General features: G+C 59.3%; 60 protein-coding genes and 3 tRNA genes (1 of these 63 running past the window's edge). 26 read left to right on the top strand and 37 right to left on the bottom strand.

What is annotated here, in order from left to right; genetic code table 11:
* Positions 1-1,042, top strand: the 3' portion of a protein-coding gene (locus tag FGM15_05105; protein MBU3665241.1) for a thiol:disulfide interchange protein. The gene continues 1,040 nt to the left of window position 1, outside the view; the window shows 1,042 of its 2,082 coding nt (coding positions 1,041-2,082); its start codon lies off the left edge, out of view; the stop codon is at positions 1,040-1,042.
* Complete coding sequence (locus FGM15_05100; protein ID MBU3665240.1) at positions 1,039-1,644, top strand: thioredoxin family protein; 606 nt, start codon at positions 1,039-1,041, stop codon at positions 1,642-1,644. Before FGM15_05105 ends, FGM15_05100 begins: the two co-directional genes overlap by 4 nt.
* Before the next feature lie 21 nt (positions 1,645-1,665).
* Here FGM15_05100 and FGM15_05095 read toward each other — a convergent pair whose 3' ends face one another.
* On the bottom strand, positions 1,666-1,887 hold the full coding sequence (locus FGM15_05095) for a LysM peptidoglycan-binding domain-containing protein (protein MBU3665239.1): 222 nt from the start codon (positions 1,885-1,887) through the stop codon (positions 1,666-1,668).
* A gap of 969 nt (positions 1,888-2,856) precedes the next feature.
* On the opposite strand from FGM15_05095, the gene FGM15_05090 reads away from it, so the two are divergent.
* The gene (locus FGM15_05090; protein MBU3665238.1) at positions 2,857-3,099 is read left to right on the top strand and encodes a hypothetical protein; all 243 of its coding nucleotides are present in this window, start codon (positions 2,857-2,859) and stop codon (positions 3,097-3,099) included.
* A 5-nt stretch (positions 3,100-3,104) separates the two neighbouring features.
* Here the strand turns inward: FGM15_05090 and FGM15_05085 are convergent.
* Positions 3,105-3,176 (bottom strand) — tRNA-Cys (locus FGM15_05085).
* 139 nt (positions 3,177-3,315) lie between these two features.
* On the opposite strand from FGM15_05085, the gene FGM15_05080 reads away from it, so the two are divergent.
* The 5 genes from FGM15_05080 to FGM15_05060 all read left to right on the top strand — a co-directional run bounded on the left by FGM15_05080 (position 3,316) and on the right by FGM15_05060 (position 6,947).
* Positions 3,316-3,534, top strand: coding sequence for a DNA-directed RNA polymerase subunit omega (locus FGM15_05080; GenBank protein MBU3665237.1), 219 nt, complete (start codon positions 3,316-3,318; stop codon positions 3,532-3,534).
* 35 nt (positions 3,535-3,569) lie between these two features.
* The gene (smpB, locus tag FGM15_05075) at positions 3,570-4,028 is read left to right on the top strand and encodes an SsrA-binding protein SmpB (protein MBU3665236.1); all 459 of its coding nucleotides are present in this window, start codon (positions 3,570-3,572) and stop codon (positions 4,026-4,028) included.
* A 47-nt stretch (positions 4,029-4,075) separates the two neighbouring features.
* Entirely contained in the window at positions 4,076-5,566 is a 1,491-nt protein-coding gene (gene trpE / locus FGM15_05070) for an anthranilate synthase component I (GenBank protein ID MBU3665235.1), read from the top strand.
* Positions 5,563-6,126 carry an aminodeoxychorismate/anthranilate synthase component II gene (locus FGM15_05065; protein ID MBU3665234.1) on the top strand — a complete coding sequence of 188 codons (564 nt, stop codon included), beginning with the start codon at positions 5,563-5,565 and terminating at the stop codon, positions 6,124-6,126. Before trpE ends, FGM15_05065 begins: the two co-directional genes overlap by 4 nt.
* A 62-nt stretch (positions 6,127-6,188) precedes the next feature.
* Entirely contained in the window at positions 6,189-6,947 is a 759-nt protein-coding gene (locus FGM15_05060) for a hypothetical protein (GenBank protein MBU3665233.1), read from the top strand.
* A 12-nt stretch (positions 6,948-6,959) separates the two neighbouring features.
* On the opposite strand, the gene FGM15_05055 is transcribed toward FGM15_05060, so the two are convergent.
* A complete protein-coding gene (locus FGM15_05055; protein MBU3665232.1) occupies positions 6,960-7,700 on the bottom strand; it encodes a mechanosensitive ion channel in 741 nt (246 codons plus the stop codon).
* Between the two features lie 10 nt (positions 7,701-7,710).
* Complete coding sequence (locus FGM15_05050) at positions 7,711-9,252, bottom strand: cryptochrome/photolyase family protein (GenBank protein MBU3665231.1); 1,542 nt, start codon at positions 9,250-9,252, stop codon at positions 7,711-7,713.
* A gap of 38 nt (positions 9,253-9,290) precedes the next feature.
* Between FGM15_05050 and FGM15_05045 the strand changes: the two genes are divergently transcribed.
* Positions 9,291-10,574: a hypothetical protein gene (locus FGM15_05045; protein ID MBU3665230.1), complete on the top strand. Its 1,284-nt coding sequence runs from the start codon at positions 9,291-9,293 to the stop codon at positions 10,572-10,574.
* 20 nt (positions 10,575-10,594) lie between these two features.
* Here the strand turns inward: FGM15_05045 and tsf are convergent, their stop codons facing one another.
* The 14 genes from tsf to FGM15_04975 all read right to left on the bottom strand — a co-directional run bounded on the left by tsf (position 10,595) and on the right by FGM15_04975 (position 25,948).
* Positions 10,595-11,209, bottom strand: coding sequence for a translation elongation factor Ts (tsf, locus tag FGM15_05040; GenBank protein ID MBU3665229.1), 615 nt, complete (start codon positions 11,207-11,209; stop codon positions 10,595-10,597).
* A gap of 66 nt (positions 11,210-11,275) precedes the next feature.
* Positions 11,276-12,004: a 30S ribosomal protein S2 gene (rpsB, locus tag FGM15_05035; protein MBU3665228.1), complete on the bottom strand. Its 729-nt coding sequence runs from the start codon at positions 12,002-12,004 to the stop codon at positions 11,276-11,278.
* A 21-nt stretch (positions 12,005-12,025) separates the two neighbouring features.
* On the bottom strand, positions 12,026-16,138 hold the full coding sequence (gene rpoC, locus FGM15_05030; GenBank protein MBU3665227.1) for a DNA-directed RNA polymerase subunit beta': 4,113 nt from the start codon (positions 16,136-16,138) through the stop codon (positions 12,026-12,028).
* Positions 16,139-16,164: 26 nt separating this feature from the next.
* On the bottom strand, positions 16,165-19,959 hold the full coding sequence (rpoB, locus tag FGM15_05025; protein ID MBU3665226.1) for a DNA-directed RNA polymerase subunit beta: 3,795 nt from the start codon (positions 19,957-19,959) through the stop codon (positions 16,165-16,167).
* Positions 19,960-20,202: 243 nt separating this feature from the next.
* On the bottom strand, positions 20,203-20,586 hold the full coding sequence (locus FGM15_05020; GenBank protein MBU3665225.1) for a 50S ribosomal protein L7/L12: 384 nt from the start codon (positions 20,584-20,586) through the stop codon (positions 20,203-20,205).
* A 171-nt stretch (positions 20,587-20,757) separates the two neighbouring features.
* Positions 20,758-21,279: a 50S ribosomal protein L10 gene (locus FGM15_05015; GenBank protein ID MBU3665224.1), complete on the bottom strand. Its 522-nt coding sequence runs from the start codon at positions 21,277-21,279 to the stop codon at positions 20,758-20,760.
* Between the two features lie 5 nt (positions 21,280-21,284).
* Entirely contained in the window at positions 21,285-21,986 is a 702-nt protein-coding gene (locus FGM15_05010) for a 50S ribosomal protein L1 (GenBank protein ID MBU3665223.1), read from the bottom strand.
* 78 nt (positions 21,987-22,064) lie between these two features.
* A complete protein-coding gene (gene rplK, locus FGM15_05005) occupies positions 22,065-22,490 on the bottom strand; it encodes a 50S ribosomal protein L11 (protein ID MBU3665222.1) in 426 nt (141 codons plus the stop codon).
* A 10-nt stretch (positions 22,491-22,500) separates the two neighbouring features.
* Positions 22,501-23,085: a transcription termination/antitermination factor NusG gene (nusG, locus tag FGM15_05000; GenBank protein MBU3665221.1), complete on the bottom strand. Its 585-nt coding sequence runs from the start codon at positions 23,083-23,085 to the stop codon at positions 22,501-22,503.
* 9 nt (positions 23,086-23,094) lie between these two features.
* A complete protein-coding gene (locus tag FGM15_04995; GenBank protein ID MBU3665220.1) occupies positions 23,095-23,313 on the bottom strand; it encodes a preprotein translocase subunit SecE in 219 nt (72 codons plus the stop codon).
* 36 nt (positions 23,314-23,349) lie between these two features.
* Positions 23,350-23,422 (bottom strand) — tRNA-Trp (locus FGM15_04990).
* A 17-nt stretch (positions 23,423-23,439) separates the two neighbouring features.
* On the bottom strand, positions 23,440-24,624 hold the full coding sequence (gene tuf, locus FGM15_04985) for an elongation factor Tu (GenBank protein ID MBU3665219.1): 1,185 nt from the start codon (positions 24,622-24,624) through the stop codon (positions 23,440-23,442).
* A gap of 51 nt (positions 24,625-24,675) precedes the next feature.
* Positions 24,676-24,751: transfer RNA gene (locus tag FGM15_04980), tRNA-Thr, on the bottom strand.
* Positions 24,752-25,159: 408 nt separating this feature from the next.
* The gene (locus FGM15_04975; GenBank protein MBU3665218.1) at positions 25,160-25,948 is read right to left on the bottom strand and encodes a TIGR00282 family metallophosphoesterase; all 789 of its coding nucleotides are present in this window, start codon (positions 25,946-25,948) and stop codon (positions 25,160-25,162) included.
* A 44-nt stretch (positions 25,949-25,992) separates the two neighbouring features.
* Between FGM15_04975 and FGM15_04970 the strand changes: the two genes are divergently transcribed.
* The 4 genes from FGM15_04970 (at position 25,993) to FGM15_04955 (ending at position 29,312) form a co-directional block, all read left to right on the top strand.
* Entirely contained in the window at positions 25,993-27,177 is a 1,185-nt protein-coding gene (locus FGM15_04970) for a hypothetical protein (GenBank protein MBU3665217.1), read from the top strand.
* A 78-nt stretch (positions 27,178-27,255) separates the two neighbouring features.
* Positions 27,256-28,056 (top strand): ParA family protein, encoded by an 801-nt coding sequence (locus tag FGM15_04965; GenBank protein ID MBU3665216.1) that lies wholly within the window; start codon positions 27,256-27,258, stop codon positions 28,054-28,056.
* Entirely contained in the window at positions 28,053-28,625 is a 573-nt protein-coding gene (locus tag FGM15_04960; protein ID MBU3665215.1) for an orotate phosphoribosyltransferase, read from the top strand. The genes FGM15_04965 and FGM15_04960 overlap by 4 nt, the downstream gene beginning before the upstream one ends.
* Positions 28,626-29,312 carry a class I SAM-dependent methyltransferase gene (locus FGM15_04955; GenBank protein ID MBU3665214.1) on the top strand — a complete coding sequence of 229 codons (687 nt, stop codon included), beginning with the start codon at positions 28,626-28,628 and terminating at the stop codon, positions 29,310-29,312.
* 6 nt (positions 29,313-29,318) lie between these two features.
* Here the strand turns inward: FGM15_04955 and FGM15_04950 are convergent, their stop codons facing one another.
* The 8 genes from FGM15_04950 to fabG form a co-directional block, all read right to left on the bottom strand.
* Positions 29,319-32,165 carry a DUF2723 domain-containing protein gene (locus FGM15_04950; GenBank protein MBU3665213.1) on the bottom strand — a complete coding sequence of 949 codons (2,847 nt, stop codon included), beginning with the start codon at positions 32,163-32,165 and terminating at the stop codon, positions 29,319-29,321.
* 59 nt (positions 32,166-32,224) lie between these two features.
* On the bottom strand, positions 32,225-32,776 hold the full coding sequence (gene def, locus FGM15_04945) for a peptide deformylase (GenBank protein MBU3665212.1): 552 nt from the start codon (positions 32,774-32,776) through the stop codon (positions 32,225-32,227).
* 4 nt (positions 32,777-32,780) lie between these two features.
* On the bottom strand, positions 32,781-33,203 hold the full coding sequence (locus tag FGM15_04940; GenBank protein ID MBU3665211.1) for a biopolymer transporter ExbD: 423 nt from the start codon (positions 33,201-33,203) through the stop codon (positions 32,781-32,783).
* Positions 33,204-33,210: 7 nt separating this feature from the next.
* Positions 33,211-33,834 carry a MotA/TolQ/ExbB proton channel family protein gene (locus FGM15_04935; protein MBU3665210.1) on the bottom strand — a complete coding sequence of 208 codons (624 nt, stop codon included), beginning with the start codon at positions 33,832-33,834 and terminating at the stop codon, positions 33,211-33,213.
* Between the two features lies 1 nt (position 33,835).
* Positions 33,836-34,804, bottom strand: a complete 969-nt coding sequence (locus FGM15_04930) for a hypothetical protein (protein ID MBU3665209.1) — start codon at positions 34,802-34,804, stop codon at positions 33,836-33,838.
* Positions 34,801-35,616, bottom strand: a complete 816-nt coding sequence (locus FGM15_04925) for a hypothetical protein (protein ID MBU3665208.1) — start codon at positions 35,614-35,616, stop codon at positions 34,801-34,803. Before FGM15_04925 ends, FGM15_04930 begins: the two co-directional genes overlap by 4 nt.
* A gap of 62 nt (positions 35,617-35,678) precedes the next feature.
* Complete coding sequence (sixA, locus tag FGM15_04920; GenBank protein ID MBU3665207.1) at positions 35,679-36,152, bottom strand: phosphohistidine phosphatase SixA; 474 nt, start codon at positions 36,150-36,152, stop codon at positions 35,679-35,681.
* A 17-nt stretch (positions 36,153-36,169) separates the two neighbouring features.
* Positions 36,170-36,919 (bottom strand): 3-oxoacyl-[acyl-carrier-protein] reductase, encoded by a 750-nt coding sequence (gene fabG / locus FGM15_04915; GenBank protein MBU3665206.1) that lies wholly within the window; start codon positions 36,917-36,919, stop codon positions 36,170-36,172.
* Between the two features lie 154 nt (positions 36,920-37,073).
* Here fabG and FGM15_04910 point away from each other — a divergent pair, with 154 nt between their 5' ends.
* A complete protein-coding gene (locus FGM15_04910; protein MBU3665205.1) occupies positions 37,074-38,360 on the top strand; it encodes an FtsX-like permease family protein in 1,287 nt (428 codons plus the stop codon).
* 11 nt (positions 38,361-38,371) lie between these two features.
* On the opposite strand, the gene FGM15_04905 is transcribed toward FGM15_04910, so the two are convergent.
* From FGM15_04905 to FGM15_04885, 5 genes are read right to left on the bottom strand one after another with little or no spacing between them, the layout of a single operon-like run.
* Entirely contained in the window at positions 38,372-38,917 is a 546-nt protein-coding gene (locus FGM15_04905; protein MBU3665204.1) for a chromate transporter, read from the bottom strand.
* Positions 38,914-39,483 (bottom strand): chromate transporter, encoded by a 570-nt coding sequence (locus FGM15_04900; protein MBU3665203.1) that lies wholly within the window; start codon positions 39,481-39,483, stop codon positions 38,914-38,916. The genes FGM15_04905 and FGM15_04900 overlap by 4 nt, the downstream gene beginning before the upstream one ends.
* A complete protein-coding gene (locus FGM15_04895) occupies positions 39,476-40,348 on the bottom strand; it encodes a hypothetical protein (protein MBU3665202.1) in 873 nt (290 codons plus the stop codon). Before FGM15_04895 ends, FGM15_04900 begins: the two co-directional genes overlap by 8 nt.
* A 52-nt stretch (positions 40,349-40,400) precedes the next feature.
* Positions 40,401-40,811, bottom strand: a complete 411-nt coding sequence (locus FGM15_04890) for a PIN domain-containing protein (protein ID MBU3665201.1) — start codon at positions 40,809-40,811, stop codon at positions 40,401-40,403.
* Positions 40,786-41,223, bottom strand: a complete 438-nt coding sequence (locus tag FGM15_04885) for a hypothetical protein (GenBank protein ID MBU3665200.1) — start codon at positions 41,221-41,223, stop codon at positions 40,786-40,788. Before FGM15_04885 ends, FGM15_04890 begins: the two co-directional genes overlap by 26 nt.
* Between FGM15_04885 and FGM15_04880 the strand changes: the two genes are divergently transcribed.
* The 3 genes from FGM15_04880 to FGM15_04870 all read left to right on the top strand — a co-directional run bounded on the left by FGM15_04880 (position 41,174) and on the right by FGM15_04870 (position 42,542).
* A complete protein-coding gene (locus FGM15_04880) occupies positions 41,174-41,392 on the top strand; it encodes a DUF3820 family protein (protein ID MBU3665199.1) in 219 nt (72 codons plus the stop codon). The genes FGM15_04885 and FGM15_04880 overlap by 50 nt on opposite strands.
* 129 nt (positions 41,393-41,521) lie before the next feature.
* Entirely contained in the window at positions 41,522-42,097 is a 576-nt protein-coding gene (locus tag FGM15_04875; GenBank protein ID MBU3665198.1) for a peptidylprolyl isomerase, read from the top strand.
* 1 nt (position 42,098) lies between these two features.
* Complete coding sequence (locus tag FGM15_04870) at positions 42,099-42,542, top strand: YkgJ family cysteine cluster protein (GenBank protein ID MBU3665197.1); 444 nt, start codon at positions 42,099-42,101, stop codon at positions 42,540-42,542.
* A gap of 37 nt (positions 42,543-42,579) precedes the next feature.
* Here the strand turns inward: FGM15_04870 and FGM15_04865 are convergent, their stop codons facing one another.
* Both FGM15_04865 and FGM15_04860 read right to left on the bottom strand, forming a co-directional pair.
* Positions 42,580-43,752, bottom strand: coding sequence for a tyrosine--tRNA ligase (locus FGM15_04865; protein MBU3665196.1), 1,173 nt, complete (start codon positions 43,750-43,752; stop codon positions 42,580-42,582).
* A 4-nt stretch (positions 43,753-43,756) separates the two neighbouring features.
* Positions 43,757-44,245: a hypothetical protein gene (locus FGM15_04860; GenBank protein ID MBU3665195.1), complete on the bottom strand. Its 489-nt coding sequence runs from the start codon at positions 44,243-44,245 to the stop codon at positions 43,757-43,759.
* A gap of 79 nt (positions 44,246-44,324) precedes the next feature.
* On the opposite strand from FGM15_04860, the gene FGM15_04855 reads away from it, so the two are divergent.
* Together FGM15_04855 and FGM15_04850 are read left to right on the top strand one after the other, a co-directional pair.
* Positions 44,325-45,296, top strand: a complete 972-nt coding sequence (locus FGM15_04855) for a glycosyltransferase family 2 protein (GenBank protein ID MBU3665194.1) — start codon at positions 44,325-44,327, stop codon at positions 45,294-45,296.
* Positions 45,293-45,652 (top strand): hypothetical protein, encoded by a 360-nt coding sequence (locus FGM15_04850; GenBank protein MBU3665193.1) that lies wholly within the window; start codon positions 45,293-45,295, stop codon positions 45,650-45,652. The genes FGM15_04855 and FGM15_04850 overlap by 4 nt, the downstream gene beginning before the upstream one ends.
* Before the next feature lie 28 nt (positions 45,653-45,680).
* Here the strand turns inward: FGM15_04850 and FGM15_04845 are convergent, their stop codons facing one another.
* Both FGM15_04845 and FGM15_04840 read right to left on the bottom strand, forming a co-directional pair.
* Positions 45,681-46,307 carry a porin gene (locus FGM15_04845; protein ID MBU3665192.1) on the bottom strand — a complete coding sequence of 209 codons (627 nt, stop codon included), beginning with the start codon at positions 46,305-46,307 and terminating at the stop codon, positions 45,681-45,683.
* A gap of 72 nt (positions 46,308-46,379) precedes the next feature.
* Positions 46,380-46,961 carry a hypothetical protein gene (locus FGM15_04840; GenBank protein ID MBU3665191.1) on the bottom strand — a complete coding sequence of 194 codons (582 nt, stop codon included), beginning with the start codon at positions 46,959-46,961 and terminating at the stop codon, positions 46,380-46,382.
* A 197-nt stretch (positions 46,962-47,158) separates the two neighbouring features.
* On the opposite strand from FGM15_04840, the gene FGM15_04835 reads away from it, so the two are divergent.
* The 7 genes from FGM15_04835 to FGM15_04805 all read left to right on the top strand — a co-directional run bounded on the left by FGM15_04835 (position 47,159) and on the right by FGM15_04805 (position 52,619).
* Positions 47,159-47,989, top strand: a complete 831-nt coding sequence (locus tag FGM15_04835; protein MBU3665190.1) for an ISL3 family transposase — start codon at positions 47,159-47,161, stop codon at positions 47,987-47,989.
* 196 nt (positions 47,990-48,185) lie between these two features.
* Entirely contained in the window at positions 48,186-49,457 is a 1,272-nt protein-coding gene (locus tag FGM15_04830; GenBank protein ID MBU3665189.1) for a hypothetical protein, read from the top strand.
* A 104-nt stretch (positions 49,458-49,561) separates the two neighbouring features.
* Positions 49,562-49,879, top strand: a complete 318-nt coding sequence (locus FGM15_04825) for a hypothetical protein (GenBank protein MBU3665188.1) — start codon at positions 49,562-49,564, stop codon at positions 49,877-49,879.
* A gap of 32 nt (positions 49,880-49,911) precedes the next feature.
* On the top strand, positions 49,912-50,091 hold the full coding sequence (locus FGM15_04820; protein MBU3665187.1) for a hypothetical protein: 180 nt from the start codon (positions 49,912-49,914) through the stop codon (positions 50,089-50,091).
* 15 nt (positions 50,092-50,106) lie between these two features.
* Entirely contained in the window at positions 50,107-50,595 is a 489-nt protein-coding gene (locus FGM15_04815; protein MBU3665186.1) for a GIY-YIG nuclease family protein, read from the top strand.
* Positions 50,592-51,848 carry a hypothetical protein gene (locus FGM15_04810; protein ID MBU3665185.1) on the top strand — a complete coding sequence of 419 codons (1,257 nt, stop codon included), beginning with the start codon at positions 50,592-50,594 and terminating at the stop codon, positions 51,846-51,848. Before FGM15_04815 ends, FGM15_04810 begins: the two co-directional genes overlap by 4 nt.
* A gap of 6 nt (positions 51,849-51,854) precedes the next feature.
* Positions 51,855-52,619: a hypothetical protein gene (locus FGM15_04805; GenBank protein MBU3665184.1), complete on the top strand. Its 765-nt coding sequence runs from the start codon at positions 51,855-51,857 to the stop codon at positions 52,617-52,619.
* A gap of 1,049 nt (positions 52,620-53,668) precedes the next feature.
* On the opposite strand, the gene FGM15_04800 is transcribed toward FGM15_04805, so the two are convergent.
* Both FGM15_04800 and FGM15_04795 read right to left on the bottom strand, forming a co-directional pair.
* On the bottom strand, positions 53,669-54,520 hold the full coding sequence (locus FGM15_04800) for a hypothetical protein (GenBank protein ID MBU3665183.1): 852 nt from the start codon (positions 54,518-54,520) through the stop codon (positions 53,669-53,671).
* Complete coding sequence (locus FGM15_04795) at positions 54,517-55,569, bottom strand: hypothetical protein (GenBank protein MBU3665182.1); 1,053 nt, start codon at positions 55,567-55,569, stop codon at positions 54,517-54,519. Before FGM15_04795 ends, FGM15_04800 begins: the two co-directional genes overlap by 4 nt.
* Positions 55,570-55,604: the final 35 nt, after the last annotated feature.

Raw genomic sequence — 55,604 nt, 5'->3', positions numbered from 1 at the left:
GGTCACGTGGGCCTTCCAGTTCCAGAGTCCATGGTTCAACTTTGTCATAGGCGCCATTGTTTTTCTCTTCGCCCTCAACCTTTTCGGCGTTTTTGAAATCGTTCTGCCCGGGCGCGCCGCCCAAGGCATCGCGGAGGCAGGCAGCCACGGGGGCCTGGCCGGATCCTTTACCCAGGGAATCCTCGCAACGCTACTGGCCACACCTTGCACCGCGCCGTTCCTCGGGACGGCACTCGGCTTCGCCTTCGCCCAGACGCCTGCCGTCATTTTCGCCATGTTCGGTGCCATCGCAGGCGGCATGGCATTTCCTTACCTGCTGCTGGCGGCGAAACCCGGATGGATGAAATTTCTGCCGAAACCCGGTGCGTGGATGGAAAGGCTCAAGCAGTTCATGGGCTTTCCCCTCGCAGCCACCCTCCTCTGGCTTCTTTACGTCATCGGACAACAGCGCGGCACCGAGGCCGTCATATGGGCCTCCGCATCCTATCTTTGCCTCGCCTTGGCGGCGTGGCTCTACGGGGCGTTCCTAGGACCGCTGTCATCCACGCGCGCCAAGACGTTCGCCGCACTGGGCATCGCGCTCTCGCTTTTCGTCGGGCTGGGTTACTTCGCAGGCAACCTTTTCGCCCGCACAACGATCGCGGCCGCCGAAAAATCCTCACCTGCTCAGGCCGGAGGCATTTCATGGATTCCTTATTCCGAAGCCAAGCTGCAACGACTCCTGGCCGAGGGCAAACCCGTCTTCCTGGATTTCACCGCCGATTGGTGCATCACATGCAAATTCAACATGCGCACCGCGATCGATACGGCGGCGGTCCGCGAGGGCTTCGCCAGACAAGGCATCGTCCCCATGCTTGCGGACTGGACAAACAGCAACCCCGAGATCACTCGCAAGCTTGCCCGATTCGGCCGAGTCGGGGTTCCTTTTTACTTGTTTTATCCTGCGGGTCGCGCGAATGACCCCGTGATCCTTCCCGAAATTCTCACCGAACAGATCGTCCTGCGATCGGTCGGGATAACTGACAACACGCATAGACCATGAAAACACAAATCCTATCCTTCGTTGCGTTCGCATTATTCGCCGCCGCGTGCCATGCCGCGCCCGCGCCCGGTGAGCAAGCGCCTGACTTCACGCTCACGGACTCCGATGGCAAGAGCCACAAACTGTCCGATTTCAAAGGCAAGGTCGTGGTCTTGGAATGGCTCAATCACGGATGCCCGTTCGTCAAAAAGCACTATGACAGCGGCAACATGCAGAAGCTTCAGAAGGAATACACAGGCAAAGACGTCGTCTGGCTGTCGATCGTGTCATCCGCCCCCGGCAAGCAGGGACACATGAGCCGCGAGGAGACCAACAAAACCAAACAGGAAAAAAGCGCCGCACCTACGGCCATCCTAATCGACGAGGAAGGCACGGTGGGCAGACTCTACGATGCGAAGGTCACGCCGGAACTCTTCGTCATCGACGGCAGCGGCATCGTCGTTTACGCGGGCGCGATCGATGACAAAAAATCGACGGATCCCGCAGATGTCACCGGCGCAAAAAACTTCGTCAAACAAGCTTTGGACGAAACGCTCGCCGGAAAGAAAGTTTCGGAGCCTCGGACCACGGCCTACGGTTGCTCAGTCAAATACGCGAACTGATCAGCCCCGCCTTTGCGCAGCTCAAGGAATGCGCAGCACCATTCCCGGCTTGAGCTTGGTCGGATCAGGAAACACATCCTTGTTCGCCTCCGCAATCTTCGGCCACTGGCCGGTGCTGCCGTAATACTTTCGGGCAATCGCAGCCAAGGTCTCGCCCTTCTGGACGGTGTGAGTTCGTCCGGCAGCCGATGCTTGCGCCGGCGTTGCCTGCGGTGCTCCTGCGGGAGCCGAAACGGGCGCCACCGCAGCCGCAGATGAAGCGGACGCACCAGCGCCGACCGGAAGAGCGCGGCGGACCTCAGGCTCAGGCGTTGCTGCCGGCGCGGGAGCGGGCGGAGGCGTCGCGGCTACGACCATGGCCGGCCTCGTCGAAGGTTCCGGCGTTGCCGCCGGCAGAGACGCAACGGCGCGATGTGAATCCGCCGCAGGCCTGAGACCCCCGCCTTTGCGCAATTCTGCCACTTGCCGCTGAAGCTCGAGATTCTCGTTCTTCAGGCGGGAGGCCTCGCGCGCCGGCATCATCGAACCTTCCGACAGCCGCGAAACAATCGTCAGCCTCAACCGCTCCACATAGCTTTTTACGTCGGTCGAAAATTGCCCCTGTGGCGCCAACTCAAGGTAACGCTCGAAGTGATGAAGCGCCCCCACCTCGTTTTTCAGCTGATCCTCGTAAAGCAAACCCAGACGATAATGCGCTTCGGCTGAAAGCATGGTGCCGTCGAGCGCTGTCTCGTAGTATTGCACCGCCCTTTGCACTTCGCCGCGCTGCAACGCCTCATTACCCTCGCGAATATTCCTACCAGTCTGCGAAACGGTCAGCAGGTCGCATCCCGCCAAAAAAATCGGCAATAAGGACAAAAGGACTACTCTCGTGACCACCCGTTTCCTTGTCGCTGGTTTCATCATGATGCGCATGATATGTTCCGCGGCATGTCAGGCAAGGCTCTCGTCACGATGGCAGGGACCGCGAGCCTGCTCATTGCAGGATGCGCCGGCACGCACCAATCTGTCCCCCCTCCGCCCCCTGTGGCCGTGGGAGCCTCTTTGCCTTCGCCCAAACCCGCTGTGACGACAAAATCTCTTGAAGGCAAATCTCGCCCCCCGCTGCGAACGTCACTGGCAAAGCCCCAGCCAAAGCCGAAGCCTGCAACAGAAGAACTGACATCTTCCATCCGAGGCGACTGCACCTGGGTCGCACCCGCACGTTCCCTCGTGGTCAAAAAGGCAGGAACGCCTGATTCGCCGCAGCAGGTGCCACTCTTCCGCCAAGCGATCGTTCTGGCAAAGGTGCGCGCCGCACTCGCCGGAACACCCGCCGCGCCGCGGGCGGAGTTTCACCAAGGCACCCTCACACTCACCTTCAACCGTGGCAGCAGTGCCGAAATCGCTGCTGCAGCGAACCGCGCGCTTTCCACGCAAGAGGTGGATGTGATGCGACTTGAACTTGTGCAATGAAAGAGAGGCGAGGGTCGGAATCGAACCGACGCATAGGGCTTTTGCAGAGCCCGGCCTTACCACTTGGCTACCCCGCCAAATCTTGCAACACGACATTGTTTGGCAGGGCACTGCCCGATGTCAAACCCGCGAATTTACGGTTGACGTTGTGTCTTTGGCTTTCCTATTCTTAAGGGTCACAGGCGCGGACCACACAATCCACGCAAAAACACTTTCATGAATCCAATGCTCCTCGAAAAAGCCCGCGAAACTGTCGGCAACGACAAAATTCTGGTTAATCTCGTCTCGCGCCGCGTCAGGCAACTCAACGCCACGAGCCGCCCTCTCGTCGAGGTCGAGCCAGGCATGGGCTTCATCGATATTGCACTGAAGGAAATCGGCGAAGGCAAGCTGTCCGCCCGCGGTCGCGCGGCCGACAGCGCCGCGGCGGCCTGACGCCACCCGCCGATCGGCGCCAAGGGAGGCCCGCCATGGGCACCGACATTGTCACCAACCGCAAGGCGCGCCACAGCTTCAACATCCTCGAATGCTTCGAAGCGGGGCTGTCCCTTAAGGGCACAGAGGTTAAATCCATCCGTGCAGGCCTGGCCAACATGACGAATGCATTCGCGCGGCTGGACAAAGGCGAGCTCTTCCTGCACGGACTCGACATCCAGCCTTACGAACGAGCCAGTCACGAGCAGCACGAGGCCAAGCGTCCGAAGCGGCTGCTTGTCCACCGTGCGGAATTGCACAAACTCCGTGAAATGGTGGAACAACAAGGCTGCGCACTCCCGGCGATCCGCCTTTACTGGAAAAACCGGCACGTCAAAGTCCAGATCGGCATCGCCAAGGGCAAAAAGGCGCCCGACAAACGCCAAGACTTGAAGCAACGTGTAGCCGAGCGCGAAGCTGCCCGCACTGCCGCCGCCTTCAACCGCCGGGGCTAGAATTGCCGTTGTTCGCCACGCGGAACACGTTAAATATGCCGCCACTCATGTCCGTGCCTGACATCCATCCATCCCGCGAAGAGTTCGCTGCACTTGCCGCGAACCATCGTGTTGTCCCCGTCTGGACGGAGTTGGTCTCGGATGCAGAGACGCCGGTGACGGCCTTCGCCAAAATTTCAGGCGAGGAGCCGGCTTTCCTTTTCGAGTCCGCCGAACAGGACGAGAGAAGCGGGCGCTACTCCATACTGGGCGCCGGCGCGGAGCGCGAATTCATCGCACGCGGCAACGAATTCGAAGTCCGCCGGCAAGGGAAAGTCGTCCGCTCGGGCCGGGTAGCGGATCCGCTGGCTGAACTCGAGCGCGAGATGTCCGGCCTGCGCGCCCCCGAAGGCACTCTTCATTTTCCCGGGGGGTGCGTGGGTTACATGTCTTACGACGCTGTCCGCTACTTCGAACCCACCGTCCCTCCGCATCAGGAAGACGCGCTTGGGCTGCCCGATCTCTACTTTTTCACCACCGACCGCGTTCTGGTTTTCGATCACGTCACGCGCCGGCTCAAGGTGATCGTCAACGCTTACCCCGGCACTGACCCGCAGGCCGCTTACGCGGCCGCGTGTGCCAAGCTCAGCGACCTGCTCTCCCAACTCGATCGTCCCACCTCGCTCAAGCCTTCGTCGCCTTCTATCCCGCCGACCCCCGCCCCCGTATCGTCGAATACCGGCGAAGCCGATTTTCTTGCAAGCGTCGAACGAGCGAAAGAATACATACGCGCAGGCGACGTGTTTCAGATTGTCCTCTCCCAGCGCTTCGCCACGCCTTACACCGGATCGCCACTCGAGCTTTACCGAGCGCTGCGCTTCATCAATCCCTCACCCTACATGTTCCTCATCCGCTGCCCCGGATTTCACCTCGTCGGCAGTTCGCCCGAAGTGCACGTTCGCGTCGATGAAGGGCAAGTGCAGATCCGCCCCATTGCCGGCACCATCCGCCGGGGATCGACATCCGAGGAAGACAATGCCAATGCGCAAAAACTTCTCGCCGACCCCAAAGAACGCGCCGAGCACCTCATGCTGGTGGACCTTGCTCGCAATGACGTCGGGCGCATCGCCGAATACAAATCCGTCCGCGTCACCGATTTCATGACCATCGAGCGCTACAGCCACGTCATGCACATCGTGTCGAATGTCGTCGGCTCGTTGTCTCCCGGTCACTCCACCTACGACGTCATGCGTGCCACATTCCCGGCCGGGACAGTCTCCGGCGCCCCGAAGGTTCGGGCCATGCAAATCATCAACGCACTCGAGAAAAGCAAGCGTTGCAGCTATGCGGGCGCCGTGGGCTACTTCGGCTACGACGGCAATCTCAACTCCTGCATCGCCCTGCGCACAGTTCTGCTCAAGGACGGCACTGCTTATGTGCAAGCCGGCGCCGGGGTGGTTGCCGACAGCACCCCGCAAGGCGAGTATCAAGAAACCATCAACAAGGCCATGGGCGTGATCCGCGCCATCGAGCGGGCCCGCACCGTGGAGCAATCATGATCCTCGTCATCGATAACTACGACAGCTTCACTTACAACCTCGTCCAGTATTTCGGCGAGTTGGGTGCGGACCTACGCGTGGTGCGCAACGACCAGATCACTGTCGCGGAAATCGAAACGCTCGCACCTGAGCGCATCGTGATCTCCCCCGGCCCATGCACACCCTCCGAGGCCGGAGTGAGCAGCGAGGTGATCAAAACTTTCGGAGCGCGATTGCCCGTGCTCGGCGTCTGCCTCGGACACCAGTGCATTGGCGAAGTTTACGGAGGCGAAGTCGTCCGGGCCGACCGCCTGATGCACGGCAAAACCTCCCCGATCACCCATGGCGGCCAAGGCGTGTTTGCAGGCCTTCCCTCTCCTTTCGAAGCAACCCGTTACCACTCGCTCATCGTAAAACGCGAGACTCTTCCAAACGTCCTCGAGATCACAGCCGAGACGGCCGAGGGCGAAATCATGGGACTGCGGCACAACAAGCACCCCGTCCACGGTGTCCAGTTCCACCCCGAGTCCATCCTCACCACGGAAGGAAAGCAGCTGCTGAAAAATTTTCTCAATCTTTAATTTCTGATGCTAGGCGCGCATTTGTTCTTGTTCTAGGCAAAGGATAATACAATACAGCAATCATGAAGCGGTGGCTGGAATTGGCTCTGGCGTTGACGTGTCTCGCAGCTTGCCAAAGCAGGGCAGCCACCAACCAAAATACTTCTCCGTTCAGTGGTTTTCGATGGCCTTGGTTAGAGGTTAAAGAACGCAAGTTTGAGACTTTGTTTCACTCCTCGCCCCTTGAGACGATGCAAAAAGATCAAGCCGTGGCTGAAAGAGGAGTTAAAGCCGATCACGCCCGCGAAATGAATCTTTTCAAGCGCCAGCATCGGGCAAAGCTCCAACACTACGTGGATACACGAATCGAGTTGGCCGTGGAGAAAGTTAGACGTGATCAGTTGTTTGCCGAGCAAACCGGCGCAGAGCAGGAGAACCAATCCGTAGAAGTCTCTTATACCACAGGCGACTCCGGGGGCAGGCAGACACCGTATGCACGAAATGCCATCTCTACGTGGTTTCCTCGACAACAAAGCGGCTCATCTCCCTCACCAGCCAATTCGTCTGTTAGCAAGCCGGTCGCCTTAGCCACAGAAGTCGTCAAAAGAACGAAACACATTTTACAAGGTTCTGACCTGCTGGTCGAATCCAGCATCCATCACGGCATACCGAAAGAGCTTGCCGTCCTCGTTGCCCTCTTCATGTTGCACGTTCCGTCCGTTGCGGTGGTATCCGCTGTCATGGGAGTCACGTTGATACGCCGTCGTTATTCCAGAACGGGCGCCCTGCTCCTGGGTCTAGCCGCCATACTTGCGGTTGTTATTTTCTTCGCGATGCCGTGATAAAACAACACATCATGCACTTGGCGCATGTGGCCCCATGTTCGTGACGGGCGCGTTGGTGATGATCTGGTTCGGGATCGATACGATATAGCCTTCCGCAGTTCTCACGCGCGTGCTGCGCAATCCGATCCTCACCACCGTGCCGGTGATGTCGCTGGTCCGAATGTTGTCTCCGACCTGGAAAGTTCGATCCAGAAGGACAGCCAGCGATCCAAAGAGGTTCGCCAGCGTCTCTTTGGCCGCGAGTGCCACGGCCAATCCGCCAATGCCGAGGCCTGCGAGCAAACCTGCAACATTGTATCCCGCATTTTGCAGAGCAAGCAGAGCAGCCACCGTCACGAGAAACACCTGACAACTGCGTGAGAGCACGGGGGCAAGGGTGCGGCGCGTGCGCTCTTCGCCGGGGTCCTTGGCGCGGAGGGCCCACTGGCCAAGCACGAGCCGGACGGCAGCCGACGCGACAAAGGCCACGAGCAAAACGAATGACGCCTGAAGCAGGCGATCGGCCCAACGATCCGCGGCGGGCGGCAAATCGAGAAGGTGCACACCCGCAGCAACACCGGTGATGAAAAATCCCCAGCGCACGATCGGGACAAGTGAGTCGAGAACTTTCCAACGCAGCCCACCTTGCGGATGTCCGGATCGGGAGCGGCAGAAGCGACGCAGGACCCAGGCCGCCCCCCAGCCGCATGCCAAGAGCACAATAAACGCCGAAAGGCCCCAAGAGAGGTCCGGTGTCCACACTTTGCTCATACCGCTTTATTTAAACTGCGCGATGCAGCGGGGCACGCTTTTCCAGAAACCGCACGGCCGACTCCGATATGGCCGCCCGCTCGCGAGCGCTCTTTTTGTCGAGGGTCCTGATGGCCATGGCAACCCGCGGGTTGCGCGACAAGACGGCGCGGTGCCGCGCGAAGAAATCCCAGTAGAGATAGTTGAAAGGGCACGCGTCCGGCCCGGTCTTCTCCGCGGGCTTGAACCGGCATCCAGCGCAGTAATTGCTCATGCGGGAAATATAGCCGGAACCCGCTGCATAGGGCTTGGTGGCCATGAAGCCACCGTCGGCATGCAGCACCATGCCCAAGACATTCGCTGCCATGACCCAGTCGTGCGCATCAACATACATTTCAAGAAACCAGCGCAGTGCCTCCTGCGGACGGACTCCTGCAATCAGCAGAAAGTTGCCCAACACCATCAGTCTTTGGATGTGGTGATTGAAGCCGCTGTCGATAACCTGACGGAGGCATTGGCGCAGGCAGTTGAGTTCAGTTTCCCCCGTGTAGAAAAAGTCCGGCAACGCCCTTTCCGCAGACAGCCCGTTGACCTCCGTATAGCCGGGCATCTTAAGCCAATACACACCGTTCACGAATTCACGCCAGCCGGCGATCTGCCGAACGAAACCCTCCACGCTACTGAGCGGCGCTCTTCCGGCGTCAAAGGCCGAAACGGCCTTTTCTATGCATTCGCGTGGGGTGAGCAGGCCGAGATTTATCATGGGCGAGATCACCGAATGGAACAATTGCGACTGCCCTTCGACCATGAGGTCCTCCCAAGGACCGAAACCCGCAAGACGGGCGTCGATGAACGAATCCAACCAGCGCAAGGAAGAGTGCCGATCCACTGGAAGCCAAAACCCGGCTGTTGTCCCGGGATGGTCGGGAAATGCCTTTTCCACAAGCGCCATCACATTGCGGGTCAATTTGTCCGGTTCGATCTCCTGCAGCTGCGCCACTGGACGTCCCCCCTTCACCCAATCGCGGAAAGTTTTTCTATTCTCCTCGTCGAAATTCCACTGCCCTCCAACCGGCTTTCCGTCAGGTTGCATCAGAAACCCGAACTCCGACCGCACGCGCCGGTAGTGCGACTCCATGAGCAGGGACTTCTTGCCGCGTGCCCAGTTTGCAAAATCTTCGCGCGGCACAAGAAACTGCTTGGTGGGAAGGATCCGGATCGGAAATTTCTTGCACAGCGAGGTTGCGGCCTGCTGCTCGTCGAAATTGTTCGGCTCTGCGAGCATAATTTCGCGAGGCCGATGTTTCCGCATGTGGTCCGCGAGCGCCGACTTCCAATCCGTTGCTGCGGTCAGCTCATGGTAGTCCACTTTCCATCCATCCTTTTGCAACTCTTCCGCCCGATGTCGCTGCGCGGCGAGCAGAAGGACGAGCCTTTGCTTGTGATACTTCAACCTGCGGAGAGCCGGAGCACTCTCGATGAATAAAACAACGTCATCCGCCCGCCGCGCACCGAGAAAGGCCGCATTGTCCGGCCCGAGCTGATCCCAGAGCATCCAAATGGTCCGTCCCATAAGTAGAAGCTACCGGCTTTTACCGCCTCACTCCAAGGATGTTCCCTTTTCGGCTTCCGTGTCTCCGACCTTTCGGGTTTGCTCGATTTATGACGACCAAAATCCGGAACAAAATCATTTTTCTGACCTGTATCTTCGCTTTCCTCGGTCTCGGCGTGCTGATTTACCGCGAGTGGGTCGTGCAAAGGCCGTTCGCCGTGGTTCTTTTTGTCGCCGACAATCTCTCGCCGTCGCAGTTGGCCGCGGGACGCATCTTCACCGGCGGGTCCGGTTTCCGCTACGGATTGGAATCGATGCCGCACGTCGCTCTCGTGACCCCGCGCTCACGCGATTATGCGGTGGCGGACAGCGCCGCGGCGGCGACCGCGCTCGCCACAGGGCAGGAGGTCAACCGCGGTGCCTTGGGACTTAGTCCCGAGGGCCAATCCCTAGAGTCGCTTCTCTCGCTTGCCCGGCGGCAAGGGCGGGCCACCGGCCTGGTCTCTAACACGCCGCTCACCGATCCTGCTCCGGCCGCTTTCTACGCACACGCGACGGACACAAGCGATACAACGGCTTTGGCAGTGCAATTGGTGGACGAGGCGCCGATGGATGTGATGTTGGGCGGAGGCGCTTCGCAACTGGCCCCGGCCGAACAAGGCGGAACGCGAAAGGATGGTCGCGATCTTCTGCTCGACATGCGGCAGCGCGGATTCGATATCGTCCGAACCCGGGCCGAGCTGGAAAACACTCCCGGGTGGCGCAGTCCCCAAGTCTTCGGTGTGTTCTCCGACGGTGATCTCGCCTTCGTCGAAGACCAGCCTCGCTACGCCAGCCAACCGCGCTTGGCCGACCTTGTTTCACGGGCCATCGGACTCCTGCAATACAACCGCAAGGGCTACTTCCTGGTGGTCAATGCCGGTTTGTCCGGCAGAGCCGCGGATTTGGGGCGTGGCGAGACCCTGCTCCGGGAGATTGGAGCACTCGATGAGGCGGTGGCGGCCGCGCTTCAATACGCCGGTGAAGATGCGTTGGTTATGGTTGCCGGCTTGGCCAATTCCGGGGGACTTCAGCTCAACGGTTTCTCTTTCGCCCCGGACAGGGGGATTGCGGTGCTTGGAACGAGCGCTGCTGGCATTCCCGCTTTGTCATGGGCAACCGGACCGAGCCGGACCCAAACAAAGGAGGGTTCAACAACGGCAGAAGTGGTGGCATCGCCAACTGAACGCCCCGCGCCTGTCGCCGGCGACTCGCTTGTCTTCGCTTCTGGGCCGCGCACGGATTCAGTGCGCGGGTTCTTAACCTACCCGCAGTTGAATGAAGTCCTCAGGAAGAGTCTCTAACAAATCTCCGATCGGGCGATTCAAGCTCCCGCTTCCTCCTGCAAGCCTTCACCCACCATGTAACGGGTGAAGCGACGGATCACGATGTTTTCACCCAGCTCCGAGATCTTCGACTTCACGAGGTCGGCGATGGTGATGTCGGGGTTCTTGATGAAAGGCTGCTCCATCAGGCAAATACTGCCGTAGAATTTTTCCACTTTGCCCTCGACAATCTTATCGACGATGTTTGCCGGCTTTCCCTCCACCTGCTGGCGGTAGATAGCGCGCTCGCGCTCGATCTCGACCGCATCGACTTGCTCGCGGGAGACGCAGGTCGGATTGGCGGCGGCGATGTGAAGCGTGATGTCCTTGACGAATTCGCGGAAGTTTTCGTTCTTGGCGACGAAGTCAGTCTCGCAATTGACTTCGACCAACACGCCGACCTTGCCCTGCAAGTGGATGTAGGAGGCGACGATGCCCTCCTTGGCGCTGCGCGATGCCTTCTTCCCCGCGGAAGCGATGCCCTTGGCCCGGAGGAGATCCTCGGCCTTGGCCAAATCGCCGCCGGCTTCTGCCAGAGCGCGTTTGCAATCCATCATACCCGCGTTGGTTTTTTCACGGAGTTCACGGACGAGTTGGGGTGAGATATCGGACATACTACAGGCTTTTAAGATTCAGTTTTGTGAGTTTTGAGCGCGACCGGCGCGTAACGACGGCAGCCGCTACTCGGCGACGCCTGCAAGCTCGGGATCCGCCTTCTTCTGGCGCACTCCAGCAGCACCTTTGATGGCGTCCACAAGTTTGCCAAGGACGACGCGAATCGAACGGATGGCATCGTCGTTACCGGCGATCGGGTAATCGACCAGCTCGGGGTTGCAATTCGTGTCAACGATCGCCACCACGGGAATGCCAAGACGATTGGCCTCACGGACGGCAATATCTTCCCGTGTGGTGTCAATGACAACCACCGCACTGGGAAGCTTGTCCATTTCGCGCACACCCTCGAGATTCTTCATCAGGCGCGCGTGCTCGCGGCGGAGCGAGGCCTGCTCCTTCTTGCCGATTTTGACGACCCCGGGGCTTTTGAGCTTCTTCTCGATCTCATTGAGACGAGCCACGCTTTTGCGGATGGTGGTGAGATTGGTCAACGTCCCACCCAGCCAGCGGTTGTGGACGTAGAACTGGCCGCACGATTCCGCTGATTCCTTGATGGCCTCCTGCGCTTGCTTTTTGCAGCCGACAAAGAGGATCTTTCCGCCCCCGGAGACGACGGTGGAAAGGAATTTGGTCGCGGCCTCCAGTTGCTCGACCGTCCGGCTGACATCGATGATGTAGATGTCGTTTTTTTCTTCCAAGATGAACTCCCGCATCTTGGGGTTCCAGCGCTTGGTCTGGTGGCCGTAGTGGACGCCCGACTCAAGGAGTTCGTTGATCAGTTCGATGGATGCCATGTTCTTGTCTTTGCTTTCGGTTTAGCCGGCTTCTTTCTCAGTCTCGGCCGCAGCGGCGAGTTCCTCGCCGAGGTCGGCCGCTTCGATTTCGATGTCGCGGGCCCCTTGGAATCCGGTGCCGGCCGGAATGAGGTGGCCCATGATGACGTTCTCCTTGAAGCCGCGAAGTTGATCCACTTTGCCGAGCGTTGCCGCATCGGTGAGGACGCGGGTCGTGTCCTGGAAGGACGCGGCGGAGATGAAGCTTTCCGTGCTGAGCGATGCCCTGGTAATACCGAGCAGCACTGGCTCGCCCTCGGCAGGTTTGCCGCCGAGCTTGGTGATGCGGTCGTTCTCAGAGTCGAATTCGGTGCGATCGACCTTGTCGTCCCAGAGGAGTGTGGTGTCGCCCGGATCGGTGATCTTCACCTTGCGCAGCATCTGCCGGATGATGATCTCGATGTGCTTGTCGTTGATCTCGACGCCCTGCAGGCGATAAACTTCCTGCACTTCGTTGAGCAAGTGCTCCTGAAGCGCGGCCGGGCCGCAGACTTGGAGAATCTCGTGCGGAAGCACCGGCCCCTCGGTTAGTTGGCTGCCTTTTTTCACACGGTCACCGTCCGCGACGATGATGTGCTTGTTGAGCGGAATGAGATGCTCTTCCTCTTCCTTGGTCTCGGGGTCGAGCACCAGCAGGCGGCGCTTGCCGCGGGCCGTGCCTTCGATCTTCACAATGCCGTCGATCTTGGCGATCTCGGCCGAGTCCTTGGGTTTCCGGGCCTCGAAAAGCTCGGCGACGCGCGGCAGACCACCGGTGATGTCCTTGGTCTTTGCCACTTTGCGCGGCGTTTTTGCAAGAAGCTGACCTGCCTCGACCTTGCGGTTGTCGGCCACGACGATGTGCGCACCGGCCGGGATCGAGTAACTGGCCACGACCTTCTTGTCGTCGTCCACCACCACGATCTGCGGATGCAGATCCTCTTTGTGCTCGATGACAACGAGACCCGTGATGCCCGTGGCTTCGTCCACCTCGCGCTTCACACTGAGTCCCGGGATCATATCGCGGAATTCCACCGTGCCGGGCTTCTCGGTGAGAATAGGCAAATTGTAGGGATCCCATTGGACAAAGACATCGCCCTTTTTGACCGTGCCGCCGTCGGCGACCGAGACAACTGAGCCGATGACAATGCTGTGGCGCTCGAGTTCGCGGCCGTCCTTGTCGTTGTAGATACCGATGAAACCGTTTTTGTTCAGCACGATGTTGTTTCCATCGGTGGACTGCACGGTGCGGAGTTCGACGTAGCGAACGGTGCCGTCGTGCTTCGCCTTGATAATCGGCTGTTTGAAGGTCTGGCTGGCCGTTCCACCGATGTGGAACGTCCGCATCGTGAGCTGGGTTCCGGGCTCGCCGATGGACTGCGCAGCGATGATGCCCACGGCTTCCCCGACTTGAACCATCTTGCCGTTGGCAAGATTGCGGCCGTAGCACTTGGCGCAGCAACCGCGCTTGGATTCGCAGGTCAGAACCGAGCGGATGCGCAACTGCTCGACACCCATATGTTCGATCGCGGCAGCCGTTTCCTCGTCAACAATCTGGCCCGCCTTGATGATGGTTTTGGCGCTAACCGGATCCTTGATCGTTTCGCAGCTTGTGCGACCGATGACCCGGGTCTTCAAATCGACAACTTCCTCGTCACCCTCGTAAATGGGTTGCACGAGAATGCCCTTCACGGTCCCGCAATCTTCCTCGGTGATGATGACGTCCTGCGCGGCATCGACCAGCTTCCGGGTCAGGTAGCCGGAGTCGGCTGTCTTGAGCGCCGTGTCGGCCAGACCCTTGCGCGCGCCGTGCGTGGAAATGAAGTATTCCAGCACCGTGAGGCCCTCGCGGAAGTTCGAAGTGATCGGACGCTCGATGATTTCGCCTGACGGTTTGGCCATGAGGCCGCGCATGCCGGCGAGCTGCTTGACCTGCTGGCGGTTGCCGCGGGCTCCAGAATCCACCATGAGGAACACCGGGTTCATTTCCTTGCGTCCCTCGTTGTGGTCGAGGGTGCGGAACATGACGTTGGAGATTTCCTCGCCCGCGTGGGTCCAGATATCGATGATTTTGTTGTAGCGCTCGCCGTCAGTGATGATACCCCGGCGATACTGTTTCTCGACCTCTTCGATCTGCTTGTGGGCACGATCGATCTCGAGCTGTTTCTCCTTCGGAATGATCATGTCCACGATTCCGATGGAAATGCCGGCGCGGGTTGCTTCGCGGAAGCCGAGATCTTTCAGACGGTCCAAGGTCTGGACAGTGACCTTCTGCCCCCCGACCTGGTAGGTATTCCAGATGATGTCGCTGAGCTGCTTCTTGCCTGCCGGCTTGTTGATGAAGCCGATCCCCTCGGGCCAAATCTCGTTGAAACGGACACGTCCAGCCGTGGTCTCGATGACCTTTTTCGAAGGATCGCCGTAAACGGTTTGTTTCCCGAAGTCGGGATTCTTGAAAAGGATGCGGGTGTGCGTCTTGATGGCGCCCTCGGAGACGGCCAACTCGACCTCGGACGCATCCGCAAAAAGCGGGAGGCGCACATCGCGGTTTTTGTCCGTGATGCGCGGATTCTGCGTGAGGTAGTAGCAGCCGAGCGTGATGTCCTGCGAAGGCGTGGTGATCGGCTTGCCGCTGGACGGCGAGAAGATGTTGTTCGTGGCCAGCATCATCATGCGGGCCTCGAGTTGCGACTCGGCCGAGAGAGGCACGTGCACGGCCATTTGGTCGCCGTCGAAGTCCGCGTTGTAGGCGGTGCAAACAAGCGGATGGATCCGAATGGCCTCACCTTCGATGAGTTGAGGCTCGAAAGCTTGGATCGAGAGCCGGTGAAGCGTCGGCGCGCGGTTGAGGAGCACGGGGTGGCCCTTGGTGACTTCTTCGAGAATGTCCCAGACAATCGGCTCCTGACGCTCGATGATTTTCTTGGCGCTGCGCACGGTGTGCACATAGCCCAGCTCTTTGAGGCGGCGGATAATGAAGGGCTCGAAAAGCACGAGCGCCATCTTCTTGGGCAAACCGCACTGGTTGAGCTTGAGTTCGGGACCGATGACAATGACAGAGCGGCCCGAGTAATCGACACGCTTGCCGAGCAAGTTTTGGCGGAAGCGCCCCTGTTTGCCCTTGAGCATGTCGCTGAGCGACTTGAGCGGGCGGTTGCTTGCGCCGGTGACCGCGCGGCCGTGGCGACCGTTGTCGAAAAGCGCATCAACGGCTTCCTGAAGCATTCGCTTCTCGTTGCGGATGATGACTTCCGGTGTCTTGAGTTGCAGCAGGTTTTTCAACCGGTTGTTGCGATTGATAACCCGGCGGTAGAGATCGTTGAGATCCGAGGTGGCGAACCTTCCGCCTTCAAGCGGCACGAGCGGACGGAGATCCGGCGGAATCACCGGAAGAACGTTGAGGATCATCCACTCCGGACGAGTGCGCGACTGGAGGAAGCCCTGGGCGAGCTTGAGACGCTTTGCCAATTTGGTTTTGGTCGTCTTGCTCTTGGTCTTCTCCATCTGCTGTTGCAGCTCTTTGACCAACTCCGCGAGGTCGATCCGCTCAAGGAGCTTTTGCAGCGCTTCCGCTCCCATTCCGGCGGTGAAGTCCTCACCGTATTGCTCCTCGGCTTCACGCAGTTCGTTCTCGTTGAGCAACTGCCCCGCTTCCAGGCCGGTGTTGCCCGGATCGATAACGATGTAATCCTCGTAGTAGATGACGCGCTCGAGTTGCTTGGCTGTAAGGTCGAGCATGAGCCCGAGACGCGACGGCGTGCACTTGTAGAACCAGATGTGCGACACAGGCACAGCCAGCTCGATGTGACCCATGCGTTCGCGCCGGACCCGCGCCAGAGTGACCTCGACGCCGCAACGGTCGCAAACCACGCCCTTGTGCTTGATGCGCTTGTATTTTCCGCACGTGCATTCCCAATCGCGGGTCGGCCCGAAGATGCGCTCGCAGAACAAGCCGCCTTTCTCGGGCTTGAAGGTGCGGTAGTTGATCGTCTCGGGATTCTTCACCTCACCGTGGCTCCAGGAACGGATGGAATCCGGGGCAGCCACGGTGACGGAGACTTGGTCGAAGGACGGGGCAGCCTCGCCCGACAGATCGCGTAGAATTTGTTCGCTCATGATAGTTTCTTTGATCCCGTTGAATTTCAGGCCACGAGGTCTGCTGGCAAGCGGCCCGGTTTGCCTGCCTTGACGTCGAGCCCGAGGCTCTTCATCTCCTTGATGAGAACGTTGAACGACTCCGGCGTTCCTGCCTCGAGGGCGTTGTCGCCCTTGACGATCGACTCGTAGATCCTCGTGCGCCCTTGGACGTCATCGGATTTGACAGTGAGAAGCTCCTGCAGCGTGTAGGCCGCACCGTAGGCTTCCAGCGCCCAGACTTCCATTTCGCCGAAGCGCTGGCCGCCGTATTGGGCTTTGCCGCCCAGAGGCTGCTGGGTAACGAGTGAGTAAGGCCCGACCGCGCGAGCGTGAATCTTGTCGGCCACGAGGTGCCCGAGCTTCATCATGTAGATGTAGCCGACAACAACCTCCTGTTCGAATCGCTCGCCATTGCGGCCATCATAGAGAACTGCCTTGCCGTTTGGCTGGACCCAAGTGAAGCCGTCCACCTTTCGTGCATCGTCGAGGTAGTTGAAAATTTTCTGTTCGTTGATGCCGTCGAACACAGGTGTCGCCACCTTGAATCCGAGAGCCTTCGCAGCGATGCCGAGATGCGTCTCTAGCACTTGGCCCACGTTCATTCGGCTCGGCACGCCGAGCGGATTGAGCACAATATCGACCGGCGTTCCGTCGGCGAGGAAAGGCATGTCTTCCTCGGGGACGATCTTCGCAACGACACCCTTGTTGCCGTGGCGTCCGGCCATCTTGTCGCCGACGCTGAGCTTGCGCTTGCTGGCGATGTAAACTTTGACCTGCTTGACGATACCGGGATCGACTTCGTCTCCGCTCTCGACGCGCATGAGATTTTCCTCGCGCTCGTGCTGGAGGTCATCGAAACGGTGGCGGTATTGGCCGATAATCTCGAGGATCTTGTTGCGGATCGGACTCGGGTCGATCTCCACCTGATTGTAAACGCCTGCCAGTTTGCGCAGCAGCGTCTTGGTGATCTTCCGGTTCGCGGGAATGATAATCTCGCCGCTTTCGCCGTTCACCACGTCGAGCGGAATCTTTTCGCCGAGAAGAACGTTGGAAAGAGCCTCGGTGAGTTGCTCGTGCAACTCGTCGCTGCGCTTCTTGTAATCCTCGTCCATCTGCTTCGCCTGCTTTTTGGCTTCCGACGGACTGAGCTTGGTCTTTGCCAGCTCTTTCTTGGACGAAACTTTGACGTCCATGACAATGCCGTAGGTTCCCGAAGGCACCGTGAGCGAGGTATCCTTAACGTCTGCAGCCTTCTCGCCGAAGATGGCGCGGAGGAGGCGCTCTTCCGGAGCCAGTTCCGTCTCGCTTTTCGGCGTGATCTTGCCGACGAGGATATCCCCCGGCTTCACCTCAGCACCGATGCGGACCACTCCGTCCGGCCCGAGGTTGCGCAGCGCTTCCTCGCCGACGTTGGGGATGTCGCGCGTGATTTCCTCCGGCCCGAGCTTCGTGTCGCGCGCGCCGATTTCGAATTCGTCGATGTGGATGGATGTGTAAATGTCCTCCTTCACCACCCGCTCGCTGATGAGGATTGCGTCCTCGAAGTTGTATCCGCTCCACGGGGTGAAGGCGACAAGCACGTTGCGGCCGAGCGCGAGTTCCCCGCCCTCGGTGCACGGACCGTCGGCGATCACATCGCCACGCTTGACGGTCTGTCCTTTTTTGACGAGCGGATGCTGGTTGATGCATGTGCTGCTGTTCGACCGCATGAACTTCCGCAGTTCGTAAGCATACACGTGCTTGTCGGGGTCGGTCTTGATCTTGCGCTTGCCCTCAGGAAGCTGGCCATCTTTGGTCACAATAATCTGGTCGGCAGTCACCGAGGCGACTCGACCGGATTCTTCCGCAACAATGACAGCCTTGGAGTCGCGGGCCACGCGGCCTTCGAGACCGGTGCCGACGAGAGGCGACTCGGAACGCAGGAGCGGAACCCCCTGGCGTTGCATGTTCGATCCCATCAGCGCGCGGTTGGCGTCGTCGTGCTCGAGGAACGGAATGAGGCCGGCAGCAACGGACACCAACTGCTTGGGCGACACGTCCATGTAGTGAACTTTCGCCGGCTCGACTTCGAGGAAGTCGCCGCGATAACGGACGGAAACTTTATCTCCGACCAGTTTGCCATGGCCGTCCACAACCGAGTTGGCCTGCGCCACCAGGAAGTTTTCCTCCTTGTCCGCGGCGAGGTAATCGATCTGATCGGTGACCCGCCCGTTGACCACTTTGCGGTAGGGCGTCTCGATGAAGCCGAAATCGTTGATGCGCGCAAAAGTGCTCAGCGAGCTGATGAGGCCGATGTTGGGACCCTCGGGCGTCTCGATCGGGCAAATGCGGCCGTAATGAGAAGGATGCACGTCGCGAACCTCGAACCCGGCCCGGTCGCGGCTCAAGCCGCCCGGCCCGAGCGCGGACAGACGGCGCTTGTGAGTCAGTTCGGAGAGCGGATTCGTCTGATCCATGAACTGGCTGAGTTGGGACCGCCCGAAGAAATCGCGGACCACGCCGCTGAGCGCCTTCGGGTTGATTAGTTTCGAAGGCGTTATGTGCTCGAGGGCGGAGTCGAACAATGTCATGCGCTCCTTGACCACTCGCTCGGTGCGGGCGAGGCCGGTGCGGCACTGGTTGGCCAGAAGTTCGCCCACGGTGCGGACGCGCCGGCTACCGAGGTGATCGATGTCGTCAACAATGCCCTCCTCACGCTTCAATTCGAGCAAGTGCTTGACCGCGGCGATGAAATCTTCGCGGGTCATCACACGCGTCTCGTCCGGAATATTGAGATTGAGCTTGAGATTGATTTTGTGGCGGCCGACGCGACCGAGATCGTATTTCTTCGGATCGAAGAACATGCGCTTGAGCATGCTCTTGGCATTGGCCACGGTCGGCGGATCACCCGGACGCAGCTTGCGATAAATATCCTTGAGCGCTTCTTCCTCGTTGTGGGCGGGATCCTTGCGCAGGGACTTGATGATGGTGTCATCCCCCGACACATCGACAACGGAGACCTTGGCAATCCCGGCGGCGAGCAGGCGCGATACAGTGGCCTTGTTCAAAGGCTCGAAAGCATTGGCCAAAACTATTTCGCCGTCCTTGATATCTTCCACCAGCACCTTGCTGGCCAGCTCGTCCTCGTCGAGACGGCCGCCGAGCTTGAGATCCTGCGGCGAGTAGAAAAGGCCGACGATGTCCTTGTCCGAGGGATACCCCATGGCGCGAAGGAATGTGGTGGCGAGGAATTTGCGCCGGCGCTTGCGGCGATCCATGTAAACGTAGAGCAGATCGTTTGTGTCGAACTGGACTTCGACCCACGAACCGCGGTCCGGAATGATGCGGAAGCTGTAGAGAATCTTCCCGTTGGCGTGGAGAGTTGATTCGAAGCAGATGCCGGGCGAGCGGTGCAACTGGCTGACGATCACGCGCTCCGCTCCGTTTATGACAAAAGTGCCCTGCGGGGTCATGAGCGGCAACTCGCCCATGTAGACTTTTTCTTCCTTCGTTCCCTTCTCGTCCTTGAAGCGGAAGGTCACGTGCAGCGGCGCGCTGTAGGTTTCCCCTTCCCGCTGAGCTTGCAGCGCGCCGAGCTTCGGCTGACCGATGTCATAACCGACATATTCCAGCACCATCTTCTCGTCGTAGCTGGGGATCGGGAAGACCTCGCGGAAAACGGCCTCGAGGCCGGTGTTTTTGCGTTTGCCCGGGGAGACTCCCTCCTGCAGGAACTCCTTGTAGGAGTCGACCTGCAACTCGATGAGGTTGGGAGCTTCCGTAGTTTCCTTGAGCTTGCCGAAGTAAAGACGATCAGACATTGATGCGAAGGTTGTTATTGCGCGGAGCGCTGGTGTGTTTTCCCCCGACTGCGGCGAAAAAGTGCGCGAGACAAAACATCCCTACACCGGTCGGGCTCGCGCTCGTGCGCGTTGCCGACTCAGAGCAGGGTGTCAAGCTTCGGACAATGGTTCGACGGGATTCCCGGGAAAGACCGTAAAATATGAAGGGATCCCGGGCGGGGGTCAAGGAGAAAAATCACCCCTCCCCGCCCGGGCAGCAGATTATTTGATTTCGACCTTGGCTCCTGCCGCTTCGACCTTTTTCTTGATCTCTTCGGCTTCTTCCTTGGTCACCCCTTCCTTGAGGGGCTTGGGAGCGCCTTCGACCAGAGCTTTGGCGTCGGCCAAGCCCAGACCGGGCACGGCGGCGCGAACTTCTTTGATCACGGCGATTTTGTTTCCGCCCGCATCGGCGAGGATGACGTCGAAGGAGGTTTTCTCCTCCGCAGGAGCTGCTCCTCCGCCTCCGGCGGCCGGCGCGGCGACAGCAGCCACCGGTGCGGCGGCGCTGACTCCCCATTTTTCCTCGAGGGCTTTGACGAGTTCGGACACTTCCAGAACGGTGAGCCCGCTCAGTTGGTCCACGATAGTTTCGATGTTTGCCATACTATAACAGCTGCCGCACGAGTTCGGCCCGCGCGGCCCGCTTCCTTGGTTGTGGTATTGTCGCCCGCCGGGGCTCCGGCGGATTTGAGCCGGACAGCCGTCCGACCGACAAGGAACCGTTCATGTTTCGTTCTTGCCGCGCCGCCAAACACCGGCCACGCGGCAAAATTTTCAGGCCGCCCCTCCCGCGGCATCCACTTTGGCCTTGAGCGCGCGCGCGAGGCTCGCTCCCGGCTCGTTGAGCGTGCGCACCAGCTTGCCGGCCGGCGAATTGAGCAGTCCGAGCAGCTGCGCCTGCAGAACGGGCAGAGGCGGAAGATCAGCCATGGCTTTAACCTGCTCGGCGGATAGGAGCGCGCTGTCCAGGATGCCGACCTTGACGCTCGGCTTCTTGAACTCGGCGGCGAAAGTCTTGATTACTTTGGCCGTCGCGCAGATGTCCTGCTCGCCGGTGACAATTGCCGTCTGACCGGAGAGAGCAGCCGACAGGTCAGGCAGGCCGAGTTCGGTCACCGCGATCTTCAGCATGGTGTTTTTCACCACGTGGCACTCGGCACCGACGGCAACGAGGCGCGTGCGCAACTCGGCAAACTCATCCACCTTGAGCCCGGTGTAGTCGGCGACCAGCAGGAACGGCGAAGCGTTCAGCTGGTCCTTGAGATCCTTGACAATATTGGCTTTTTCGGGGCGCATGGCGGTCAATTTTTGCTGAGGTTGGAAATATCCAGCGGGACACCGGGAGTCACGGTGGCCGCGAGGGTCACGCTTTCGATGAAAACGCCCTTGGCGGTCGGCGGGCGCGACTTGGCCACGGCGTCGAGGACCACATCGCCATTGGCAACAAGGGCGTCCTCACTGAAGGAAAATTTTCCGATCGGAACGGCGATGTTGCCGTTCTTGTCGAGTTTGAACTCCACGCGGCCGGCCTTCACTTCGCCCACGGCCTTGGCCGTGTCGTCGGTAACCGTGCCGGTCTTGGGATTCGGCATGAGACCGCGCGGCCCGAGCACTTTGCCAAGCTTGCGCACCTCCGCCATGGCGGCAGGCGTGGCAATGGCCACGTCGAAATCAGCGAAGCCCTCGTTGCACTTCTTGATCATATCCTCGAAGCCGACATGCTCGGCGCCCGCCGCTCTTGCTGCCTCGGCCGCCGCGCCGGTGGCGAAGACGAGAACGCGCACGTTCTTGCCGCTGCCGTGCGGGAGCGGAGTGGTGCCGCGAACCATCTGGTCGGACTGTTTGGGATCCACCCCCAAGTGCATCGAGAGGGTAACAGTCATGTCGTATTTGGCCGGAGGCATGCCCTTGAGCACCTTGACGGCCTCGGCCAGCGGATACTTCCGCGCGGGATCGACGGCTTTTTTTGCCGCCTCGTAACGTTTGCTTCTGTTTTTTGCCATGTTGTTTTGCAGTGCGTGCGAGCCGTCGGGCTCTCCTGCGGTTTGCACCGCGCTCGCGCGCGATGCGTTGTAGTTTTTCTATGCCTCGATCTCCACGCCCATCTGGCGTGCGGTGCCGGCAATGATCTTCATCGCGGCCTCGTCGTCGCGGGCATTGAGATCCTTCATCTTGGTCTTGGCGATCTCAAGCAGCTGTTTTTTGTTCAGCTTGCCGACCTTCGTCTTGTTGGGTTCCTTCGACCCGGCTGCAATGCCGGCGGCTTTCTTGATCAACACCGACGCCGGGGGCGATTTGGTGATGAACGTGAAAGACTTGTCTTTGTAAACCGTGATGACCACCGGGAGGATGTCCCCGGCCTGCTTTTGCGTGGCGGCGTTGAACTCCTTGCAAAACGCCATGATGTTCACGCCCTTCTGGCCCAAAGCCGGGCCGACCGGAGGCGCGGGATTTGCTTGGCCCGCGGCGATCTGCAGTTTGATGGTTCCGATAACTTCTTTTGCCATAAATATTCCCCTATTCCTCCCGATCGACTTGCCAATATTCCAAATCGACCGGCGTCTCGCGTCCGAAGATCGTGACCGACACGCGCAACTTGCCCTTGTCGGGATCGACTTCCTCCACCACACCCGTCTGGTTCTGGAACGGCCCGTCGGCAACTTTGACTTTTTCGCCGACTTGGAATGAAACCTTGGGTTTGACCGTATCCACGCGCTCCTGGATCTGCGCCAGCATGCTTTCCACCTCGCGTGGCCGCATCGGCATGGGGCGGTCCTTCGTTCCCGCGAATCCGATGACACCCGGCGTGTCCTTGATAAAATACCAGGTGCGATCCACCACGCCGCCCTCCTCGGCGAGAAGGTGCATGTTCACGATGATGTAGCCGGGAAAGAACTTCCGCGTGGTTTCGCTCTTCTTGCCCTGCTTGATCTCCTGCACGCGCTCGGTCGGGATGAGCACGTTGTAAACCAAGTCACCCATCTCTTCGGTTTTGAGCCGCTTGATGATGCTGTCGTAAACTTTCTTCTCCTGGCCGGAGAGGACTTGCACGACGAACCATTGGTCGCGCGGAGCAGGAATGCGAAGGGCGGTGGTGGACATGGGGCGTGATTATGCCGGGCGGGTCAGCCAACCGACAACGTTGACGAGCATGAGGTCGAAGAACGCGATGTATCCGCCCAAAATCAGCATTGCGACGATGACAACGACAGTGGAGTCGGACAATTCCTTGAACCGGCGGAATCCTTTTTCTTTCGGATCCCACGGCCAGGTGCATTTGCCCAGCTCGGTGCGGACTTCGGCGATGAAAGTTTTGGCTTTGCGGAACATTTGCTGGAGACGCGAGGGCCGGAGCGGTCGGGAGAGCAGGCCAGGAGGGACTCGAACCCCCAACCGACGGTTTTGGAGACCGCTACTCTACCAATTGAGCTACTGGCCTGTGCGTGTCCTCCGATATTAGTCCAGAATCTCCGAAACGCGACCGGCGCCGACGGTGCGGCCGCCCTCGCGGATGGCGAAACGAATGGTTTTTTCCATGGCGATCGGCGTAATCAACTCGACTTCCATCGAGATGTTGTCGCCCGGCATCACCATTTCCACGCCGTCAGGCAGCTTCACGGTTCCGGTCACGTCAGTCGTGCGGAAGTAAAATTGCGGACGGTAGTTGGAGAAGAACGGCGTGTGACGCCCCCCCTCGTCCTTGCTGAGGATGTAAACCTCGGCCTTGAATTTTTTGTGCGGAGTTATCGAACCGGGCTTGGCCAGCACTTGGCCGCGCTCGACGTCTTCTTTTTTCACACCGCGGAGCAGGGCGCCGATGTTGTCGCCCGCGAGCGCCTCGTCGAGAAGCTTGCGGAACATTTCGATGTCGGTGACCGTCGTTTTGGCCGTGGGCTTGATGCCGACGATCTCGATTTCCTCCATCTTCTTGAGCTTGCCGCGCTCGACACGGCCGGTGCAAACGGTGCCGCGACCTTCAATGTTGAACACGTCCTCGATCGGCATGAGGAACGGCTGATCTAGCGGACGCTGCGGTTCGGGAATGTAGCTGTCCACCGCATCGATGAGGGCCATGATGGCTTTCTCGCCTTCCGCGTCGCCATTGAGGGCCTTGAGGGCGGAACCCTTGACGATCGGGATCTTGTCGCCCGGGAACTCGTATTTGCTGAGAAGATCGCGGATTTCCATCTCGACGAGGTCGAGGAGTTCGGGATCATCGACCATGTCGCACTTGTTCATGAACACGACGATCGAAGGCACGCCGACCTGGCGGGCGAGCAGGATGTGCTCGCGGGTCTGCGGCATCGGGCCGTCAGCGGCGCTGACCACGAGGATGGCGCCGTCCATTTGGGCCGCGCCGGTGATCATGTTCTTGATGTAGTCGGCGTGGCCGGGGCAATCGACGTGCGCGTAGTGACGCTTGTCGCTCTCGTATTCCACGTGCGCGGTGTTGATCGTGATGCCGCGCTCTTTTTCTTCCGGAGCCGCATCGATGTCCGCGTAGCCGCGGGCTTGCGCTTTGCCGGCCTTGGCGAGCACGGTGGTGATCGCCGCGGTGAGCGTGGTTTTGCCGTGGTCCACGTGGCCGATCGTGCCGATGTTGACGTGGGGTTTGTCGCGTTTGAACGTATCCTTAGCCATAGTGCTTGGTTTGTTTTGGTTTGGTGTTGCGAATTTTGCGCCGCGCGCGGCTGGAGCCCATGACCGGGATTGAACCGGTGACCTCGTCCTTACCAAGGACGTGCTCTACCAACTGAGCTACATGGGCAAATTCCGCAAAATATTTAAGGTTGATGGTTTCGGTGTATTTTCGCGGCGTCAAAAAAGGCGAAGCAGCCCGCGACCGTCAACCCGCCCGATTTGCGAATTCACGGCTTGCGGACTGCGCGACTATTTCGCAGCGTCCGACCTTTATGCCTCTGAAGCTGTCCTGTGTCAAAGGAGTTTTTCACAGATCCGACACTTCCGGTCACCAAGAGTCTGTTGAGAAAGCGGAGGAAGATCAGCGGGACAAAAACTTGGCCGGAGCCTGCTCGTCGCTCTGACAGGCGGGAGGCAATACGAAAGATGCGAGCAGAAAAAGCGCGTGGAGGCGGAGTTTGATGGCTCGGCTATATCTCAACCACGATCTATCGCGGCAAGATCCGTCCCGGCACCTGAGGCGCGTGTCACCAATTCAGACCAACACTGTCTCCTGCACTCGGCTTATCGCTGTAGCGCGGCCGCTCGCCTCATCTACATCGACCTGCACCCCGCAAATCTGGACCGCGCCACCCGCCACGGGCAACGTGGTCGGCATTCCGGTAAGGAAACGGCGGAGGATGGATTCCTTGGTCCTTCCGAGAATGGAGTCTGCCGCTCCGCACATTCCGGCATCGCAGAGAAACGCAGTCCCGCCGGGAAAAATCTGCTCGTCCGCCGTCTGCACATGCGTGTGCGTGCCGACAACGGCGGAAACGTTGCCGTCCAAGTAACGGCCAAGCGCGATTTTCTCGCTCGTTGTCTCCGCATGAAAATCGACAAAGATGACCTTTGTTGACTGGCGCATTTTTTCCACCACGGCCATCGCAGAGTGGAACGGGTTGTCCAACGGCGGGTTGAGATATGTCAGTCCGCGCACATTGATCACGCCGACCGGACCTTTCGGCGTCTCAAGCACCACCGAGCCTGAACCCGGCGTTCCTTCCGGATAATTGCACGGCCGCAGCAGCCGCGGCTCGGTTTCAATGTAGGCGGGCAAATCTTTTTGATCCCACACATGATCGCCGGTGGTAATCACCGTTGCGCCGGCCTTGAGCAGCTCGATGCACTGCTTGCCGCTGATACCGCGTCCTCCGGCAGCGTTCTCGCCGTTCACGACCGTAAAATCGGCGCACAGCTCCTCCTGCAAGCCGCGCAGCCGCTTGGTCAGAGCCTTGCGACCGGGTTCACCGACCACGTCTCCCAAAAAAAGTATCCGGATCATTGATTTCGAGCCGAAAGGCATAGAGATTCCCCGCTTTCGCCGCCATGCAATTCGTCCGCACCGCTTTTGCTTTCCTCCTGCTCGCCGCCTGCGCCTGCGCGCAGAAACTCACGCCGCTCGCCCCTCAACCAGACTGGCTGGCTCTCGGAAAATTCCAGCACACAATCACAAAAGACGAATTCACCCGCCTGCTCACGCAGGTTTACGCGCCGCGCGGGGGATGGAGCGAGTATTTCAAAATCGACAACGCCGGAGTCTGTGTTTCGATAGCTGCCGGCAAGCCGCCATTCCGTCTCGAGTTTGCGCCCGGCGCAGATAGCGCCAAGCCCGTGCCCCGGTATTGGGAAAGGCGGCTGAGTCTCGACGGAATGGTCATCGCTTTGGATCCGGGTCACCTCGGCGGCCCGTGGGCACGCATGGAAGAGCGATGGTTCCAGATCGGCGCAAACAAACCGGTCACCGAGGGGGACATGACGCTGCAGGTGGCGCGCCTCCTCAAGCAGGAACTCGAGAGCCGCGGCGCCAAAGTGCACCTCACGCGTGAAGGATCGAAGCCGGCAACGAAACTTCGTCCGGAACAACTTCGCGGCGAGGCGTCCGCCTCCCTGCGGGACCAAGGTCGGAGCATCACACCGGCTTCGCTCAAATCGGAGGCCGAACGTCTTTTCTACCGCACCGGCGAAATCCGCGCCCGAGCGAAGAAGGTCAACGAGCACATCAAACCCGATCTGGTCCTGGCCCTGCACTTCAACGCCGAGGGCTGGGGTGATCCCGCAAACCCCACGCTCGTCGGCGAAAACCACCTGCACCTACTCGTGAGCGGATGCTACAGCCCGGACGAACTCGCCTACGAGGATCAGCGTTATGACCTCATGGTCAAACTGCTCAACCGTTCCTACGACGAAGAGGTCGCCCTGTCACGCAGCGTGGCACGCTCCATGGCACAAGCGACAGGACTACCGCCATACACTTACCTCTCGAACTCCGCCATCAACGTTGGCGGTTCGCCCTACATCTGGGCGCGCAACCTGCTCGCAAATCGCCTATTCGAGTGCCCGGTCATTTACCTTGAGCCGTATGTGATGAACAATCGCGAGGTCCACGACCGCATCCAGTTGGGCGATTACCGCGGGGCTCGCATCGTCGCGGGCACGCCTCGCGAAAGCATCTTCCGCGAATACGCACGATCTGTGGCCGAAGGGCTGGAGGCCCACTACGGAAACAATTGACCGGGAATGGCGCGGATCGACCCGACCAAAAATTCCATCCGTGCCATTTGTGCCGTCCGTGGTTTAAAAACTCCGGTCATGAAAATCCTCGCGGTGGCCAACCAGAAAGGCGGCGTCGGCAAGACCACCACGTCGGTCAACCTCGCGGCCGGACTTGCCAGACGCAACAAACGCGTCCTGCTCATCGACCTTGACCCGCAGGGCAACGCCACCAGCGCCGTGGGCGCAGAAGCACAGAATCCGCCCACGCTTTACGGTCCCCTCACCGGAGCCGCCGACATCCGCTCCTGCCTTACCCCCACGCGCATTGCCGGCCTTTCGCTGGTCGCGGCAAACATCGACCTTGCAGGACTCGAAATTGAAGTGGCGCGGATGGAGGACCATCTGCAGCAATTGCGGCGTGCGTTGCAACCGCTGCGCGACGAGGGCGCCTTCGACTTTGCCATCCTTGATTGCCCGCCTTCGCTGGGCATCCTGATGACCAATGCTCTCGTCGCCGCCGACCAGCTCCTTGTCCCCGTGCAATGCGAATACTACGCACTCGAGGGGCTCGGAAAACTGATGTTTGTCATGGGCCAAATTCGCGAGTCCGGCGCCAACCCCGGGCTGACGCTCTCCGGTCTGCTCATGACCATGTTCGACCGACGGACCAACTTGTCCGAGGCGGTGGTCAAGGATGTCCGCGACCATTTCCAAGAGGTGCTTTATGAAACTGTCATTCCCCGCTCTGTGCGCTTGAGCGAGGCGCCGAGTTTCGGACGGACCATTTTCGAGCACGACCCCCACGGCACCGGCGCCAAAGCCTACGGTGAACTCGCCGCGGAATTCATCAAACGCCACGAAGCAGATCTTTCATTCGTCAACGCACCCGCATCATGAACCAAAACGACATCCTCGATCTTTTCCGCAAAACCAAAGCCCTGCTTCACGGCCATTTCGTCCTCCGCTCCGGGCTGCACAGCCGTGAATTTTTCCAATGCGCCCTGCTTCTCCGGGATTCGCAAGTGGCGGACCAAGTCTGCGGCGAGCTGGCCGGCCGCCTGCGCGAGACCGACTTCGATACGGTGATTTCCCCCGCCCTCGGCGGCATCTTGGTCGGACAGGAAGTAGCCCGCCAACTCGGCAAGCCGCACATTTTTGCCGAGAAGGACGACAACGGCGCTCTCGTGCTGCGGCGCGGATTCGCCATCGCACCCGGCGAGCGCTTCCTTGTGATCGAGGACGTCGTCACACGAGGCGGACGCCTGATGGAAACGGTCGATATTGTGAAACAGCACGGCGGCACCGTCGTGGCGGCCGCCTGCCTGGTGAACCGCTCGGGCGGACAACTCCCCGCGATGAATTTCCCCTTCACCGGTCTTGTCGAAATGAATCCTGAAACATTTCCTCCCGATGCCCTGCCGCCGGACTTGGCCGGCACCCCAGCAATAAAGCCGGGCAGCAAGTGAATGGACGTCCTCGCGTTTTTTTCGCATTGGGAGACCTACCGGCTCTGCATCGAGCGGAACACCCTGCATCATCGCGAGGTCGGCGAAATTCTGCGCGGTGAACTGCTTGCCGTGACAAAACCGTTTACTTTTCTCGATCTCGCCTGCGGTGACGCCCAATTGACCTCGCGACTCCTCGCCGGCACGCGGGTCGAAGCCTACACAGGAGTGGACTTCTCGGCCCCTGCCCTCGCGCTTGCGCGCAACAATATGGCCGCGCTTGATTGCGTGTCCTCATTCCGTGAGACCGACTTCACGGGTTTTCTGCGGACCGGACATCATGGCCATGACATCATTTACCTCGGGCTGTCCCTGCATCACTTTGAGCACCACACGAAAGGCGATGTGATGAAACATCTCTACCGGGCCACGAATCCCGGCGGCAGTCTTTACCTTTTCGAACCGGTGCTACGCGGCGGAGAAACGCGGGAAGATTACCTCGCGCGTTGGCATCAAAGCATGGACACCGACTACGCCAATTTCTCCGAGGTGCAACGCGAACAGCTTTGGAGGCATGTGAGCACCTCCGATTTTCCGGAAAGGCCGGAGGAATACGGCGCCATGGCCCGGGCGGGCGGTTTTCGGGACGCGTCGGTGCTGTTCACCGCTCCGAAGGGTTTCTACAGCCTGTTCCGGTTCTCCGCCTGAAAGGTCCTATTGGCCGATCAGTTGCCGGAACTCCGGTGTGCCGCGGATCATCGCATACATCGGATCGTTGGCCAGGGCGGCACGTGCCTGAACGCCCCCTAACTGAACGGCCTTTCGCGCAGATTCGAGGAAAGGATTCATCTCGCGATTGGCGAACTCGAAGCGAGCCAAAGCCAACCAGACACCGGGATCGTTCGTTTGCACGGCGGTCAGCTTGCGTGCAGGACCAAGGCCCGCCTTCCATTGCCCGTTGTTGTTGCAGAAATCGACAGCGAACTTGAGAAAGTCCGGACTCTCGCCGAAGTCGCGCATGGATTGCGTGATCTGCTGATCCACGAGGTTGGTTTGGCCGGTCTCCATGTAAAGACGCAGCAAGTTGAAGACTGCTTCCGGATTGTTCGGGTTTGCGGCCAAGTCTGCCCGCAGCACCTCGATTTCACGGTCCGCTTCGCGCAGGCGCACCACCCGTTGGCGGGCTTTGCGCACCGCACGGTTGCGCGGATCGCCCTCGATGGCTTTGTCCCAAATCGCAGCCATTTCATCCCATCGCTTTTGCGCACGGAGGATATCGCTGAGCGCCACGAGGGACTCCATGTTGTTCGGGTGGAGCTGCAAGGCTTGGCGGTAGGCGCGCTCCGCCTCGGGCCACATTCCGCGCGCGCGGTAAATGTTTCCGGTGGAATTGCGCAATTTGGAAAAAGAGCGCTTGGCGTCGAAATCCTCGTGGTAGTTCTTGTCGCCGAGCAACCGGTCCACATAGGCGTTCCAATAGCGGAAATCCTCCTCCACAACTTCGGGCGGCAGTGTTTGCAGAGGCTCCTTGTTCAGTCGGTAACTCAGCCCGTTGGGAATTGCGTAAGCGTAAGTCCACTCCATCGGGAAGCTTTCCTCGATGAAAAAGTCGCGCTTGTCCTTGTTCTTTTCGAAAATCCACTGCGCGATGGCGGCGTGGTATAGAATTCCGACGTTGGGATCCTGCGGATTCGCACCGGGCGGAAGACTGGTGGTCACCTTGGTGACTATCTCCATCAGCTCACGCTCACTCGGCATGATTGTGTCATCCGGCGGATACTGCTTGTCGCGACCCAGCCATTTTTCGAACCAGCCCTTGGCTTTGGGACGCCCCGGCGCGTAATGGTCGTGGATATATCTCTGGTAAAACGCGTCGGCCAGCGCGTTCTGGGTGACGATCACGAGATCGCGGCGGTCGAAGCCGGGATCGCGCCGATATTTCGGATCGACGAAACTTTCGCCGAGAATCATGTAGGTCGGCACAAAGCGGCCGGGATCGGTTCCGCCGAAAACAAACGCGTTCTTAGGCAGGTCTTTCAACATGTCGTGACCGTAGTCCCAGCCGAACCAGTGATCGCGTTGGCTGCAGAGCGGAGCGTTGCGGATACCAGTCCACAAGGGCAACAGAGGCAGAAGAAATGCCGCGTAGCGAATTGCGGGCCTCGCCGACACAGCCCGCGCCAACACGTAACCCGTTCCGACGGCGCAGATCAGGGCGAAAAGAAGATAGGCATAGCCGTGATACGGAAACTGCAGCGACCATGAATCGATGGTTGTTTCCGTGCGCTCCATCACGGGCTGCAAGAATGCAGCGAGCAAAAAGCCGATGAGCAGCACGTAAAGAAAAGTTCTTTGACGCAGGGGCAGACGGAAAACGGCCAGCACCGAAGCAAAAAAAGCCACGATGCACCACGGCGTGAAGTTCTCGATGAGCTTGCCGGTGTAAAAAGCAACGAACTCGCGCCCGATCTCCAAAGTCGAGACGCGCTCCGGATCCTGCGGCTCCGGCGGCTTCTCCGGAGCGGTGCCCATGCCCTTTCCAAGCGTGCGCACGATCAGGTCGGAGAGACTGCCGGCGTATTGCGTGCGGTTGATCGAGTAAAAGAACCCTTCCGGCGTGCTGGTGTAACCCCAGTTCATCGGAGGATTCGTCGAAGACGCCAACGGCATGTAGGCGTAGGGCAAAAGACCGGCAATAACCGCCACCGGGACGAGCAAAACGATCTTGAGGTCAGCGCGACGCCACTTGAGCACGAGCAGGATGATGAGGCCGAGCATCGCGAAGTAGAAAAAGCGCACCGCGGTGGACCAAGTTGTCGCGTCGTTCGAAAGCCAGGCGAACCCGAGGTAAACCAGCGCGGCACTCACCAGCGAGGCGACAAGCACATCCCAAAAGACGCTGCGGCGGACGAGCAAGGGAACCAGGAGCGGCAGAGGAGCCAGCGCCAGCGTCAAGTGGTGGTTGCTCATGCACAAAGCAAAAGTGAAAAACGTCGCAAGAATCGGAAGGTCGAGCAGCGGCCGCCGGACCCAACAGTAAAGCGAGATGAGGAACAACCCCACGAGAAGCCCGTGCAGCGTGTAAACCTCTGCAATCACCGCCTGCGTCCAAAACGAGAAGCTGAAAGCGAACAGCAGCCCGCAACTTCCAGCGATGAGCGCGATCATCATTTGGGGCAAAGTGGATGTGCGCCCGTCTCCACCCCACCACGGCATCATCCACCGCAACATGCTCGAGGCGAGGAGCGTGGTCGCCCCGACCGCAAGCGCGCCGCAGAGCCCGCTGAACAGATTGACCTCCCACGCCGCATTGCCGATTGGCAGGAGTTGAAAAAGCCACGCGAGCAGCGTCCACAACGGATAGCCCGTCGGATGCGGAACACCGAAGTGCTGGGCCGCCGCGATAAACTCTCCGGAATCCAGCAAACCGACATTCGGCTGCGCCGTGTAGAAATAGACCGCACCGCTGACCAACGTCGCTGACAAGGCGGTCCACCAGTCGATGCGTTGGAAAAGATTCTCGCGCAAGTCCGCGTCCTCGGGTTCGTTGGTTCGGGCCATATAGGTCAAAAGCTCAGCAAACACATTCGGCGGGCCGGAGACAAGCGCGACGCACTTTGCTACCCGACCATTCCGCCCGCGAGCTGGTGAAGCTCGTCAGCCACCCGCTTGCGATCGGCCGGAGTCAGCCGGTCGATGAACAAGATGCCGTCCAGGTGATCAACCTCGTGCTGAAGGGCTCGGGAAAGCAAGCCCTCCGCCTCGAACTCGACCGGCGCGCCATCGAGATCCGTGCCCCGGACACGAACCATCGCTGAACGCTCCACGTCGCCGTGCACGCCGGGAATGCTCAGGCATGCCTCGCTCCCTATCTCGCGTTCCGCACAAAGCTCGATCTCCGGGTTCACCAGCACCATCGGCATGTGTTTGTGCACCGGCCGCGATTTGCCGCCGATGCGCAACACGCTGGGACGCTTTTTCGCCTCACGCGTGTCGATCACGATGATGCGTCGGGCGACACCGACTTGATTTGCCGCAAGTCCGCAACCGTCGTGCGAATACATCGCTTCGAGCATATCGGCGGCAAGCCGGCGCAATGCGTCGTCCACCTGCGCAACGGGCTCGGCCTTGGCGCGAAGAACGGGATGACCGAGTTTTGTGATGGCAAGCATGGGATCAGGGCTGGGCCTCGCCGGGAGGACGAGCGAAGGCCGGCAGATTCCGGATCCCGGCCTCCCGCAGGGCGTCGATGATGCGCACTATCACACGAAAGGGAACACCCTCGTCCGCTTGCAGCGCGATGCCTCGCTTGGGGTCCGCCTCGTTGGCGCGTCGTAATTCCTCGGCCAATCCATCCAAGGCAATCGGCTTGCCGTCCAATTGCAAAGACTGCTCGTCTTTTACTTCGAGAATAACCGGCGACTCGGCGGACTCGCCCTTGACGGCCGACTTCGACTCGGGCAAAGCGATCTTCAACTGCGGCAGACCCTTTTTGAATGACGTCGTGACGATGAAAAAAATCAGCAGAATGACAAGGATGTCGATCAGCGAGACGATGATGACATTCGGCGCCCGCCGCTTGCGCGTGTAGAACTTCATCGCGCGGTCACCCCTCCGCGCCGTAGCACTTGGCCATGAGGTCGGCCGCCGCACCCTCGAGCGAGACCGCCATGGTCTCGACCTTGCGCTGGAAATAATTGTAGGCCACGAGACAGACCACGGCCACGGCAAGACCCACGATGGTCGTATTCAAAGCCTCGGAAATTCCACGCGCCACGGCCGCGGGATCACCGCCCTCGCCGATATTCGAGAAAATTCCGACCAACCCCGACAACGTTCCAAGCAGGCCTAGCAACGGTGCTATGCCCGTGGCAACCTCGAGCAGGACGAGGCCGCTTTCCATCCGCACGATCTCGTGGCGGGCACGCATTTGGACGGCCTCGACGTTCTCCTGACGCGGCCAGCGCAGGTGCTCCAGGCACACGGACAGAATCCTTCCAAGTGGCGTGGGACTCGACTTGGCCAGGAAAACGAGGTTCTCGAGAGACTCGCCAGGCTGCAACGCCTCGACCGCTGTCTCAAGATCGCGGGGAAATATCAAATTCACCCGCAGCGCCGCCGCGCGGAACAAAATCACCGCAAGCGCGGCGATGGACAACACGAGCAGGAGGGCCATGAATAATCCTCCGCGGGCAAAAAATTCGAACGCTGCATGCAGGGCCTGTGTCATGTCAATTCGTGATGATACTGAAGGTGTAGTCTATTTCGATCTGCCCGCCTTCCAGCGTCGGCAAAATGTCCGGTGGAATCGGAGGTATCTCGGCGGCGAGGATAGACTCGAGCGTGACGATTTCAAAACTTTCGTTGGAGCTGTTCGAGATGACGCGCGGTTGCCGGACTTTGCCGGTCCGGTCCACGGTGAAAACCACGGATACCGTGCCGTAGCTGAAAAGATCCATCCTTGGTCCGATGAAATGATACCAACTCGAGCCGATCGCGTCGCTGATTGCCTTGCGATAGCGCCCTAGAGGTGTTGCCATGGATGCCACGGCCGCGCGACCGCGATTGCTGACGCTTCCGCTGATCCGGGTCGGACGCGCGTAGCGCTGGAATGAGGGTTTCGCCGAGGGTTGCGGCGGCTGCGTTTCTCGCGGTTCCTTCGGCTTCGGCTTGGGTGTCGGAGCTGACACTGCGATCGACTCCTCCGGCTGCGGAAGTTGGCTTTCTGTCCTTTCCGCGGGCGTGGGTTGCGGTTCCACGGGTTCGGGCGGTTTCGGCGGCGCAGGTGGGACCTCCGGCGCAGGTGGCGCCGTGTCGGGCTTTGCCAGCGCGAGCGCCTGCTGCTCGAGTTCGAGAAACTTCTGATCACTCCCATCTTGCGAGGGCAATGCCTCCCCTCCCTTGGCCGCATCGGGCGATGCAGCCGCCGTGTCGCGGTCGGATTCGAAACGTGCATTTTCATCCGGCTGCGATTCGGGTGCCGACGTGTCGATGAATCGCGAATTTTTCTCCGGCTCGGCGGGCGGCTGGATCAGCGTGATCGAGACCTCGTCCACCGGAGCCGATGGCTCGAATGCCCCGCTCGCATAAAACCATGCGATGGTCAGGATGAGAGCCACGTGAATGAGCACGGATAGCAGCAGCGCCCGCGTCGCTTTGCGCCGGTCAGTCTGACGCCCTGCAGTGCGCACCGTGGTCATCTTCCCCTCCTTCCCTCCGTGATACGCGCATGATGAAACAAATACTGTTGTGCGTAGCCCGCGTGCGGACCGAACCGCCGTGCCATCCGCTTTTCCAAAACCGCAGGCGAAACCTTCCCGCGTCCACGCCAGTAATGCCGCTGCAAGATGCGTGCGATCCAGACATCCACTGGAAAGGCCGAAAGCCGTCCGTAGGCAAAAAGAATCACGCAGTTGGCCACCTTCCGGCCGACTCCCGGCAGAGTGCAGAGCGCATCGCACAGGGTTGGATCATCGAGAGCCTTCCACTTTTCGAGATCGGCCTCGCCCGACGCCACGCGCCGCGCCGTGGCATGCAGGGTCTTGGCGCGAAACCCGAGCCCGCAGGCCCGCAAGTCATCTTCATCGGCATCTGCCAAAGCAGCCGCCCCGGGATAGCAACGAAGGCTTGTTCCCTGCACGCGGCCGCCGAAACGCGCGCGCAACGCGAAAGACATTTGGCGGATATGTGCGACTTGTTTCATCGAGGAAGTGATAAACGTGGCCAGGCACTCCCACGTCGGTTGCCGGATTATTCGCAGCCCCCGGCAAAACTCCAAGGCCGCACCCATGGTCTGGTCGCCGGGAAAACTCGCGTAAATCGAACTCAAATCGTGGTCCATCGCGAAGTAGTTCCGGACCGATGGCTCCCGCCCTTTGAGAATGGTCAGCGCGCCGTCATCTTCGCGGACTACGGCATGCATGCTCCCGATCAATCCCTCCCACGTTCCGTCCTCGCGTTCGTCCCAATGAAACACTTGACCGCATTCCAAGGTAGCTCGCAGATTGATCATTGCTGCAGGCTGTTCGCTCTTTGGTCGCAACCGGGAAACTGAAACACCGTCAAGCCGTCCGGCTACATCAACTTGACCGGCAGAAAGAATTCCAGAGCGCCGGCGTCCGGGGCCGGCCTGCCGTGGACGTCGATCGCGATGAGCAGCGCCTTGCGGACATGCAACTTGCCGACATCACCCATGCCGAGCAGCGCCGCCGCCAGTCCGCCCAAATCCGGCTGGTGCCCCACGAGCATCACTGACGCAAATTTTCCGTAGGCTTGCAGTTCTTCCATTGCACGCCACGGGTCCATGCCACAGGCGGCCCACGGAACTTCAACCGGCTCGATTTTCCCCAGCTCGCTCGCGACGAGTCCGGCCGTTTCCGCAGCCCTCACCACGGGACTGGAGAGAAGAACATCGGGCCTGATCTTGTGTTGGCGGCAGAACTTGCCGACGCGTCCTGCTTGCACCCGCCCCTTGTCCGTTAGGCGTCGCTCGTAATCGCGCGACGCGAGGACCTCCGCCTCGGCATGCCTGAGGAGATAAAGAAGCATGGAATCCCGCGTGGCGCCTACATCACCATGCCGCCATCGACCACGAGGGCCTGCCCCGTGATGTAACCGGCTTCGGCCCCGGCGAGAAAGGCCACTGCAGACGCGATATCTTCGGGCTTTCCAAACCGCCCCAAAGGAACACGCTCCACGACCGCGGTGCGGATACTCTCGGGCAGCACGTTGGTCATATCCGTCTCGATGAATCCGGGAGCGACGGCATTGACAGTGACACCGCGGCTGGAAAGCTCGCGGGCGATTGTTTTGGTCAGGCCGATCAACCCCGCCTTGCTCGCAGCGTAGTTTGCTTGCCCCGCATTGCCCATGATGCCGCTCACCGAGCTGATGTTGATGATACGGCCGCTGCGCTGCTTGGCCATCGGCCGCTGCACCGCGCGGATAAAGTTGAACGCGCCCTTCAAATTCGTGTCGACCACAACATCCCAGTCCTCGCTGCTCATCCGCATGCTAAGGCCGTCGCGCGTCAGTCCGGCATTGTTGACGAGGATGTCCACCTTGCCGAAGTCGCGGATGATGGCATCCGCCAGCTCCTGAACCGCATCGAAGTCGGCAACATCGACGGCGTAGGCCTTGGCCGCATCGGCGCGCGCCGCATTGATTGCATCCGCGGTCTTCGCCGCATTTGTCTCGGTGCGGCTGACCACGGCGATTTTTGCTCCCTCGTCGGCCAAGCGCCGCGCAATAGCCTCACCGATACCACGACCGGCCCCCGTCACAATCGCCACCTGTCCTTCAAATTGCTTGCTCATAAAGCGCCTTAATTAGCAGCCGCGCCCCTGCGCGTAAACCCCAACCACGCCGACAGGGCGTCCTCAGCAAATCCATTGCCTCCGCCGGCCGCCTGCGGAAGACTCAGGCCTCACTTCGGCTGCTCAGCAAACCCTGAGCAGTGAAGATTCTTGTATGACCAAGCCGTTCAGCTTTTTCCTCGCGCTGCGCTATCTCAAACCGAAGCGCACCTTTCTCAGCCTCATCACGGTTATCTCCATACTCGGGGTGACATTGGGAATCATGGTCCTGATCCTGGTGATTTCGGTGATGACCGGTTTCGAGCAGGAGTTGCGGCGGAAGGTCCTGGGCTTCGACGCGCATCTCGTCGCTGGGGGCGAGACCATCCTTGCGGACTGGCCAACGCAAGCGGCGCAGATACGCGCGGTTCCGGGGGTCACCGGCGTGGCGCCGTTTGTCCAAGGCCCGGTGCTCGCCGAATTCGAGGGACGCCGCATGGCACCCAAGGTGCGCGCGATCGACGCCGAATCGGAGAAGGCCGTCACCAACCTGCAGGAATTCATGGTCGCCGGCGAGTTGAAGCTCGACGGAGACGAGACCGTGGTCGGGTCCGCGCTTGCCGGAATACTGGGCGTCGGCATCGGTGACAAAATCACCGTTTATTCGCCCGGCAACTTGACGGAGATAGTCAACGAGATCAACAAACTCGAGTCGGGCAAAGCCGAGACGAAGGACGCCTCGCAACTCCGCGAAATGGTGCTGCCGCTGGAACTCACGGTGACAGGAATTTTCGAGTCCGGCCGCTACCTTTATGACTCCGAATTTCTCTTGGTTCCCCTGCACATCGGCCAAGAACTCTACGGCCTCGGTGACGGCGTGCACGGCCTCACCATCAAAACCGTTCACCCCTATCAGGCCGCTGCGGTGCGCGAAGCCATCTATGCCGCGGTCGATCCCTCCCCGAACATCTCGACCTGGATGGACATGAACCGCGACCTCTTCGAAGCCATCCACATGGAGCGCAATGTGATGTTTTTTATCCTGCTGTTCATTGTCATCGTCGCGGCTTTCGGCATCATGAACACCCTCATAACGGTCACAGTCCAAAAGACGCGCGAAATCGGAATCCTCAAGGCGCTTGGCGCGCGCACCGGTCAGATCATCGGCATCTTTGTAGGCCAAGGCATCGTCGTCGGCATTTTTGGAACACTTATCGGACTCGGCACCGGCATCTGGCTCGTGCAATACCGCAACCAAGTGAGCAACTGGCTTTCCGGCGTGCTCGGCATCGAGATCTTCCCGAAGTCCATCTACCAGTTTTCCGAGATCCCCGCGGAAATCGTGCCGTCCGACATCGCGATCATCTGCGCCAGCGCATTCCTCATCTGCACCGTCGCCGCGATTATCCCCGCATGGTTCGCCGCACGGATGGATCCTGTCAGCGCCCTGCGTTACGAGTAGGGCGCCGCTCTCTACCCAAGCAAGAGATACCCGGCCAACCCGCCACCGAGGATCGTCAGCGCCGGATTGATGCGCGTGACGCTCAAGATCACTGCTACCGCCGTGCCGATCCCGACAGTTATCAAGTTGAATTCCCATCCTCGCGCGGGATTGAAACTCGCTGTTTTTCCGAGCGCGTAGCATCCCGCCAGCATCAGACCAATGACGATCGGCGCCATCCCCCGCTGCACGGCATCACGCCAGGGAGAGCCCGCCGCAGCGTCCCACATCTGGCTGACAAAATAGCAGAGCAGGCATGCAGGAAAGAAGAAGGCAAAGAGCACCGCGAGAAGACCCGCGAAGCCGGCAACCTCGTAGCCGACGAGGATGACGCACGTCATGTTGGGGCCGGGCGCCAACTGCCCGAGACTGTAAATCTCCGCGAACTGCTGCGCCGTCACCCAATGATGCGACACCACCGTGTCATGCTTCATTTCCGGGAGCACGGCCGTTCCCCCGCCCACTGCAAGAAGCGAAAGCAGGGCAAAAACGTTGATCAAGCTGACTACCTTTGTCATGCCCCCTCCTTTTCCGTTCCGGGCCGGTTCATCCAGATCGCCAACGGGGCCAAAGTGACAAGCGTGACGAGCAGAGAGACATGAAAAACGCCCGCCAATACAAAAACGATGATGACAAACACGAGATCCTTCGCGCGGATCAATTGCTTCCAGCCGATCTTCAGCGTCACCTGCAAAAGAAGGCCGGTGGCCGCGGCAGCAACGCCGGTCAGGACGAGACTGATCCCCGGTTCCTTGCGCAAAGCGACGTAGGCAAAGCCGAGAATGGTGACAATCAGCGCCCCTGGCAAAACCATGCCCAACACGGCCACCACGGCACCGATCGCACCGCGCAGTTTCCGGCCGACAATGACACTCATATTTGTCGAATTAAGCCCCGGCAAAGTCTGCGCGATTTCCAGAGCAGCCATGAATTCCTCCGCATCGAGCCAGCCTTCCTTTTCCACCAGCGCACGGCGAAGATAGGCAACAATGCCACCGCCGAAGCTCGTCACGCCGATGAGCGCGAACACCCCGAAGATGCGCGCAAGCGAAACCCGCTGAACAACCGGAGTTTGGTCACTCATGGTTGACCACCGGCTTGTTGCCCAGACCGTAGACCAGCGCAGTTTTTGTCGTGCCCAGCATCACCCAGTCGGCTGCGGTCTTCTGCAACTCGCGGTGGAATGTCTCCGCTTTCTCGAGCGTCATGGCATGGACATCATCCGACCGGTTGAACTTGCACTGGAATGCAAATTCGCCGCAGACCGGCTGCTCGAGCTTGCGGCTCCGCCAGACGGCGATCGTGGTCTTGCCGTTGTAGTGGTGCCCGAAATGTGAAACACCGGCATTCACCTGCACCTCCTCGACGGCCATGTCGTTGACCAACTCTATCGGCTCATCGCCTTTTTGCTCGATCGAACGGAACGCCGGGAACGCATGCGTGATATTCTTGAGCGCGAAATTCATGGCCTCTCGCGGAAGCGCCAGCACCGAATTGTGCGAGTAGATGGAACGTATATCGCCCAACCGGTCGGGACGGGGCAAAAGCTCCTCTTTGAACTTGATCCGCGTCTCGCCTGCCAAAGCGGGACGCACATCGACCTCCGCCGCCTTTTCGAATTCCGGATGCCGGAATTTCACGGTCAGCTCCGGCGTGCCCGCCGGCCAGCCTTCCTTGTAGAGCGTGCGCAGCCTCACGATGAAATGGTTGTTGTAGAGATCGAACTCCGGCGTGTCGAAAAACAGCACCTCCCGCACTTGGTTGGCAAAAGCGTGTTCGGACTCCTCCAAACGCACGTCAAGCTCCTTGGCCACGCGCTTCACCACCTGCCAGAAATCCTTGAAGCCCTGCGGCGAAGCAAATCGTTCCGGCCGCAGCAGGATTTTATATTCCCGGTAGTGCAGGTCGTCATGAGGACTATTGGAGGGGTCGTCGGCAAAATCGGGCATGGCCCCCGAAATAAAGCACCCCGCACCGCAAAAAGCGAATCTGTCCGCTAATTTACCAGCGGTCCAGTTCGTCGGACGGACGGAGCACTTCCAGCCGTGCGATGTAGTCGAAGTGCCGGTCGTCGGTGAGCACCGCGGCACCCGCTGCCTGGGCACAGGCGGCAATGAGGCAATCCTGCGCAGGCAAAGTAATCCCGCGACGGTCGAGAGACCACGCCAACTCGGTCGCCCGCGCCCATGCCGGATTTCCGGTCGGGATCATGATGAGCACGTCGAAAAACGCGCTCATATGCCTCCGCACACGCTCGACACGAAGCCCCCGTTCGACCTCGAGACGCACCATTCCGCACGTGGCAAGATCTGCCGGGCCGGCCCAATCCCCGAGCACCTCGACCGGATCGAGCCCTCTTCGCAGCAGCCCGATATAGACATTGCTGTCAACGAGAACGCTTCCGCTTTCCATGGATTCTCGGCGCCTTGTATGTCGCTCCCGGTTCCGCGGCACGCAGTGCTGCCACGTCGTAAGACGGCTCGACCGCAGCCCTCAGCTCGGCCGGAGTAAACGGACTCGGCTTGGAGACGATGGCCCGGAATCCGGCTTTCCGCGCCATCTCCCGCAAGGCCATATCCACGGCTTCCGTTTTGCTCTCGCAACCGTGTGCCGCCATAACCCTCTCCAAAAGCTCCTCGTCAATGTGCATGGTCATCTTCATGCCATACTTGGTATGGCATTTCGCCGTTCCCTGCAAGATTTTCTTCCGAAAAATCCCTGCGAATTCCGGTGATTCTTGGCATCGCGCGGCGGCCTGCGCCATCATCCCCCCGATGGACGCGCAAGCCGCCGCCGACTGGGAAAAGCTCCGCACATGGACCATGCCATTCGGAAAATTCGCGGGCCGCAAACTTTACGACCTTCCTGCCGAATACCTCTGCTGGTTCGAGCAAAAAGGTTGGCCGGCTGGCGATCTCGGGCGCCTCCTGCAAATTGTCCTCGAAGCCAAACGCCAAGGCGCGGACCACGCCTTCGCGCCGCTGAGAAAATGACCGCGACACCACGCAACGCGGAGTTTTCAGCGCTCAGTTTACAGTTTTCAGTAAAGCCCCAACCGCGTTTACTTCACCCATTCTGAAACTCACCGAATACCAAACACTGAATCACTCAATACTTCCTTCATGAAAATCACCAAAGACCACGCCGTTTTCTTCGACTATGAAGTCCGTAACAGCCGTTCCGAAGTCCTCGACAGCTCCGCCCAAGGCGGGCCCATGGCTTATGTGCACGGATATGCCAGCATCATTCCCGGATTGGAAAAAGCTCTCGAAGGCAAAACGGCCGGCAGCGAACTCAACGTCACCGTGCCGCCTGTCGAAGCCTACGGCCTGCGCGACGAGCGGCGCATGGGACAGGTTGACCGCTCGATTTTTCCGGCGGGCGCCGAGATCAAGCCCGGCATGCGCTTCCGGGCCACGAGCGAACACGGCACAGACAATGTTGTCGTGGTCGGCGTCGATGGCGACACCATCACCGTGGACGCAAACCATCCGCTTGCTGGCGAGACCCTGACTTTCCAAGTCACCATCCGCGATGTGCGACCCGCAACGCCCGAGGAAATTTCGCACGGGCATGTGCATCATGCGCATTCCCACGAGCATGACGGTTGCTGCGGGGGAGATGGCCATAAACACGACGACGGCGGATGCTGCGGTGGCCACGGCCATGGTGATGGCGGCGGTTGCGGCTGCCACTGAAATGCCCCGTCGCCTTGGAGGGCGGCTGTCAACAGCCGCCGCGCTCGCCGAAGTCCGCGCCATTTACTGCGATCTCGCGGAACGTCCTCTCGAGCGTCGATGCGAACTGCGCACCGAGTGCTGCCATTTCAAGCTCACCGGCAAAACACCTTACCTCACCCGCGGTGAAGCGCTTCTCGCCGCGCATGCACTGAGGACCACCGGGCGCAAGTCGCTTCCCTCGCGCAACGACGGCGCCTGTCCCCTGCTCGACGCCCAAACGTCGCGCTGTCTCATCTACGAAAACCGCCCCTTCGGATGCCGCACCCATTTCTGCGCCGCGGCCGGCGGACCCTACGCTCGCCGCGATGTGATCGACCTCATCCGTCGCCTCGAAACAATCGACGAACAGCTCGGCGGTGACGGCCCGCGCGCATTGCCAGGCGCCATCTCTTCGGTTCTTTAGCCGCGACCGAGCAAAATTCGAAGACTCGCAACCAGCCCTACCCGACCCTCACCGCGCGCGTCTTGTCCAAACGCAAAATCCCAGTTTGCGAGAGGTCGAGCATGGCTTTGGGGTCGGTGACTTTTTCTCCGCACCACTGCACGCTGCCTTGGATAACGAGGCGCCGCACGTCGCTGCGCGATTTGATCTGCTTGAAGCACTGAGCGTAAGCCTCGACGCCGGCGGTAATGACATCGATAAGCGGCACCGCAGGTCGGAACACCGGCAATTCGGCGTTTTCCAAGTCGCGTCCGCTGAAGCGCTTTTCGAACTCCTCCAAGGCATGGGCGGCGTCGTCATCGGAGTGGAACCTGGCGACCAGTGCTCGGCCCAATTCTTTCTTCGCGGACATGGGATGTTCGCCCTTTGAAAGCTCGCGCCCGAGCAACAGGACATACCATCGCGCCATGAGGTCGTCGGAGATGCTCATGACTTTGCCGAACATGCTGCCCGGCGCTTCATTCACGCCGACGGCATTGCCGAGGCTCTTGCTCATCTTCTGCGCGCCATCGAGTCCTTCGAGGATGGGAAGCATCATGGCCACCTGCGGCTCCTGGCCCTCCTCTTTCTGCAGGTCGCGTCCGACCATGATATTGAAAAGCTGGTCGGTGCCGCCGAGCTCGACATCGGCTTGGATCATGACCGAATCCCAGCCCTGCATGATCGGGTATTGAACCTCGTGGGCACGGATCGGTTGGGCCTTGTCCATGCGCTCGCGGAAGTCCTCGCGTTGCAGCATCTGCTGGAGAGTCACGCGGCTGTTGAGCTTGATCACGTCGGTGAAGGTCATCTTCTTGAACCACTCGCCGTTGAAAACGACCTTCGTCTTGGATCTATCGAGCACCTTGAAAGCCTGCTCCTGATAAGTCTTCGCGTTGGCCAGCACTTGGTCGTGCGTCAGCTGCGGACGCGTCGCCGATCGCCCGCTCGGATCGCCGATCATCGCGGTGAAATCTCCGATGATGAGGATACCCTCGTGGCCGAGATCCTGAAACTGGCGCAACTTTTGCAAACCTACCGTGTGCCCGAAATGGATATCCGGCGCGGTCGGGTCAACACCGAGCTTCACACGGAGACGGCGGCCGGCGGAAAGTTTCTTTTTCAGCTCGTCGCGACTGATGACCTCCGCGCATCCGCGACAGAGTGTTTCCAAGGCTTCGCCGGGACTCATACGATCAGCGGTTGCGATTGAGCAATTCGCGGACCTCGTCGATCGAGAGCGGCTTGCCCGCAGGCGAGGCGGCATCGATCGCATCCTGCGACTTGCCGCGCCCGAGGAATTGCTTGGTTGTGTCCATGCCGGGCGAACGCACGGCCATACCGCGCTCGGCATCGTAGGCCTCGGGCGTATCGACGGCCCGCGAGCCATAGATGCGGTCGGACAGCGCGTATTTGCGCAGCCCGCGCGCCGCATCAGTGGCGTATTCTTTTGGACCGAACCACGGGTTGCGGATCCCAAGAAATTTGCGCGTCCCAAACTCCCTCGTGGGAGCCGCCTTGGTCCCGCCAAAGTCGCGCGCCCCCGCGAATTCGCGTCCTTCGAAAGGTTGCGCTTCAAATTTTTTCGATCCCATCGGGTTGGCCTTGTCGCGTTGCGGATTCATGATGCGCTCCATCAAGCTCTGGTCCTGCTGCTGAGCCAAGGCCGCCGAGGCAAAGAGCATTGCCAGGATAAGTGCACGGCGTAGCATTCCTCCTGCATAGCCGACACAAGCGCGTGCTGCAACTCCCCTGCCGCGAGACATGAGTTCATCCGAGAGCCGACCCACATGCATAGCCGCGGCTGTTGCCACCTACAGGCGCGATCAGGAGCTGCGACGGCTCCTCGATTGCGTTGCAGACAGCAACGTCGCAGTGCAGGGCCGCGTCTTCGTCGCCGACAACGCTTCATCGCCGGAGACCCGGGACGTGTGCGCCCAAGCTCGAGTCCCATGCATCTGGCTTCCCCAACCTGCCAACAAGGGACCAGGCCCGGCGTGGAATGAGGCGATTGCAAAAGCCCTCGCAAATCCTGACGTCACCCATGTGCTCGTCCTCGACGACGACGTTGTGCCTGCGACTGACACTCTCGCGATTTTGCACGCCGCATTGAAGGCATCCGGCGCTGCGGCCGCTGCACCCCTGCTTTTCGACGAGAGCGGGTTGCTCTGGGGGTTTCCCGAACCGCGGGACGTTGAACTGCGGCGCGTCATTCGCCGCATCAATTCTCCAGCCCAATGTCGCGCGGCCATGGGAAACGAACCGCATGCGTTCTGCTGGGCCACGGGCGCGTGCATGCTCTACGCGAGAGTCGCTTTCGATCGGTGCGGGTTTTTTCGCGAAGATTTTTGGATGTTGGGCGAGGATCTCGAATTCTCGATGCGGGTCGCATACGCGTTGGGTGGTGTATTTACTGCCGCAGCGTCCGTGCAGCACCTGTCTCCCCCGTCCGATCCCGCGTCATCGCGCCTGCGACACCGCCTTAAATTCCTCGCGCTGCTTCAAAATCTCTCCTTTTTGGCCTTCCGGTCTCCGCACAGCGCGCACTTGAAAACCTACCTCGCAGGCAATTTCAAACGTTACGCCCTCACCGAAGGCTGTGCACCGGCGACGTTGCTCGACGCGTGGAAAACCTTTCTCAATGGAGCTCTGCGCGGGCAGCCGGCCGGAACGCCGTCCGGAGAACATTTGCGCAAGCGCGTGGAGCGACGCCTGCAAAAAGACCGCCCTGAATGAAACGCAAAGAAGCTGCACATCAAATCATCGCCGAAACCTTGCGCGAGATACCCGAGGAATTGCGCGCTGCGGCGCAGCAGGTGCCCGTCTGCATCGAGGAACGACCCGGGCAGGACCTCTTGGACGATGGCCTCGATCCCGACATCTTGGGGCTCTTTGTCGGCGCCCCACGGCACGAAGCCGACAACGAACCTGGTGCACCGCCGCAGATCATCCTCTACATGGAAAATATTCTCGAGGAATGCCGCTGCGAGGGAACCACTTTCGCGGACGAGGTGCGCCGCACCTACCTGCACGAGCTAGGACACTACCTCGGACTCGACGAGGAAGATTTGGCAGCGCGCGACCTTGATTGACCGCGCGCCGCCGGACAAGCGAGAGCGTTTATTCGCCGTCCGTCGTAGTCAGCTTGAAGAGGATTGCGGCCACGATACCGCCAGCAAAACATCCCGCGAGGTAGATCCAAAGCTGCGACCAGGCGAAAAGTCCTGCCACGCAGGCACCAACGGCCACGGCCGGATTGAAGGCGCCCCCGGAGATCGGACCGACGCTGAGCGCCCCGACCATCACCGTCGCACCAATGGCCAACCCGAAGTAGGAGTTGCCCTCCGCTTTTTTGGCGGTTGCGGTCTGCAGAACGACGTAAGCCAGAGCTGTTGTGAACAGAATTTCAGCCACAAAGACCTTGAGCGGCTCGGCTTGTAGCACCGTGATGCCGTCGGGCCCCACGAGGATGAAGGCTGTAAAGGCAGCCACCACCGCGCCGGCGAGTTGAGCAACCCAATAAGGCAGCAGTTGCGCGTAGGGCAACGCGCCGCGGATCGCCACGGCAAGGGAGACGGCCGGGTTGTAGTGACCGCCGGAAATCCGTCCCCCGGCATAGACCATCACCATGAGAGTCGCTCCTATGGCCAACGGTGCCAGCAACGGCGCGGCAACCACCCGTGTGGAGAGGCTGATGACAAGGAACAGGAAGAACGTCCCGATGAATTCGACAATATAGTTTTTCATAACAAGACGAGTGCTATTGGACGCCCAACGTAGATGCAAAGCCTTTTATGCCAGACGTTAGTTACTTCCTGTTCATGAAATCGCATTCACCGCGCGCGAGAGCAACACCGTGAGAACAACAATAGAAAGCGCCACCTGCAGCATCATCAAATACTTCGCCCTGCGGCACACTGGTGTCTCGATCGTCGGACCGAAGGTCGTCGATGTGTCGAACGAAAGATAAATATAGTCCGACAGGCGCGGCCTGGTCATCCGACCGTCACGTCCGGGAATGAGGAAAGCGCCGCCCGGCGTCGCGCGGTCGAGAATCCAATAGCACGCGGCAAACGTGAGCACGCTCATGGCCCCGATGGCTCCTACGTCCCAAAGACTTGCCAAACCCGTCGCCTTGGAAGTCGCGCTGAAAAGCAATGCGCCGACATCGACCACGAGATGCAACAGAGCGAACCCCAAGTAGGCGGATAACCCCGGAAGAATGATCTTCGAACAGGGACGCAAGATACCGATCACGATGAGCATGACCAAGAAAAGCAGCAGGAAGTTGCTACCGTAATGAAACGTCTGCACCACTGCGACACCGGCCTCGTTGAGTTCGCCGCTGCGACAGAGCTTCGTCGTGACAGCAACATCGAGCAACTGAACCGCGAACATCACGGCCGCCAACCGCCAATGTTCGCTGCTCCTCAATGGTGCGCCGCCATGCATGACACAATCCGCATAAACGTTTTACGATCGCACCGCCAGCGCCATCGCTCCACACGACAGCACAAATCGCCAAGGCGATCGGCCGTTGTTCTCTGCGCCGCGCGTAAAGGCCGTCTGGCAGCAATCACGCTCTTACGGCCTCGTCGATGGCCAGAATGCGCAAGCTCGGCGCGGCAACCGTCTCGCGCATCTACGCCGAGTTCACCCGGCGCAAAGCCGCCGAGCGCTTGAGCCTGCACTGCCCGGCCGTGCTCGGCATCGACGAGCACACGCTCCACCGCGGCCTGCGCTTTGCCACCACTTTCACCGACCTCAAAAACCACCGTGTCTTCGACGTCGTCGCCGGCCGCAGCTTGGCCGAGTTGCGCGCCTACCTCGACCGCCTCCGCGGCCGGGACAAGGTCCGCGTCGTCTGTATCGACCTTTCCAGCCCCTACCGCCACCTCGTCGCCCGCTGCTTCCCCAAGGCCAAGATCGTTGCCGACCGCTTCCACGCCGTGCGCGCCGTCATCGCGCACTTCCTGGAACTCGTCCGCCAGATCGCCCCGGAGACAAAGAACCACCGCGGCCTCTTGGCACTCTGGCGCAAGCGCCCTGAAAACCTCACTCCCGCCCAATGCCAGCGCCTGAGCGCCCTCTTCGGGTGCCGCCCGGCTCTGCGCCCTCTGCACGAAAAAATGCATGATATTCGGCGGCTGCTTAACACCAAAAACCGCACCAAGGCCCAGTGCAGACCGCTGGCGGCAAAACTCCTCGGCGCCATCGAAGAACTGCGCCATAGCGGCTTCCAACCTCTGGTCTCTTTGGCCAGAACCCTCCACTCTTGGCGCGAACCCTTGGCCGCCATGTGGCGCTTCTCCAAAAACAACGGCATCACCGAGGGCTTCCACAGAAAAATGAAGCTCATCCAGCGCCGCGCCTACGGCTTCAGAAACTTCCAAAACTACCGCCTCCGCGTTATCGCCCAGTGCGGCTAACCAACAACCCACACCAACACCATCAATACCAACATCCTACCCCCATTCAGTCCCCAAACTTTGATGTAGACCCCCACTGGGCTCGTAAAGAGGAAATGGCTAGGGAGGGAATCGAACCCCCGACATGAGGATTTTCAGTCCACCATGATTAAAGATTTGAATTGGAATTGTGGCTAATTCGTGGTCACTTTTCATTGTGAAGAAGAAGGCAAAGAAGGCAAAAATCGCAGATTTACCAGTGGGGGTGGGCGTCGGGCGGAACAGCAATGGCACAAAGGACTATTGGAAAGTTCGCCTCGGTAAGAAGTTCACAGGCGGGAAGGTCATCACCCGTAATTTTGAAACCTTGGCTGCGGCGCGGGAGTGGCTTTCGGAGGACGCCCCCCAACTCGCAGTGCCCAAGATCGATATTAAAACCCTCAAGGAACAGTCAGGGACGCAGGCATTCTCTCTGCCACATAAACAACTCGCGGAAGCGCTCGACGCCCTCCGTCGATGTAAGGAGGCAGGCATAGAACTCTCGAGCGCTATCGACTTCGCGATCAAATTCAACAAGCCCAAAGCGGGGAAGATTACCATCACTGATGCCATCCCAAAGTTGATCGAGTTCAAGAAGTCCAAGGACAAGCGCCCGACGTATCTCGAAAAATTGGAGGCCAAGCTCAAGCGCTTCGCTCGATATTTCCCCGCTAAGACGACCCTCAACGAGATCACTACGGATTCGGTTGAGAACTACCTCGCCTCGCTGGACCAATCGCCCGCGGGACAAATCATCGAGGCCCGTCATATTTCGGTTCTCTTCGGCTGGGCGGTGAAAAAGGGCTACACCCCCGAAAATCCCGTTCGTGGCGTGGAAAGACCACACGTGCACCGCAAGCCGCCAGTCATCATGCGTCCAGAGCAAGCTCTGGCGCTGCTCAACACGGCGGAAGAACTCACGCCATGGGTCGCCGTAGGTCTCTTCGCGGGCCTTCGGCCCGAAGAGGCGAAGCGGTTGGCATGGGAGGATATTGACTTCGATGCACGCCACATTGATCTCCCCGCGATAAAAGCCAAAGGGCGCACCCGCAGAATAGTCCCCTTCCTCGGCGAGATCGAAAAATGGATAGATCCCTTCCGACAGGAGAGCGGCCCCATCGTTCCGCCAAATTTCCGACGGCGTTTTTGGGCTATGACAGAAAGAGCGGGCTATCGTGCGTCGAACTCGAAAAAGGCCTCTGCGCTGTCGCATAAAGGGTGGCCCAAGGACGTCTTACGTCATTGCTTCGGCTCGTATCACCTCGCCAAATGGGCATCCCCGGGACAGACAGCTGAATTTATGGGTCACCGCAACTCGCAGATGCTTTACCAGCATTACCGCGAGGTCATAAAGCACAAGGCGGACATCGAAAGCTTCTGGGCACTCAAACCATCGGATCCGGAGAACGGAAAAGTCATCCGGGAAAAATTCAAGAACCAAGCAGCTTGATCGATTCGGTAGCTGTCGGGTTCTTTGATTTTTTCAGATCGTTGTCATTTTAGGCTCGTTTTTGCCTAAACAATCTGCTAGCTACTCTGTAGATGGCGGCGCTTATGAGCATACCCGCTCCCCAGAGAATCAGTTTTTTCAAGCCGAGGCCGGAGAATCGCTGTGTCTATTGCAATGCCACCAGCTACGGCTACGGCTGCCGGATCAGCCCCACTGGGCTGCATTACCATCCCAACGACCCGAACACCTGCCGCTACTGCGGCTCGACCAGCCGAGGCAAGGGCTGCAAGTTCAATCCCCCAACCACCCTGCACATTCGTGGCGTCGGCGGGAAGGTTTGCGTTTACTGCGGCTCGACCAGCAGGGGCAAAGGTTGCGCCCTCAACCCTCTCGGGATTCACGACCCTTTCGGGCCAACGTGATTCCCAATCAACACACTAACCATCAAACAACAATGCCATTCAAATTCATCGTAAAAATCGAAAAAGGCGGCATCCCCATGGAAGTCGAAGTCATGGCCCGCGACGCCAACGAAGCCAAAGCTCAAGCCCTGCGCCTCTATCCCGGCTATCGCCTCGCTGCAGGCATGTGGCGCATCAACCCCTCAGACGGCAAACGCATCCTCTGCGGCTAATAAACCGACCGATCCATGCCCTCCACGCAGCGCAAATCAGGAAAATCCGACCTCCTCGCCATCGGCTTGGAGGACGCTGCGCGTTGGCAGATCGATGGCAAGAAGCTCAAGCACGTAGGTGACAAGAGCGCGAACTGGCGACGCCTCACCGCGATCCCGAATTGCCTCTACGCCTTCTGCTGCGGAGACGACGTCCTTTACATCGGTAAAACGACCAAAACCCTCGCCAAACGCTTCGCGGGCTACTGCGATCCCGGCAACGGACGAGCGACGAACTGGAAATGCCACCAGAAAATCCGCGCCCTGCTCCAAGGGGGCAAAAATGTCCGCATCTTTGTCCTCCCGTCCCACTCGCACCTTTCGTGGGGCGGATTCGAGATCAACCTCGCCGCCGGGCTTGAGGATGCACTCGTCAAGGCGTTCAAGCCGCCATGGAACGGCAGCAATAAACATCTGCTTACCGAAACAACCATCAACGAAGAAGAACTCAACGAAAAGCCATGACCGAAAAACTTCAATCCATCCTCGAAGCGGAAGGACTTTCAGCCCTGCTCGGAAAGTTCAACGAACAAGGTGTAACCGATTCGATCCTGAGCGACTTGACCGACTCCGACCTCAAAGAGCTTGGCATCGATAAACTCGGAGAGCGAAAGCGTTTGCTCGCTGCCTTTAGCAAATCCGGTTGTGCCAGTGCGGCCGCAGTCTCCGTCGTTGAAGAATCTGCACCGCAAGGCGGTTCAAGGGCTGCATCATCGAAAACTGCCGCAACGCCTGCGGAAGCAACGAAGCATTTGCCTTGGGTCAACACCCTCGGCATGCCCTTTGTGCCCATCCCACGCTTCGAGACACGTTTCTGCATCTGGCCCGTGCGCGTGCAAGACTACGAGACCTATTGCATGGCCAGCGGCGCGAAGTTTCCCGAGATTCCCTTTGCCCAAGAATCAGATCATCCGATTGTTGGCGTCTCGTGGAACGATGCCATTGAGTTTTGCGTTTGGCTCACCGGCAAAGAACGTGCTGAGGGCAAGATTAACGACAAGACCGTTTACCGCTTGCCCACCGACTTGGAATGGAGTGCTGCAGTTGGACTTCCACACGAACCAGAAGCAACACCCGCGCAGCGACATTTGAAAGCTCCTGGTTATCCATGGGGGCTTCGTTGGCCGCCGCCGCAAAGTGCGGGAAACTATGAGCATGATCGTAGCGACCAGTGGGGCCTCGACCATCTAAAATCAGAGTTTCTTGAATTTAGCCACCAGCAGGAAAGCTATCTTGCCGAGAACCTTGACCTAGAACAAGAGGTTGGCAGGAGGCTTCTCGAGGAGGACAAGCAAGAGCTCAAGGAAAAAAGTCAACTGCTCAATTCGCTGTATGCAGAATGGCGTCGTGGGTGGCGGGCCGTCGATGAATTCGAGTTCACTTCAGCAGTAACATCTTTCTCCCCAAACGAAGCTGGGATTTACGATTTGGGAGGAAATGTGTGGGAATGGTGTATGGAGTCGGAAGCTAGCGACCGCTTTGCAGTTCTCAGAGGTGCTAGCTATGGAATCTGGCGCAATGCAGCGAAGGTTCACCACAAAATCGAACGCCTCATGCCATTCGAGGTTACACTCCCGATGCCTAACCAGGACGTGTATCGCTCGGCTTTCCGAGCTTGGGGTGAAAAGACTGCTGCACCCACAGTCTCAATGCTAATTCAAGGCGGTTTCAGCAACTTTCCAATTTCCGGAACCAGACTTGTACTCCAAACAGTTTAAAAACAAATGACACCCGAAGAAATTAAGAAACAGATGATGGGCTCCGCGGGCATTTCTCACGGAGCACGGCCGGTTTCACCCAAAACCAACATCAAGATGGTCACGGAGACGGACTCCAATGGCCAACCAGCGAACCCCGACGTTATTTCGAAGTGGGTTCGCACAGACGCAACCCAAGGCGAGCTAAAATACATAGTCTTGGAAAGCAATGATTGTCGTGGATTGACGGCTGCTCCAGAGGAGCATGCTGAATTTATGCAGGCAGCAGCCATGCCGGAAGGCGCAGTGCCACCCGAGGGGTTTGATCTACAATACCGCGAGGGCACTGGTAATGAGCACTTTTCTGTGCCCCGGTTAGTTTCTCGTGAGGAATTGGAGCAAGCACTGCTTAAATACGCTGCTGATGACAAGAGCTTTAAGACAGACTTTGAATGGCAAAAGCTTCCTCAAGACGAAGATCAGACAGAATCCAACGGCGAAGCATTGCCTGCACGGAATGAAGCTAAAACAGACCTGACTGCCGAGCCTCCAAAAATAAAGCCGTCGCACGTCACATCGATGCCCCTAGCCATTGTGCTCGCCGTCCTATTTGGGCCGTTTGGACTGCTCTACGTTTCTTGGAAACGTGCTCTGGTCATGTTGGTGCTTTTTATCGTTGGCGTCTCGCTGATTCCAAACAACGGCTTTGTGACCCTGCTGTTCTGGCTTGTCGCTCCAGTCGTGAGCATCTTCGCGCTCGGCGCCGGATCGCGCCAGACACCACCCGCGTAATCTCCCTTCCCCATCTTCCCAACACCCAAGGGAGCAAGCGTATGTTTCTAATCAGCGACAAGCAGTCCAAACGGCACGAAAAGATCCGCTCATATTTGCTGAAGGAGCCTAGTCCACTCGGAGTCCGTCGCGGCGAGAATTACGGCGATGACGCGTCGCTGAAGATTGCAACACACGAAACAACCTCGGCTTGATCATCGAGCGCAAACGCGACGGCGAGTTCTGGCTGTGGGTTACGAAGGAACCAGGTGCTTTGGGGGCTATCTTGTATTCGGCGGGAGACCGCTCGTCCTTCTCACCTTACGTGAATAACCCCGACTCGACCCCTCGCGGGGGCTCCGGCTACCTTGGCGGCCGCAAGTTTTCCGACTTGCCCGGAGTCAAAGCGTATCTTCGAACATTTGCTTCGGCAGTCACTTTCTGAATGCCCGCTCCAAAGCTTTCCGCTATCCTTAAACGCGCACTCACGGGGTGCGGATCAAAACCTTTCGATAAGTTGTTACTTGTCTTATCAGCAGCATTCAATGGCGAACGACAGCTGCGGGCGATCCCCCTGAATAGGCGTGGTTGCTTCACTTGGCCGAAGAGCGCTGGCGTTTACGTGATTCGAAGGAAGGGGCGCCGTCGGTCAGTATACGTCGGTGCAGTCGGACACATCAGGGCTAAGGGCAAGAAGCCTTCTTCTGGCAATTTCAGACACAGGTCCCAACGATGGACGCCCTATTGTTTCGACAATGAGCACAGACAATTCCGCTATGGCCCCAAGGGCAGAGGAGCCGAAAACAAGCGCTGCCAACTAAGTAAGGGATACGTCGACAATATAGATTTTCACTCACTTGAGATTTTCTGTTTCCCAGTTGCTGCAAACGATCGCATTGCACCTGCCGCCGTCGAGGCGCTCCTGCTGCAGATGCACGTTGAGCAATATGGCAGTTTGCCGGAGGCCAATCAGCAATTTTAGCGGCATAACTCAGCCTAACTTGGTGGGCACAATGCCCCCCCCACGCGGCAGAGACTTCTGCGCTCTCGCAACGAGATACTCGAAGACTCTACTCGCCCCCTCTATGCACCGCGGCCGTTGCCACCTTCAGCGTCTTCACTGGTTCCGCCCCTGAAGATGGCAACCGCCGCGCCTCCCGTCCTCCGCTTTCGCGGAGGACGGTGTAAGCGATCCAGCCAACAGCCACAACGAGCAGGATTACAAAGGCGATGCGCCAGACTTTTCGTGACGCGCAGAGATGTTCATTGAACTGCTCCAAGTCAGCGACTGCCTGCGAGAGTTCCGCCACGCGGCTTGTTGCTTCATCTCGTTCGTAAGTCGCACTCTTGAGGCAGCTGCAGAGATTGCGCGTTTCTTGATCGTGCTCCGCAATCACGATGCGGAGCGCGGCTTTCAAATGGCCGTCATCGAACATTTCGACCGGAACATTCTTCACATTGCGAAACATTTGGAGACCTGGGTGCACTTCAACGGAAGCCCCCGAAATTCGAGTCAACAACCCCCAATAGACCCCCGTCGCCAAATCCATGAGTTCGAGTCTTGGATCATCAGGCACACGGCAAACCAGCGTGCTGGCCGATTTCTGGCCGGGGGAGCGGTATATTGCTGCGAACACCGGCCGACCGTCCAAGAGTCCACACCGGCCGGTGCTCAAACCGCTGCGAGCGATGATCGCATTTCCCAACCGCACCCAATCCGTTTGGGTCGTTTCGCATGAATATCCGGCGGCCTCAAGTTTGGCTTTCAACTTTTCCACATCGGCGCCCGAGGCGGCTTCCTGCTGGATGAGGTTCTGCGGACTAATCGCAGCAGATGCCTGCTGGATCTCCTTCAACTCCCGAAGGTAATCATACTGCTTGCGAGGCGGGTCTGTCGGAATGTTTCTGTCGTAGATATTCATTTCAATTGAGGCTGGTTCTGCTTCGGACAGCTATTGGAAGATTCTTCCGCAGGGAGGTTCTTTAAAATGTCCATCACTTTGGCCATGACTTCGACTCCTTGGATCGCCGCTCGGGCATATGGACGCAGATGGGGACCACAAAGTGAGAGCAGTTGCCAGGCGACTCTTTCACGTCCAATCCACTCGCGCAGGATTTTTGCGATCTGCGCCTTTTTCCATTTGGCGTGTTTTGCCTCGCACTTTTCAAAGCGCCCCATCTCATTCTTGTTGAGGTCGCGCTTGAAGGAATCATCGAGCAATCGATGTAGTCGCAGGTCCAAAGGCTCAGCGGATGGGCCATGCCGCAGCGCGAAGTTCGCAAGATTTTCCTGCAGAATCCTATTGCCCGCGTAAGTGCCTGCGCCCAGTTTCGCAAGCCTCCACTCGCCGACCGCCCATGGTCCGAGCGTTCCAAGCCGTTGTCTTCCGTGGAGGTAGTGGTCATCCCCCACCCGCGTGATGTAAAAGTTGAAATGTGGACGCGAGGAGTCGTAGTGAATCGACGCGCCAAGCAACTTCCACCCCGTCTGGTCGGTAAGGTCTTCAGCAAGCCTCGGAAGCAGTCCATAAAGCTTGCTGGCAATATCAGCCGCATTCATGTCTCGGAGGAAAAGCGATTGCGCGGGGCTGAGAGAAACCGTCACCTCTTGGACAGGGTGCGGGCGCTTTCGACGTGTGCGGGAATCGCGCCCACTTTTGAGTTTTCGGGACTGCCAAAACCAACCGAACTCATCCCGTGCTGAGGCGAGTTGTCGCTCGAAGTCTTCGCCCGAAAGCAGTCGCAGAGAACCATCCACCTCCCAAAAACATTCCCCCCGAGGCAAGCCCAACGACTCATAATCCAGACCAAACTCCGCAGCAGCCTCATCAGCGATCGAAGGAATTGAAGCAGGTATCCACGCCGTGTAGCGGCTCTGTTTGCGTGCATATACATGCGCCGCGTGCGTTTTGCTGGAAGCGTTGCAATGCTTTTCCCCAGCACGGCTTTTAAGTCTGCGGCGAAGGCTCATAAGGCAGGAGAAGTGTGTGACGCGAACACCGAGAT

The organism is Chthoniobacterales bacterium (assembly GCA_018883245.1).
Classification (GTDB): Bacteria; Verrucomicrobiota; Verrucomicrobiia; order Chthoniobacterales; family JACTMZ01; genus JACTMZ01.
This window is presented reverse-complemented; position numbering and strand designations above follow the sequence as displayed.

Bases quoted from the DNA above. Each gene is read 5' to 3' on its own strand.
- FGM15_05100 (MBU3665240.1), top strand. From the start codon at position 1,039: ATGAAAACACAAATCCTATCCTTCGTTGCGTTCGCATTATTCGCCGCC.
- FGM15_05080 (MBU3665237.1), top strand. From the start codon at position 3,316: ATGAATCCAATGCTCCTCGAAAAAGCCCGCGAAACTGTCGGCAACGAC.
- smpB (MBU3665236.1), top strand. From the start codon at position 3,570: ATGGGCACCGACATTGTCACCAACCGCAAGGCGCGCCACAGCTTCAAC.
- trpE (MBU3665235.1), top strand. From the start codon at position 4,076: ATGTCCGTGCCTGACATCCATCCATCCCGCGAAGAGTTCGCTGCACTT.
- FGM15_05065 (MBU3665234.1), top strand. From the start codon at position 5,563: ATGATCCTCGTCATCGATAACTACGACAGCTTCACTTACAACCTCGTC.
- FGM15_05060 (MBU3665233.1), top strand. From the start codon at position 6,189: ATGAAGCGGTGGCTGGAATTGGCTCTGGCGTTGACGTGTCTCGCAGCT.
- FGM15_05055 (MBU3665232.1), bottom strand. From the start codon at position 7,700: ATGAGCAAAGTGTGGACACCGGACCTCTCTTGGGGCCTTTCGGCGTTT.
- FGM15_05050 (MBU3665231.1), bottom strand. From the start codon at position 9,252: ATGGGACGGACCATTTGGATGCTCTGGGATCAGCTCGGGCCGGACAAT.
- FGM15_05045 (MBU3665230.1), top strand. From the start codon at position 9,291: ATGTTCCCTTTTCGGCTTCCGTGTCTCCGACCTTTCGGGTTTGCTCGA.
- tsf (MBU3665229.1), bottom strand. From the start codon at position 11,209: ATGTCCGATATCTCACCCCAACTCGTCCGTGAACTCCGTGAAAAAACC.
- rpsB (MBU3665228.1), bottom strand. From the start codon at position 12,004: ATGGCATCCATCGAACTGATCAACGAACTCCTTGAGTCGGGCGTCCAC.
- rpoC (MBU3665227.1), bottom strand. From the start codon at position 16,138: ATGAGCGAACAAATTCTACGCGATCTGTCGGGCGAGGCTGCCCCGTCC.
- rpoB (MBU3665226.1), bottom strand. From the start codon at position 19,959: ATGTCTGATCGTCTTTACTTCGGCAAGCTCAAGGAAACTACGGAAGCT.
- FGM15_05020 (MBU3665225.1), bottom strand. From the start codon at position 20,586: ATGGCAAACATCGAAACTATCGTGGACCAACTGAGCGGGCTCACCGTT.
- FGM15_05015 (MBU3665224.1), bottom strand. From the start codon at position 21,279: ATGCGCCCCGAAAAAGCCAATATTGTCAAGGATCTCAAGGACCAGCTG.
- FGM15_05010 (MBU3665223.1), bottom strand. From the start codon at position 21,986: ATGGCAAAAAACAGAAGCAAACGTTACGAGGCGGCAAAAAAAGCCGTC.
- rplK (MBU3665222.1), bottom strand. From the start codon at position 22,490: ATGGCAAAAGAAGTTATCGGAACCATCAAACTGCAGATCGCCGCGGGC.
- nusG (MBU3665221.1), bottom strand. From the start codon at position 23,085: ATGTCCACCACCGCCCTTCGCATTCCTGCTCCGCGCGACCAATGGTTC.
- FGM15_04995 (MBU3665220.1), bottom strand. From the start codon at position 23,313: ATGTTCCGCAAAGCCAAAACTTTCATCGCCGAAGTCCGCACCGAGCTG.
- tuf (MBU3665219.1), bottom strand. From the start codon at position 24,624: ATGGCTAAGGATACGTTCAAACGCGACAAACCCCACGTCAACATCGGC.
- FGM15_04975 (MBU3665218.1), bottom strand. From the start codon at position 25,948: ATGATCCGGATACTTTTTTTGGGAGACGTGGTCGGTGAACCCGGTCGC.
- FGM15_04970 (MBU3665217.1), top strand. From the start codon at position 25,993: ATGCAATTCGTCCGCACCGCTTTTGCTTTCCTCCTGCTCGCCGCCTGC.
- FGM15_04965 (MBU3665216.1), top strand. From the start codon at position 27,256: ATGAAAATCCTCGCGGTGGCCAACCAGAAAGGCGGCGTCGGCAAGACC.
- FGM15_04960 (MBU3665215.1), top strand. From the start codon at position 28,053: ATGAACCAAAACGACATCCTCGATCTTTTCCGCAAAACCAAAGCCCTG.
- FGM15_04955 (MBU3665214.1), top strand. From the start codon at position 28,626: ATGGACGTCCTCGCGTTTTTTTCGCATTGGGAGACCTACCGGCTCTGC.
- FGM15_04950 (MBU3665213.1), bottom strand. From the start codon at position 32,165: ATGGCCCGAACCAACGAACCCGAGGACGCGGACTTGCGCGAGAATCTT.
- def (MBU3665212.1), bottom strand. From the start codon at position 32,776: ATGCTTGCCATCACAAAACTCGGTCATCCCGTTCTTCGCGCCAAGGCC.
- FGM15_04940 (MBU3665211.1), bottom strand. From the start codon at position 33,203: ATGAAGTTCTACACGCGCAAGCGGCGGGCGCCGAATGTCATCATCGTC.
- FGM15_04935 (MBU3665210.1), bottom strand. From the start codon at position 33,834: ATGACACAGGCCCTGCATGCAGCGTTCGAATTTTTTGCCCGCGGAGGA.
- FGM15_04930 (MBU3665209.1), bottom strand. From the start codon at position 34,804: ATGACCACGGTGCGCACTGCAGGGCGTCAGACTGACCGGCGCAAAGCG.
- FGM15_04925 (MBU3665208.1), bottom strand. From the start codon at position 35,616: ATGATCAATCTGCGAGCTACCTTGGAATGCGGTCAAGTGTTTCATTGG.
- sixA (MBU3665207.1), bottom strand. From the start codon at position 36,152: ATGCTTCTTTATCTCCTCAGGCATGCCGAGGCGGAGGTCCTCGCGTCG.
- fabG (MBU3665206.1), bottom strand. From the start codon at position 36,919: ATGAGCAAGCAATTTGAAGGACAGGTGGCGATTGTGACGGGGGCCGGT.
- FGM15_04910 (MBU3665205.1), top strand. From the start codon at position 37,074: ATGACCAAGCCGTTCAGCTTTTTCCTCGCGCTGCGCTATCTCAAACCG.
- FGM15_04905 (MBU3665204.1), bottom strand. From the start codon at position 38,917: ATGACAAAGGTAGTCAGCTTGATCAACGTTTTTGCCCTGCTTTCGCTT.
- FGM15_04900 (MBU3665203.1), bottom strand. From the start codon at position 39,483: ATGAGTGACCAAACTCCGGTTGTTCAGCGGGTTTCGCTTGCGCGCATC.
- FGM15_04895 (MBU3665202.1), bottom strand. From the start codon at position 40,348: ATGCCCGATTTTGCCGACGACCCCTCCAATAGTCCTCATGACGACCTG.
- FGM15_04890 (MBU3665201.1), bottom strand. From the start codon at position 40,811: ATGGAAAGCGGAAGCGTTCTCGTTGACAGCAATGTCTATATCGGGCTG.
- FGM15_04880 (MBU3665199.1), top strand. From the start codon at position 41,174: ATGGACGCGCAAGCCGCCGCCGACTGGGAAAAGCTCCGCACATGGACC.
- FGM15_04885 (MBU3665200.1), bottom strand. From the start codon at position 41,223: ATGGTCCATGTGCGGAGCTTTTCCCAGTCGGCGGCGGCTTGCGCGTCC.
- FGM15_04875 (MBU3665198.1), top strand. From the start codon at position 41,522: ATGAAAATCACCAAAGACCACGCCGTTTTCTTCGACTATGAAGTCCGT.
- FGM15_04870 (MBU3665197.1), top strand. From the start codon at position 42,099: ATGCCCCGTCGCCTTGGAGGGCGGCTGTCAACAGCCGCCGCGCTCGCC.
- FGM15_04865 (MBU3665196.1), bottom strand. From the start codon at position 43,752: ATGAGTCCCGGCGAAGCCTTGGAAACACTCTGTCGCGGATGCGCGGAG.
- FGM15_04860 (MBU3665195.1), bottom strand. From the start codon at position 44,245: ATGCTCTTTGCCTCGGCGGCCTTGGCTCAGCAGCAGGACCAGAGCTTG.
- FGM15_04855 (MBU3665194.1), top strand. From the start codon at position 44,325: ATGAGTTCATCCGAGAGCCGACCCACATGCATAGCCGCGGCTGTTGCC.
- FGM15_04850 (MBU3665193.1), top strand. From the start codon at position 45,293: ATGAAACGCAAAGAAGCTGCACATCAAATCATCGCCGAAACCTTGCGC.
- FGM15_04845 (MBU3665192.1), bottom strand. From the start codon at position 46,307: ATGAAAAACTATATTGTCGAATTCATCGGGACGTTCTTCCTGTTCCTT.
- FGM15_04835 (MBU3665190.1), top strand. From the start codon at position 47,159: ATGGCCAGAATGCGCAAGCTCGGCGCGGCAACCGTCTCGCGCATCTAC.
- FGM15_04825 (MBU3665188.1), top strand. From the start codon at position 49,562: ATGAGCATACCCGCTCCCCAGAGAATCAGTTTTTTCAAGCCGAGGCCG.
- FGM15_04820 (MBU3665187.1), top strand. From the start codon at position 49,912: ATGCCATTCAAATTCATCGTAAAAATCGAAAAAGGCGGCATCCCCATG.
- FGM15_04815 (MBU3665186.1), top strand. From the start codon at position 50,107: ATGCCCTCCACGCAGCGCAAATCAGGAAAATCCGACCTCCTCGCCATC.
- FGM15_04810 (MBU3665185.1), top strand. From the start codon at position 50,592: ATGACCGAAAAACTTCAATCCATCCTCGAAGCGGAAGGACTTTCAGCC.
- FGM15_04805 (MBU3665184.1), top strand. From the start codon at position 51,855: ATGACACCCGAAGAAATTAAGAAACAGATGATGGGCTCCGCGGGCATT.
- FGM15_04800 (MBU3665183.1), bottom strand. From the start codon at position 54,520: ATGAATATCTACGACAGAAACATTCCGACAGACCCGCCTCGCAAGCAG.
- FGM15_04795 (MBU3665182.1), bottom strand. From the start codon at position 55,569: ATGAGCCTTCGCCGCAGACTTAAAAGCCGTGCTGGGGAAAAGCATTGC.